This is a genomic window from Micromonospora sp. DT43 (assembly GCF_049841645.1).
GTDB lineage: Bacteria > Actinomycetota > Actinomycetes > Mycobacteriales > Micromonosporaceae > Micromonospora.
Window position 1 is genome coordinate 1 of sequence record NZ_JBNCKR010000016.1, and the last position, 56,005, is coordinate 56,005.

Below are 56,005 nucleotides of genomic sequence, written 5' to 3' on the forward strand. Positions count from 1 at the left end.
TGACCGAGGCCGCGCAGACCGTCCAGGTCTCCGCCTACCCCGACGCCTACGCCCAGTGGGAGCAGCAGGCCACCGACCTGGTCGGCCAGCACTGGAACAGCTGACCCACCCCGCACAACCCGACCGACTGGCCGGCACCCGAACCCCGGGTGCCGGCCAGTGCTGCGTTGGCGGTCACCCCGGACGGGAAGCGCCGCAGCCAGGGGAGGGCGCGAGCGTACAGTCGGGCGGTGGAGCGTACCGAATCGATGCTGGCACAGACCCGACCGCCCGGCGTGGCCGACGTCGATCCCGGCAGCGTGCTGCTGCCGGGCCACGACGTGCCGCTGGGGCGGTACACGACGGTCCGGCGGTTGTTGCCGCAGCGGCCTCGGCGGATGGTCGGCGCGTGGTGCTTCGTGGACCATTTCGGCCCGGACGACGTGGCGCAGCGGCCGGGCATGGAGGTGCCGCCGCACCCGCACACGGGTCTGCAGACGGTGACCTGGCTGCTCGACGGCGAGATCATTCACCGGGACAGCCTCGGCAACGTCCAGGCGATCCGGCCCGGCCAGTTGAACGTGATGACCTCCGGGCACGGCATCGCCCACTCGGAGCGGTCGCCGGCCACGCACCCGCCGGTCATGCACGGCGTGCAGCTCTGGGTGGCGCTGCCGGACCCGGCGCGGGCCGGCGACGCGGACTTCGCCCACCACGCCGACCTGCCACGCTGGCGGGACGGCGACGTGGACGCGACCCTGCTGGTCGGCGAGTTCGCCGGCCAACGGTCCCCGGCGGTGGTGCACACCCCCCTGGTGGGCGTGCAGCTCGAGCTGGGCGGGTCGGCGCCGACCACGCTGCAGTTGCGGCCCGATTTCGAGTACGCCGTGCTGGCGATGTCCGGCTCCGCGGAGGCCGCCGGGGTGGGGTTCGAGCCGGGCGCGCTGCTGTACCTGGGTTCGGGCCGGCGCGAGGTGACCGTGCGCGGAGGGGCGGGGGCCCGGCTGTTGCTGCTGGGCGGTACGCCGTTCGAGGAGCCGCTGGTCATGTGGTGGAACTTCGTGGGCCGCTCGCACGAGGAGGTCGCCGCCGCCCGGGAGGACTGGATGGCCGGCCGGCGTTTCGGGGTGGTGGCCGACGACGCGGCGTCACCGCTGCCGGCGCCCGCCCTGCCCACCACCCGACTCAAGGCCCGCGACCGCACCGGCGGCCTGCACGGCTGAACGGCCAAGGCGAAGGGCCAGGGCACGCGGGCGGATGAGCACGCGGGCCGATGACGATCAGGGCGGGCGCCTCGACCCAGCCACGCCGGTCCAGGTCGGCTGTCCGGGCCAAAGACGCGCGCCGGCCAGGGCGTGCGCGGGCCGAGGACGCGGCGGTTGACCGACCGTGGCGCGGGTAGTCGCCGGCATGGCGACCACTCTGATCACGCCCGTGGAGGACCGCAAACGCCTGGCCCGCCGCCTGGCCGGCAGTGGACGGGGGTTCGCCGAGCAGTACGGCTTCCGGGTGACGAACAATCCGGCGAGCCTGTTCCAGGTGCTCTACCTGGCGGTGCTGCTCGCCCGCCGGGGTGACTTCCGGCGGGCGTTGGACGGCGCGCGGGCGCTGCGTGACGAGGGGTGGGACAGTGCCGCCCGGCTGGCCCGGTCGCTGCACACCGACCGGGTGCGGGTGCTGCGCGACAGTGGTCAGCGCGGCGACGTCGACGCGTTGGCGGACGTGGTGGGCGATCTGGCGCGGACGGTCGTCGAGCGGTACCGGGGTGACCTGCGCCGGTTGCGCGCGGTGGCGCACCACGAGCCGGCTGTCGAGCGGTCGCTCCTCGCCGAGCTGCCCGGGGTGAACGATCAGGTCGTCGAGCTGTTCCTGCGCGAGGCGCAGGCGCTGTGGCGGGAGGTGGCCCCCGTCGCGGACCGGCGGGCGCTGGTGGCGGCCCGCCGGCTCGGGCTGGGCCGGTCGGCGGATGACCTCGCCGGGTTGGCCAGCGGCGAGTCGGAGCAGCTGGCGTGGCTGGTGGGGGCCCTGGCCCGGGTGGATCTGGAGCACCGGTACGCGGAGCTGACCGGTCACTCCTGACGTGCCCTGGCCCACAGTTCGGCGAAAACTGACCGTACGGAGGATGTTCTGTCGTATGGTTGTACCCGGCAGTGCTGCCCGCTCGGTTCGAGCGGGCATCCACCGCCTGGTGACCGCGACCGGTTCGGGAGTGGTTCACCGCCTGGACAGGTTTGCGTGGCGCCCCCCGGTCGCGGTTCGCGGCCACGGGGCGCCCGCCTGTCCCGGCGAACTCCCGCCCCGTGCCAACCCCGGGCCGCGGTTGAGCGCTCAGTGGGCCAGTCCCGCCAGCAGGTTCACGGTGACGGCGATGATGAACGCGCCGAACAGGTACGACACCATCGAGTGCCGCAGTACCGTGCGGCGCATCTCGTTGCTCGTCAGGTTGGTGTCGGAGACCTGGAACGTCGCCCCGATGGTGAACGCCACGTACGCGAAGTCCGTGTACCGGGGCGGTTCGGGCTGGTTGAAGTTCACCCCGCCGTCGGGTCCGGTGTAGTAGATCCGGGCGTAGCGGGCCGCGAACACGGTGTGCACCACCAGCCAGGACAGCAGCACGCTGAGGACGCCGAGTCCGCCGTACAGGTCCCGGTGCAGGCCGGGTGGTGCCGCGTGGGCGCTGGCCACGACGAGGCCGACGGCCAGCAGGCTGGCGAGGCAGGCGATCAGCAGCACCACGTCCCGGGTGGCCCGGTTGGGGTCCTCGTGCACGGCGAGTCGGGCGGTGCGGGCGGCGTCCATCGGCCAGAGCTTGCGCCACACCAGCACCAGCCAGCTCAGCGCGGCGGCGTCCCAGCCGGCCAGTGGGGCGAGCGACGGCGCCAGTGTCAGGGCGAAGACGCAGCCGGCGATGACGCCGGCCACCGCCACGACGACGAGTTGCGTCGCCGCCGGGGTGTGCCCGTCCGGGGGGCGGGACAGCGGACCGGTGCCGGTCATCGGCGGCTCACGGCGGGGTCCGCCACCGCCGGGTCAGATGCCGCGCAGATGCTGCGACACCCGGTTGTGCTTCTTGTCCCGGGCCTGCGCGGCGCGTTGCGCGGGGCCCACCTCGGGCGCGGCCTCGATGCCTGCGGACCGGGCCACCTCGTTGCCGTTGGCGTAGTCGACGGGCGGCAGGGCGCGCAGCGCCTTCAGCACGTCCGGCGGGGCGCCCTCGCGTTCGGCCTCGCGGACCACGTCGTTCTTCTCGGCCGGGTAGTCCAGGCTCGACAGGTACTGCAGGACGTCCGCGTAGCTCGCCATGTCTGGGGCTCCCTCGGGGCATCGATGTGGTCACGACCGGCGGCGGTTACCCACCCGCCGCCCGCTCACGCCGGCCCGAGCGAGGAAATCGCCGGCGTCGGCGGAGAAAAGCGGCGTCGTTTCCACCGCACGGCGGCGGGTACCCGCAGGCGCCGCCGACAAGCCCGAGGGAGTACGCGATGAACTACGACACCTTCGTCGATCAGGTTTCCCAGCGCACCCGGACGTCGTCCGAGCAGGCGGTCGAGCTGACCCGGGCGGTGTTGGAGACGTTCGCCGAGCGGCTGACCGGCGGCGAGGTGCTCGACCTGGCCGCGCAGCTTCCGCAGCCGCTGCAACTGGTGCTCAAGCCCAGCCCGAGCACTGAGCAGGCGGACCGGTTCGGGGCTGCGGAGTTCGTGGCACGCGTCGCGTTGCGTGCCCGGGTGCAGGAGCCGGCCGCGCGTGATGCCGTGCGGGCGGTGTTTACCACCCTGCGCGAGGCGATCACGGGTGGGGAGTTCGACGACGTGGCGACCCAGTTGCCGCGTGACTACCGGGGTCTCGTGGAGCAGGCGATGGCGCCGGGCGCGACGCTGCGCCGCTCCTGAGCGGCACGGCGCACAGCGGTTGGCCAGGGCAACCATCGACGTCCGGCTTGGCGTGTCGATCCGGCCTGGCCTAACCTTGTCGTGCGAGGGGAGTACTTCCCACGAACCATTCCGGTCAGTACGGCACGCCCGGCGTGCCTCGGGTGGTTGCCCATCTTCGATGGGTGAAGGAGACCTCGAACATGACACGGTGTTCGAGGAGACCCCATGACCGAATTGTCATACCTGGCCGCGGCGAGTGACCTGTCGTCGGTGGGTACGCCCACGCTCTGGGCGCTGACCATCGCCGGCGTGGTGCTCCTGCTGGTGCTGGACTTCCTGGTGACGCGCAAACCGCACGAGGTGTCCATGCGGGAGGCGATCGGCTGGTCGGCCTTCTACGTCGCGCTGCCGCTCGCGTTCGGCGGTTGGGTCTGGTCCCGCTACGGCTCCGAGCAGGGCGTGCAGTATCTGACCGGTTACCTCGTGGAGAAGTCCCTCTCGGTCGACAACCTCTTCGTCTTCATGCTGCTGCTGGCCGCGTTCGCGGTGCCGGCGGTGCTCGCCCAGCGGGTGCTGCTCTACGGCATCGCCGGCGCGCTGGTGCTGCGGGCGGTCTTCATCGCCCTGGGCGCGGCGGCGTTGCAGACGCTCGACTTCGCGTTCCTGCTCTTCGCGATCATCCTCATCGCCACCGCGGTGAAGCTGCTGCGCGACGCCCTCGCCGGGCACCAGCAGGAGGTCGACATCAACACGATGCGCTCGGTGAAGCTGCTGCGCAAGATCATGCCGGTGGTCGACGAGTACCACGGCGCGCGGATGACCGTGCGGCAGGGCGCGAAGCGGGCGCTCACCCCGTTCGCCCTGGTGGTGGTCGCGGTGCTGGCCACCGATGTGGTCTTCGCCGTCGACTCGGTGCCGGCCGTCTACGGCATCACCGAGGACCCGTACCTGGTCTTCGCCACCAACGCGTTCGCCCTGCTCGGCCTGCGGGCGCTCTACTTCGTCCTGCACGCGGCGCTGAGCCGGCTGGTGCACCTCAGCTACGGCCTGGCGATCATCCTGGCGTTCATCGGCCTCAAGCTGGGTCTGCACTGGGCGCACGGCATCTGGGCGAGCGTGCCCCAGATCCCCACCCTGGCCTCGCTCGGCGTGATCATCGGCGTGCTGATCGTGGTGACCATGACCAGCCTGCGCGCCACCCGGGGCGACACACCCGAGCAGCGCGAGGTCGTCGCGGAGCGGCACTGACCGCGCCGCGCCGGACCGACGAGGGCGTACGCGGGAAAGCTCCCGCCCCGACCGGCCCGGGTGGTACGACTGTGCCATGGGAATCGTGTCACCGGGCTTCTCGGGTCGGCCCCGAACGCAGGAGCCGGCCCTGCCACCCGGCCAGTACCTGACCGAGGACTTTCCGGTGCTGTCGGCGGGCCCGACACCCCGGGTCTCCCTGGACACCTGGGAGTTCGTCATCTCCGCCGAGAACGGCACCGAGTACCGGTGGTCGTGGCAGGAGCTGATGGCGCTTCCGCAGGAGACGCCGATGGTCGACATCCACTGCGTCACCCACTGGTCGAAGCTCGGCACCACCTGGCAGGGCGTCTCCCTGGACACGCTGCTCGACGGCGTGGACACCGGCGCGCACTTCGCGCTCGCCCACTCGTACGGCGGGTACACCACCAACCTCCCGCTGGACGACCTGCGCGGCGGCCGGGCCTGGGTGGCGCACACGTTCGACGGCGCGCCGCTGCCGGCCGAGCACGGCGGGCCGGCGCGGCTGCTGGTGCCGCACCTGTACTTCTGGAAGTCCGCCAAGTGGGTGCGCGGCATCCGGCTCAAGACGATGGACGAGCCGGGATTCTGGGAGACGGCCGGCTACCACGACTACGGCGACCCGTGGCGCGAACAGCGGTACCAGGGTGACTGAGCGGGCCGTGGCGACGGGCACACCGGCCCGCGAGCCGATCAAGTGGCAGGTGGCGCGGCTGGTGGAGCGCCGGGTCGAGACCGCGACCGCGCAGACGCTTGTGCTGGAGGTGCCGGACTGGCCGGGGCACCTGCCCGGGCAGCACGTCGACGTGCGGTTGACAGCGCCGGACGGCTACCAGGCCGCCCGGTCGTACTCGATCGCCGGGCCGGCAGTGGACGGCCCCGGCGGCCCGCGCATCGAGGTGACAGTCCAGCGGGTGCCCGACGGCGAGGTGTCGCCGTACCTCATCGATGTTTTCGGCGCCGGTGACCCGGTGGAGGTCCGCGGACCGCTCGGTGGTTGGTTCATCTGGCGTTCGGAGGACACCGCGCCGGTGCAGCTGGTCGCGGGTGGCTCCGGCATCGTGCCGCTGATGGCGATGATCCGGGCGCGGCGGGCGGTCGGCAGCAAGGTGCCGTTCCGGCTGATCTACTCGGTGCGCACGGCGCAGGACGTGATCTACGCCGACGAGCTGCGCCGCCGGGGCCGCGACGACTTCGGCCTCGATGTGGCGTACGTGTACACCCGCGAGGCGCCCGACGGCTGGCGCGGCGAGCCGCACCGGGTCGGGCTGGCCGACGTGAACACCCACGGCTGGCCGCCGGACCTGGAACCGCTCACCTATGTGTGCGGTCCGACCGGGTTCGTGGAGGCCGTGGCCGATCTGCTGGTGGGCCTGGGCCACTCGTCGCGGCGGATCAGGACCGAACGCTTCGGCCCCACCGGCTGAGAGCCCGCCCCGCAACGTCGAGGAGACCCGATGACCGAGATGTCCTACCTGGACGGCAACATGCTCGACGGCCCGATGCGCGAGCTGTTCACCGTCGACCTGAGCACCGCGATGGGCCGCTGCGAGAACTGCGGGATGACAGGCTCGATGGCAAGCCTGCACGTCTACTCGCACGCCCCGGGCCTGGTCGCGCGCTGTCCGTCCTGCGAGTCGGTGATGGTGCGGCTGGTCCGCGCACCGGACCGGGCCTGGCTGGACATGCGCGGCGTCACCTACCTCCAGGTGCCGATGCCGATGGAGCAGACGCTTCCCGAGCCGCTCTGACCGGTCACCCGGCGCTCGCGCCGCTGCGACACACTGGCCGGATGAGCACCGGTCGGTGGCAGGGCGTACCCCTGCGGGTCCGGTTGGTCGTGTCGGCGGCCGTGCTGGTCTTCGCCTACGGCACCGTCGTGCACGTCCTCCAGTTGTTCGTCCCCGGGCTGCGACCGCAGGTCGCCCTGCCCGGGTGGCTCGCGGTCTACTTCGCGTCCCTGACCCTGTGGGATCCGTTGGCGGCGCTGCTGTTGGCGGCTCGCCGCCCGGTGGGGCTCGCGCTGGGCTGCGCCGTGCTGGTGACCGACGCCGCCGCGAACGGGTACGCCAACTACGTGCTCGACCCCGCCGGTGGCGTCACCCCGGGCCGGATCGGGCAGGCCGTGATCACCGCCCTCGCCGTCGCCCTCGTCGCGCTCACCCCGTGGCTGGCCCGGTGGTACGCCCGCTGAGCCGGCCCGACGGACTGCGCACCGCTACGGTGTTTCCCGATCCGCCTCGGCGAGGACGGCGAGGACTGCGTCCACCACTGCGGCGGGTTGTTCCTTGTGGATGTAGTGGCCGCTGTCGGGCACCACGACGTGGGTGCCGCGTACGAAGTGTGCGGCCGTCTGCTCGGCGAGGTCGCGGGAGCGCTGTTGCAGTGCGGCCGGCTTGCCGCGCGTTGCCGTGAGGATTCTCATCGGGACGTCGGGCACCGCCGACGTCGCACGCGTGGCACGGACCTGCCGGGTGCAGGCGTTGGCGAGGCGGTTCTCCGTACGGATGGTCGCGACCTGCGCGTACGTGGCATAGCTGGCCTGATAGGCCGCAGTGACCAGGGCCTGAGTCGTCGGGTCGTCGGTGCAGCGCTGCGCGAGCTCGCGGCCCATGTTCGCGGCGACCCGGTTGAAGAGCCCGACCGCCTTGAGCAGCGGAAGGGCAGCCAGGACGACGCTCGACGCGACCCGCAGGGCCAGCGGCACCTCGGCCGTGGTGTCCTCGTGGAACGGGTCGACGAGGACCACGCCGCCTGTGCGGTCGGGCCGGGCGAGCGCGGCCAGTTCGGCGAGCAGTCCACCCCAGCTGTGACCCACCAGCACGGCTGGACCGACGTGGTCGAGAAGCGCTACGAGGTCGCGTACCTGGGAATCCAGTGTCAGCCGCGGGACGGGGTCGCTGGCGCCCAGGCCGGCGCGGTCGTAGGCAATAACGCGGGACGTCTCGGCCAGCGTGGGCAGGACGGTGGCCCAGTCCAGCCCCACCTCGCCGGCCCCCGAGATCAGAAGGACGGGTGGCCCGGTGCCCCCGGCCTCCACCCACCGCAGTCGCCGGCCTGACTCACGGGTCAGCTCGTGGCGGATGACGCCATCCGGCACCAGGCGGGACAGGGCGGTGACGACCGGATCCTGCGCCCCCGTGTCCACCAGACCTCCTCGTCGCCGTCCCCGTTGGTAGACGTCCGGCTCTGGACACTACAAACCCGCCACAACGTCGCCGGTCCCTCTGCGGCTGATCCGCCGGGTCGGTCCGGCGCGATGAGCGGTCGGCGGTACGGGGTCCAGTCGACGAACCGCCCCCTGGCCAGGGTAGGGGTAACTCCCAACCCGACTGGGAGGTAGCAGGATCGATCAAGATCTAGAAACCGTGGAAGCTCATTTCCATGACCACGCAGAAGATCTCCCGGTTCCATCGGGCCGCCCTGGCCCTCGTCCTTCCTGTCGCCGTGACAGCGGCAGTCGCCGGGTGTGCTGACTCGGCGGCACCGAAGGCCGCGCCCGCAGCCAGTTCGGCAGTCGCGGTTCCCTCGACCTCGACAAGCGCGGCCGGCCCGGCAAGTGCGGCCCCCGCAGCGGGCTTGCACATGATCGCCAACAACGGGCATCAGCTTGCCTTCCACGTCACGCCCGGAAGTTCTCCCACCATCGTGCTGGACGCCGGCGGTGGCGAGGACTCCTCGTACTGGGATGCCCTGGTGCCGCAGCTGTCGCAGGCCACCGGATCGCAGATCATCACCTACGACCGGGCCGGTCTGGGCGCCAGCGAGGAGGTGAAGGGCCCATGGGACCCCAAGGCCGCCGCCTCCGACCTGCAGGCCGGTCTGCGTGAACTCGGTGTCACCCAGAACGTGGTCCTCGCGGGCCACTCGCAGGCAGGAGAAGTGGCCCACTACTTCGTCCTCGCGAACCCCGGCGTTGTCTCGGGGGCGGTGCTCATCGATGCCAATGTGCCGCAATTCTTCACCGACACCCAGATTCAACGCCTCGTCGCGCTGACCGCGCCGCAGATCGAAGAGCTCAAGAAGGCGCCGTCGACGAAGGCGAACCGCCAGCTCATCGCCACGGCCGACAACTTCGGTCCCACGCACCAGGCGTATCACAAGGTCTCCTGGCCCGACGGTGTTCCCGTCATCTATGTCGTGTCGGACAAGACGCCCTTCGACGGATCTCCGCAGGACGCTCAGGCCTGGCGCGACGCGGCAGCGGCGTTCACCAAGGCGGCGCCCGACCGCACACTCGTCACCGCCGAGGGAAGCTCGCACGACGTTCCCCAGGACAAGCCCGCCCTGGTGCTCAAGGAAATCGAACAGATGACCGCCACCGTCAAGTAAAGGCCGTCGGGCCGACGGCTGACAGGACCGGCGAGCCTGGTTGACCGGCGCTCCCCGGCGTTCTCGGTCAACCAGTCTGCGGAGACGACCTCGCACGATGCGCAATGATGGAGTGAGATGACCGATAACAGCGGAATCGCGCCGTCCGGCGGCTCCTCGGCCTCGCGGGAGGGCTCCGGGCCGGGTCGCGTTGCTCGCAGCGGTCCGATTCCGCGCTCCGCGCTGGCCCAGCGGATGAGCCTGCTGGGCTGGTCGCTGGTGCTGCTGCCGGGCGCGGCCCTAGGTGCCGTGCTGGCCACACTGTGGATCACCTCGATATCGATCGCCGCGCTTGGCGCCGGAATCCCACTGACCCTGCTCGCGACCGTACTGGTGCGCTGGTTTGCCGACCTGCATCGCCAGTGGGCCGCCGACCGGCTCGGCGAACCGGTGCCCGCCCGGCCCTATCAGCCGACCCCGGACGCCCGATGGCCGGTGCGGCTCTGGACGATCCTGCGCGACCCGGCGACGTGGCGGGACTGGATCTGGTTGGTGGTCAACTCGATCACCATTTGGTTGAGCTGCGGACTGTCGCTGCTGTTCTTCGTCTTCGGAGTCGCATACCTGTCCTATCCACTCATCTATCAGCTGACGCCGTCTCAGGTATTCCGCACTCCGATGGGGGAGGGCTTCCGGCTGCACAGCGTCGCGCAGTCGTTTGGGCTCGTACCGCTCGGTCTGGTTTTCCTTCTGCTCTGGTACGTCACTGCGGTGCGCCTCGCGAACCTCAACGCTCGGGTGATCCGCGCTCTGCTCGGCCCCACCGAACAGGCGCGCCTGCGGGCCCGCGTCCAACAGTTGGCGACCTCGCGAGCTGAGACCGTCGACACCCAGGCCGGTGAACTGCGCCGAATCGAACGCGACCTGCACGACGGCGCGCAGGCCCGGCTGGTGTCGCTGGGTATGAGCCTGGGCTTGGCCGAACAGTTGCTGCCCAACGATCCGCAGGCCGTCCAGCAGTTGCTGGCCGAGGCCCGCGAGTCGACCTCCAGCGCCCTCACCGAGCTGCGCGACCTGGTACGAGGCATCCATCCGCCGGTATTGGCCGACCGCGGCCTGGACGGCGCACTCAATGCCTTGGCCCTGGTCAACCCGATCCCGATCACGGTGGTGACCCGCCTACCCCGACGGCTGCCAGCCCCGATCGAGTCTGCGGCCTACTTCGCCGTCGCCGAGGCCTTGTCGAACGCCATCAAGCACGCCCAGGCCCAGCAGATCCGAATCACCGTGGAGTTCGCACCCCACCGGGGCGGCGCTGCCGGGGAACTGACGATGCTGGTGTCCGACGACGGCCGTGGGGGTGCTTCGATCGATTCCGGCACGGGCCTGCGTGGCATCGTCCGTCGCCTGGCGGCCTTCGATGGCACGCTGACCGTTGACAGCCCGCCGGGCGGACCTACCGAGGTGAGGATGTCGCTGCCGTGCGTATCGTGATAGCCGAGGACCTCGCCCTGCTCCGCGAGGGCCTGATCAGGATCCTGCGGGCCAACTCATTCGAGGTCGTGGAAGCCGTTGACAACGGCCCCGCGCTGATCCGGTCGCTGATGACGCACCGCCCCGACGTCGCCATCGTCGATGTGCGGTTGCCGCCGACCTTCACCGACGAGGGGCTGCGTTCCGCGATCGAGGCCCGCCGCCAGATTCCGGGGTTGCCCATCATGGTGCTGTCGCAGTATGTCGAGCAGATCTACGCCAGGGAGCTGATGTCAGATCGCGCGGGCGCGGTGGGCTACCTGTTGAAGGACCGGGTTACGGACGTCGGCCAATTCGTCGCCAGTGTCCGGCAGGTCGCTACCGGCAGCACCGTTATGGACCCCGACGTGGTGAGCGCGCTACTCACCCACCGCTCCACCGACCCCAAGCTCCTGGAGCTGAGCCCACGCGAGCACGAGGTCCTCACCCTGATGGCCGAGGGCCGCTCGAACGCTGCGATCGCCGCCCGGATGTTCGTCACCGAGAAAACCGTCAGCAAACACAGCAACAACATCTTCACCAAGCTCGGTCTCAAGCCCTCCGAGGACGACAACCGCCGCATCCTGGCGGTCCTCGCCTACCTGGAAGGCTGAGTCCTTGGCCTCTGCCCCACGATGAGTGCGACCTGAGCACGGATGGGGAACGCGACGGGCGGCGCGGGACCGCCGCGTCGACGCAGCGCGTGCTGCCTCTTCGCGACGGCCCCGATCCGGTGTCCCGGGACTCAGCGCACGATCTCCGCGAGCACGTCGATCTGCCCGGGGTCAGCGCCGTAGCAGTACAACACCAGTTCGTCCGCGCCGAACTCCCGGTACGCGGCCACGGTGTCGGCGATCTGCGCCGGGTCGCTCAGCGGCTCACCCCACCCGGGCCGGCCGGTGAACGCGTAGTAGGCGGCGATGGCGGCACGGGCCTCGTCGATCGTGGCGGCCGAGCCGACCGCCACGTTGACCTGGCACACCAGACGCGGCCGGCCCGGACGGCCGGCCGCCTCCCACCCCTCCCGCACGGTACGGACCAGGGGGCCGGCCCAGGCCAGGGGTGCCGCGCAGACGAACCCGTCGGCGTAGCGCCCGACGCGTCGCAGTGCCGGCGCGGCGAACCCTCCGATAAGCATCGGTGGCCCTCCGGGCGTGGTGGGGCGGGGCCCGATCGTCGTCCCGCGATACGGCTCGCCCTGCCAGATCTCGCTCAGGGCGGCGAGTTGCGCGTCGAGCAGTCGACCCCGCTGCCCGATCGGGGTGCCGGCGGCGACGTGGTCGTCGTCGCGACCACCGACGCCGATGCCGAGGACGAACCGGCCGGCGGACATCCGGTCGAGGGTGGCGACCTGCTTGGCCAGCAGGGCGGTCTCGCGCAGCGGGCCCAGCAGGACTTCCGTCTGGAGGCGGATGCGCGTCGTGGCGCCGGCGAGGACCGCCAGGGCGGTCAACGGTTCGGGATTGTCGAACGTGAGGCGGTCCAGCAGAGCGAGGCTGTCGAAGCCGTGTGCTTCGGCGGCGGTGGCCCAGTCGAGCAGGCGGGCCGGTGCGCTGATGGGCAGGCCGAGGCCGATGTCCATGTCGATCTCCGTACGGTAGGCAGCGTGAACTGAAGCCGCCACCTCCTCCTCGCCCACGGCGAGGTCCCGAGTTCATCTGCGACGTGTTTCTCGAACCAGGGATACGAAGTTCCGCGGCAACACTACGCGGCATCCACCGGAGCGTCCCGCCGCCCCGGTGGGCGGTGATCGACTCCGTTTCACGGAAATCGGGGTGTCCGAGCGCACGGGACACCCCGACTTCAAGGATGCCGAGTCGATCAACCGCCGCCGTATCGAAAACTCGGGTGCGGGCGGCGCGGCCGGATCCGTAGGCTCCGATCTCCGGCCCGTCCGGGCTGTCCCCTTCAGGGATCGGAGATGAGCGCAGCGATGGCAAGTCACCTCTTCGCGGTGTGTTTCGGCGCGAACGAACCCCTGCGTGTCGCACGGTTCTGGTCCGAGATCCTGGGTCGGGAGCTGGTCGACGACAGTCGAGACGGCGTCCTCTTGCTGCCCGACGACGAGAGCGGCTTCCGGCTGCGCTTTCCGCGGATCCCGGAGCCGAAGCTCCTGCAGAACCCCGCACACCTCGAACTGACAAGCGACTCGCCGGAACACCAGCGGAAGACGGTGGCCAGGGCGCTGGAGCTGGGCGCGCGGCACACGGATGTCGGCCAACTCCCGGAGGAGAGCCACGTGGTGCTCGCCGACCCGGAGGGCAACGAGTTCTGCGTCCTCGGGCCGGGCAGCGTGTTCCTCGCCGGCTGCGGTTTCCTCGGTGACGTGGCCTGCGACGGAACGCGGGCCGTCGGCTACTTCTGGAGCGAGGCGCTCGGTTGGCCGCTGGTCTGGGACCAGGACGAGGAGACCGCCATCCAGTCACCCCTGGGCGGCCCGAAGATCACCTGGGGTGGTCCGCCGTTGATGCCCAAGGGAGACAGGGACCGGGTGACCTTCGACCTCGCCGTCGACGACGGGGACGACCCGCAGGCCGAGGTCGACCGCCTGCTCGCCCTCGGCGCCACGGTGGTCGGCACCGAGGGGGAGGGCGCGGTGGTGCTGGCCGACCCCGACGGCACCGAGTTCCGCCTGCTGACGCGCCGCTAGGCGAGTAATGCCTCCCCCCGGCCGCCGGCGGTGACCGTCGGTCACCTCCGCAGGGGCGAATGCGGTCGTGAGCGGTATACCGCGAAGTCATATTCATACCTCTGCGGTATACCGCTCACCAGCAGATCGACACGGCGGGCAGCCACGGCGGATGACCCGAGCCGGCACGAGACACGGCACGTCACCGGTGGCACCCCGGACATCGACGCGGGCATCGGGATCGACCCTGCTCGCGATCGCTTGCCACGAGCAGTGGACCGCGCCCCGGCCACGATGCCGTGCCGATTCACCTCCGCCGTCGTCGCTGCCACCCGACGAGCCCGTGCGGCGCTGAGCGCCGGTTTCGGTGCGCGCGGACGCGCACGGTGTGGGGTGGCAGAGAGCCTGGCTAGGCTGGACGCATGACTGACGCGGCGGGCCCGATCGAGCCGTCCGGGGTGTGGTCCACAGCCGTCGGCGTGGCCCGGGTGCGGGCGATGGAGACGGCACGCGAGCAGCCGCTGTTCCGGGACCCGCTGGCGCTGGCCTTCGCCACGGCCGGAGGGAGAGACCCCGCGACGCCGTCGCCCCCGGGTGCGGACGAGGCGGCGCGACGCCGCTGGCTCGGTGTGGCCGTCTCGATCGTCATCCGGACGAAGTTCCTGGACGACCTGCTGGACCGGGCGGTCGAGTCCGGCGTCCGGCAGGTTGTGCTGCTCGGCGCCGGGATGGACAGCAGGGCCTTCCGGATGGACTGGCCTGCGGGCACCCGGTTGTTCGAGGTCGACACGGCCGAACCGCTCGGCTTCAAGGCCGCGGTGCTGCGTCAGGAGCATGCCGCTCCGCGCTGCGAGCGGATCACCGTCCCGGTCGACCTTCGCGAGGACTGGCCCGGCGCCCTGGCCGCGGCCGGGCACGACCCGACACAGCCGACCGCGTGGATCGCCGAGGGCCTGCTGATCTATCTACCCCAGGCCGCGGTGGCGTCGCTGCTCGAACGGGTCGGTGCGCTGTCCGCCCCGGGCAGCCGGATGGGCCTCACCCTGGGCTCGCGCGGTGTGGTCGAGCGCTTCCGCGAGGACGCGGCCTCGGGGTCGGCGGCGTCGATGTGGGTCTCGGAGATGCCGGAGGACCCGGTCGGCTGGCTGGCCGGCCTCGGCTGGGAGGCGGAAACCTTCACCCTGCGTGAGCGCGCCGCAGCCTACGGGCGGCCGGTGCTCACCCCGCCGCAGCACGACGAGGGCGTGGGCGGGCTCGTCTCGGCGGTTCGCGTCGCGCACTGAGCACGACGAGGGCCGGGGTGTGGGTCAGGCCGGCGTGAGGAGGCAGAACTCGTTGCCCTCCGGGTCGGCCAGGACGGTCCACGGGACGGTGCCCCCGCCCAGGTCGGCGTCGGTGGCGCCGAGAGACCGCAGTCGGGCCGCCTCGCCCTCCAGGTCGTCGCCCGGGTAGGGGCGGACGTCGAGATGGACGCGGTTCCACACCGTCTTCACATCGGGCGTGCGGAGAAACTGCAGGTACGGGCCGACGCCCTGAGCCGAGCGCAGCACCGCGCTGTGGTCGGTTACCTTGTGCACGGTCCAGTCCGTGGCCTCGCCCCAGAAGCGGGCCATGAGACGCGGATCCGCGCAGTCGACCACCACCGACGCGATCGGGCCGGTCTCCTCGTAGAGCGAGTCCAGCACGCAGAACTCGTTGCCCTCCGGGTCGGCCATCACCGTCCACGGCACGTCGCCCTGGCCCACGTCCGCGAGGGTCGCGCCGAGACCCTTCAGCCGCGCCACCACCTCCGCCTGGTGTTCCGCCGAGGTGGTCGCCAGGTCGACGTGCACGCGGTTCTTCACCGTCTTGGGTTCCGCGGAGACGACGAGGTCGATGCAGACGGCGACGGGATCGGGGTAGACGAAGCCCTCGGGTTCGAGGTTGGTGACACCCGGTCCCTCGCTGGAGATCCCCCAGTCGAGCGCCTTCGCCCAGAAACCGCCCAGGGCGGCGTCGTCGCGAGCCTTCATGTTGATCTGCACAAGCCGGGTTGCCATGCCGACGATCCTAAGCAGGCGCGCTGCCGGTGCGAACGCCCCCTGCCATCGGGCTCGGGCGGCGGGCCGGTTGGACAACGGCCGGGCCGGTCGGTCAGAGTGGTCGGCCGTGAGATACCTGCGCAGCGGTGGTCCCGCCGCGATCCGGCGACCCCGGCCCACCGACGTCGACGAGTTCGTGGCGGCCACGCGGCGCAGCCGGGACCTGCACCATCCGTGGTTGGCCGCGCCGACGAGCCCGCAGGAGTACGACAACTACCTGCGTCGCATCCGCCGCAGGGACAGCGCCGGCTACCTGATCTGCGACCGGGCCAGCGGCGCCATCGCCGGCTACGTGAACATCAGCGGCATCGTGCTGGGCGCGCTGCGCGGCGGTTACCTGGGGTACGCGGCGTTCGAGCCGTACAGCGGCACCGGCCACGCCTCGGCGGGCATCGCGCTGGTGATCGACCACGCGTTCACGGCGGCCGGGCTGCACCGCCTGGAGGCGAACATTCAGCCGGGCAACGAACCGTCGCGGCGGGTGGCCCGCAAGCTCGGCTTCCGCCTGGAGGGCTTCTCCCCGGACTACCTGTTCATCGACGGCGCGTGGCGCGACCACGAACGCTGGGCGATAACCGCCCCCACCCCACCTCCCGCGTGATCAAGAGGTTCGCGTCACGACACGGGGACGCGAACCTCTTGATCAACGAGGGTGGAGCGGGGTCAGGCGCCGGGTCGGGGGAAGGCTACCGGGCTTCTGCGGCCCTCCCGGTCCACGGCGCGGATGCCGAAGAAGACGTTGTCCTTGGACAGGTCGATGCTGACCTCGGTGACGTCACCGACTCCGATCACCCGCTGCCACTCGGCGGCAGTGGTCTCCCGCCACACCACCTCGTAGCCGGCCAGGCCCGGCTCGTCGCCGCGCTGCCAGCGCAGCGTCGTGTTGTTGGTCAGGTCCGTGGTCACGATGATCGCGCCCTTGGGCGTACCGGGGGCCTGGGCCAGCGACCACAGCGCCGCGCCGTTGACCCGGGCCACCCGGGCGATGTACGCGAAGTCGCAGAACTCGGGCAGGTCACCGAACTGTTGACCGTCCTGCACGCGGACGTCCTGGTGCTGGTGGGCGAAGTCCTCGTTCGGCTCGGTGAACCGCGCCGCCGGCCAGCCCTCGCGCAGGAACGAGATGTGGTCGCTGCCGCGCAGGTAGCGGTCCCGCCGGTAGATCACCCGCACCCGCATGCCCGTCGCGTCGTTCTCCGCCACGTCCCTGACGAACCGGGCGAGCTGCCGCGACGGTGAGTCGTTCTCGCCGCCGACGGACTGCCGGGTGGTGGCCTCCGCCGGTGTCTCGGCGGTTGGCACCCCCTCGGCGAAGAGGCGCACCGCGTACGGGTCGCGGGTGCCGTCGTCGGCGGTGCTGCTGCCCACGATGTCGTCGCTGAACATGCCCTGCACGTCCGCGCCGGCCGCCTTGAGCTGCGCGGCCAGGTACGCCGACCCGTACAGGCCCTGCTCCTCGGCGGCGACCGCGGCGAAGACCACAGTGGCGGCGGTCGGTCGGGTGGCCATCAGTCGGGCCAGCTCCAGCACGACTGCGACGCCGGACGCGTCGTCGTCCGCGCCGGGCGCGTCGCTGACGGCGTCCATCACGTCGGTGGCCCGGGAGTCGTAGTGGCCGGTCACCACGTAGGTGCGGTTCGGGGAGGACTGGCCGCGCAGGGTGGCCACCACGTTGGTGATCCGGGTGGCGGTGGGGATCCGCGACGCCGGCTGCTGGACGTACGACTGGAGTTCGACTGTCATCCGACCGCCGGAGGTGGCCGCGTACCCCTGCAATTGCGCGTGGATCCAGTCCCGGGCGGCGCCGATGCCCCGCTGGGGGTCGTCCTGGCTGGAGAGGGTGTGCCGGGTGCCGAACGCGGCGAGGCGGCGCACGATCGCCTCGATCCGGCGTGGGTCGACCTGGCGCAGCAGCTCACGCAACTCGCGCTCGGGCCGCTGGGCGTGGATCGGGCGGCCGGGGCCGGTCGGAGCGGCGTCGGTGGCAGCGGCGGGTGCGGCGAGCGCGGGCACCGCGACGGTGGCGGCGGTCGCCGCGGCGGCGGCGGCCGAGGCGGACAGGAAGGTGCGGCGGGTGGACCTCGTGGGCCCCGCGCCGGTGTCGTCTGATCCCATTCCGGCATCCTGCCCATCGATGACGGTGCCTGTCCATATCGTGCGGCGTCGATGGCGGCGGAGTTTTCACCCGGACCGGGTGATGACACCCCGTTATGGCCTTCTTACGGTGGGTGTCATGGCTGCCGTGCGCGCGACCCCCGCAAATCCGACTCCCGGCCTGATGAGCGAGGCCGGGCGGAGCGGCGACCAACGGGCCATGCCGCCGGAGCTGGGCCCCGACTCCCTCGCCGTGCTCAGCGGCCCCACCTTCATGTACTCGAATTCGAGCGGCGACGTCCCGCCGGGCAGCATCGGCGGGCTCGTGCACCTGGACACCCGGCTGGTCAGCGGCTGGACCCTGACCGTCAACGGCGGCGCCCTGCTGGTGTTGCGGGCCCAGACGATCGAGCACTACTCCGCGCAGTACGTGCTCACGAACTCCGAACTGCCCGGGTTGCCGCCGAACAGCCTGGGCCTTCGGCGGCTGCGCTACGTGGGCGACGGCTTCCACGAGCGGGTCGAGCTGCTGTCGTTTCGGCCGGAGCCGGTCCGGTTGGAACTGCGCCTCGCCGTCGACGCGGACTTCGCCGACCTGTTCGAGGTCAAGTCGGTGGTCCGGGACCGCTCGGCGCAGATCACCCGCGACCACGCCGCAGACGGCTCCGAGCTGTGCTTCTCCTACCGCAACGGGGACTTCTCCGCCCAGACCCGGGTGTGCTGCGCCACCCCGGCGGACCGGATCGAGGGTGACGAGCTGGTCTGGGAGCTGGACCTGAGCCCGCGCCAGGGTTGGAAGGTGGACCTGCACGTTCCACTGCCACCCGGGATGGGAGTGGTCGAGCCGGTGCGGGGCGACATCGCCGACGTCATCCACGGCCGGGGCGACGACCCGCTGCGCCGGTGGGTCGAGGACCGGGCCGTGCTGCGCAGCGACAACCAGGCGTTGGAACGCACCGTGCGTCGGTCCCGCGACGACCTGGCGGCCCTGCGGCTCGACCTGGAGGTCAAGGGCCAGAAGATCCTGCTGCCCGGCGCGGGCTGCCCTGGTTCCTCAGCGTCTTCGGGCGGGACACGCTGATCAGCGCGTACCAGACTCTGGTGGCCGGGCCGGAGCTGGCCAAGGGTGCGTTGCTCGCGCTGGCCCGCCTTCAGGGCGACACGTGCGACGACTTCACCGACGAGGAGCCCGGCAAGATCCTGCACGAGGTCCGCAGCGGCGAGCTGACCCGCAGCGGCCAGAAGCCGTACGGGCCGTACTACGGCAGCGCCGACGCCACCCAGCTCTGGCTGATCCTGCTGTCGGAGTACTGGCGCTGGACCGGCGACGACGAGACAGTCCGGCACCTGGCCGACAACGCCATTGCCGCCCTGCGCTGGATCGACGAGTACGGCGACCGGGACGGCGACGGCTACGTCGAGTACGCCACCCGCTCCCCGGAGGGCCTGGGCAACCAGTGTTGGCGGGACTCGCCGGACGGGATCTGCTTCGCCGACGGGCGCATCCCGGTGCTGCCGCTCGCCACCGCCGACATCCAGGGCTACACGTACGACGCCAAGCTGCGACTGGCCGAGCTGCTGGACGGGCCGTTGGACAATCCCTCCCTGGCCCGTCGGCTGCGCGACGAGGCCGGCACCCTGTACGAGCGGTTCAACCAGGACTACTGGATCGACGAGCGGGGTGGCTACTACGCCATCGCCCTCGACGGTGACAAGAACCTGGTCGACGCGAAGACGTCCAGCATGGGTCACCTGCTGTGGAGCGGGATCGTGCCGCCGGAGCGGGCCGGCGCGGTCGTCCGGCAGCTCATGTCCCCCGACATGTTCTCCGGCTGGGGCATCCGGACGCTGTCGCGCGAGGAACGGCTCTACAACGCCCTGGGCTACCACCTCGGCACGGTCTGGCCGCACGACAACTCCATCGCCGTGCTGGGCCTGGCCCGCTACGGCTACCGGGCGGAGGCGAACCGGATCAGCCTCGCCATGTTCGACGCGGCCGAGCAGTTCGACCACCGACTGCCCGAGGCGCTCAGCGGGTACGACCGCGAACGGCTGCTGTTCGCCGTGCCCTACCCGACGGCGTGCAGCCCGCAGGCGTGGGCCGCCGGCACGCCGCTGGCGCTGGTCCGCGCGCTGCTGGGGCTCAACCCGGTCGGCGGGCAGCTCATGATCGACCCGGACATTCCACCGGAACTGGGCCGGATCACCGCCGACCGGGTGCGCGCCTTCGGGCAGGAATGGAGGATCGAGGCGTTGGGCAGCAGCGGTAACGTCCGGCTCCAGGCGAGCTGACCGTACGCCGACGTTTGTCCCGGGCTGCGACGGGAAACGGCCCGCAATGACGAAACCTCGTGTGGTGATCGTGGGGGCCGGGTTCGCCGGTTACCACGCGGCGAAGACGTTGAGCCGGATCGCCCGGGACCGGGCCGAGATCGTGGTGCTGAACTCCACCGACTACTTCCTGTACCTGCCGCTGCTGCCCGAGGTCGCGGCCGGGGTGGTCGAGCCCAAACGGATCGCGGTGCCGCTGACCGGGACCCTCAAGGGCGTCCGCGTGGTGATCGGCGAGGCGGACCACGTCGACCTGCAGAACCGCTGGGTCGGCTTCACCCAGGCCGAGGGGGAGAAGAACCGCCTGGCGTACGACCGGCTGGTGCTCGCCGTGGGCAGCGTCAACAAGCTGCTGCCCATCCCGGGTGTCACCGAGTACGCGCACGGCTTCCGCGGCCTGCCCGAGGCCGTCTACCTGCACGACCACATCGTCCGCCAGATCGAGCTGGCCGAGCAGGCCGAGGACCCGGCGGAGCAGAAGGCGCGCTCGACGTTCGTGGTCGTCGGGGCGGGCTACACAGGTACCGAGGTGGCCGCGCACGGGCAGTTGTTCACCGACGCGCTGCACGCCCAGCGACCCCGGCTCACCGTCCGGCCCCGCTGGATGCTGCTCGACGTCGCCCCCCGGGTGCTTCCCGAGCTGGACAAGCGGATGTCCGACACCTCGCACAAGGTGCTCAACAGGCGTGGTGTGGACGTGCGGATGGGCACGTCGGTGGCCGAGGCGACCTGCGACGGGGTCAAGCTCACCGACGGCGAGTACGTGCCGACCTGCACGCTCGTCTGGTGCGTGGGGGTGCGGCCCGACCCGTTCGTCAACGAGCTGGGCCTGCGCACCGAGAAGGGCCGGCTGGTCACCGACGAGTTCCTCAACGTCCCCGGCTACCCGGAGGTCTTCGCCTGCGGTGACGCCGCCGCCGTGCCCGACCTGGTCAACCCGGGACAGCTCTGCGGCATGACGGCTCAGCACGCGCAGCGGCAGGGCAAGCGCGTGGCGCACAACATCGCCGCGTCGTACGGCTTCGGTCAGCGCAAGCCGTACAAGCACCACGATCTGGGTTGGGTGGTCGACCTGGGCGGCAAGGACGCGGCCGCTAACCCGTTGCACGTCAACCTGGCCGGGCTGCCGGCCAAGGCGGTCACCCGGGCGTACCACCTGATGGCGATGCCGGGCAACCGCACCCGCGTGGGCGCCGACTGGGTGCTCGACGCCGCGCTGACCCGCTCGGCAGTGCAGTTGGGGCTGGTCCCGGCGAACGCGGTTCCGCTGGAGAGCACCTCACCGGAGGTCGCCATGCACGGCCGCTGAGCGAGACCCGCCGACCGGGCCGGTCAGCCCCGCGAGGGGGCGGGACCGGCCGGTCCGCGTGCGGGCGGTCCGGGTTCCGCCGGTGGGGGTGGGTTCAGCCGTCGCGGCCCGTACTCCCGCAGCAGCGTCTGGACGATGCCGGCGGCGGGAATGGCCAGCAGCGCGCCGAGCAGCCCGGCCAGTTCCGCCGCGAGCAGCACGCTCAGCAGCACGGTCAGCGGGTTGAGCCGCACCGCGCGCGCCAGGATCAGCGGCTGGAGCAGGTGGTTCTCGACCTGCTGGTAGACCACGAAGAAGACGAGCACGACGACCCCGGCGGTGGGGGAGTGCAGGAACCCGGCCCCGGCGGCGATCACCGCGCCGATCGTCGCGCCGACAAGCGGTATCAGATCGGCCACCGCCACCAGCAGCGCGATCACGCCCGCGAACGGCACCCCGGTCAGGGCCAGCACCACGAACGTCAACGCCCCGCAGATCACGCTGATCAGCAGGTTGCCGGTGAGATAGCCGGTCACCGTCCGCGACACCTCTCGGCCCACCCGGCGCAGGCGCTCGCCCTGACCGTCCCCGGCCGCCGCGAGCAGGCCACGGGTGATCCGCGGCGATTCCAACACCATGAGGTACGCCAGCACGACGACGGTGACCAGCCCCGCGACCGTCTCCACGACGCCGCGCAGCACGCCGACGGCGGGTTGTCGCAGCCGGCTGCCGAAGTCGCGCAGTTGGTCGGAGTGCTCGCTGACGTAGCGCCGCGCTCCGGTGCGTTCCACGAGCTGACCCAGTGGGCCGCGTCCGGCGCGTGCGTCGCGCAGCAGGTCGGGCCCCCGCTCGGCGAATCGGCCCAGCTCGTCCAGCAGGGGCACCAGGATGACAGTGGCGAGGATCGCCACCACGACGAAGGCGGCGAGGAACACCAACAGCGTGGCCGCCGCCCGCCGCCGGACGAACCGGCGTTGCAGCCAGTCCACGGACGGCTTGAGGGCGACCGCGAAGAAGGCGGCCACGACTGCCCAGACCAGCACCCGCCGGGTCGCGTACACGAAGGCCAGCGCGAGCGCGGTCGCCAGCACCAGGCCGATCACGACCAGGGCCCGGCGGGCGGTGGCCCGATCGTCGGCGTTACTCACCCGCCCGGCCTTCCCCGCCCACACGGCAGGAAACCCGGCAATGCGGACGAGTGGCCCCGTCCTATGCGTCGGTGTCGGTGAGCGGGTGGGCGCCGGCGACGAACGTGTCGAGCGCGGCGGCGTGCAGCAGCCCGCCCGGAATCGGATCGCGCAGGGCCGCCGCCGCGAGCCTGCCGACCGGCAGCCCGCCTGGGCGGTGCGTCGCGGCGAGCACCACGTTGCCGTAGCGCCGGCCACGAAGCATCCGGCGGTCCCCGAACACGCAGACGTCCCCGAAGACCGCGCGCAGCGTCGCCACCTGCACGCGGGTGCCGACAAGCGGCGGCAGGTCCGTCACGTTCACCAGACAGAGCCCGCCGGGGCGCAGGACGCGAGCCACCTCGGCCGCGAACTCCACGGTGCGGACGTGCGCAGGCATCCGGGCCGCCCGGTAGATGTCGGCGATCACCAGGTCGTACGCGCCGGCCGGGGCGGCAGTCACCGCGTCCCGGGCGTCGGCGACCTCCACCCGCACCTCCGGCGGCAGCGGCGGCAGTTCCCGGGCGACCAGATCGACCACCGCCCGGTCCCGCTCGACGACCCGCTGCGCGGAGCCCGGCCGGGTCGCGGCGAGCCAGCGCGGCAGCGTCAACGCGCCGCCGCCGAGGTGCAGCACGCTCAGCGGTACGCCCGCAGGGGCCGCCACCTCCACCGCCGAGGCGATCCGGCGGACGTACTCGAAGTGCAGATGCCGGGGATCCTCGACATCCACGTACGACTGCTCCACGCCGGCGGACAGCAGCGTCCGTCCGGTTTTGCGGACCGGATCGGCTACCAGCTCCAACCGGTCGGCGGCGCGGTTCATGACGGCACGCTAACCGAGCCGCCGCCGGTGCCTTTCGACGGGCCGCGCCGGGCCGCCCGACGTGCGCGCGGGCCGGTCCGGTGCCGGCCCGCCCGACGTGCGCGCGCCGACGGGCCGACGGCGCGGGTCGTACCCCGCGTCCGTCGGCCCGCCCGTGCGGTGGCGGCCGGTCAGCCGCTGGCCATCCCGGCGCCCACCTCGTCGATGGCGTCGTCGATCGAGTGGGCGAGGTCCACGTCGAGCGCGGTCACCCCGTCCGCCTGGTTGGTGCGGACGGTCAGCACGGCGGCCGTGCCGCCCGGTCGACCGATGCTCGGGCCGCGCCCGGTGTCCACGCGTAGCCGGTCCAGTCGGGCGAGCACCCGGTCCAGGTTGTCCGGCGGCAGCGCGATCACGCGGTACAGGCCGGTGCTGTCACCGGCCCAGTACGGCAGGTCGTCCAACGCCGCCCGGAGCTGGGCCTCGTCCAGGGTGGGCGTGGTGGTGGAGGCCCCCACGATGCCGCCGCCGGCCGCCGGCGGGTTCAGCAGCTCCCGCAGGCCGTCGGGGACGTGCAGCGACTCGACCAGGTCGCCGTCCTGTTCGGCGAGCGCGGCGAGTGTCGCCTCGGCCTGGTAGCGGGCCTGCTCGGGCGTACGCCCGCTGATCCGGCCCACCTCGGCCAGGAAGCCGGGCAGGTCCCGGTGCCGCTCGATGCCGTCGACGGGCACGACGTCGTGCAGCGAGTTCGGCACGGCCGCGAGCAGCCGCTGCCGCTCCGCCGTTTCCAGCGCGAAGGCCAGGACGAGGACTGTCGCCTCGGCGCCCACCTTGGCGGTTCTGAAGTCGACGCCGGAGCGTCGTCGGATGTCGTCGACCAGGTCGTGGTAGCCCACGCTGTTCACCCCGGCCGCACCGCCGGGAGGAGGCTGCGGTCGCGGATTGTCCGCGGTGCCTCGCGACGGCGGGGCCGGTCCACCGCGCGTGGTGTCCGACTTGTGCCGTCCGGCCGGCGGCGGGCCGGCTCGCTTGCCCTGGTCCAGGCTGGTGAGTTGCTTGGAGGCGCTCAGGCTGGCGCCGAACTGGCTGGGCTGACTGCCCTGTTCGCGGGCCTGCCGGGCCAGCGCCCGGCGCCGCTGGTTGTCGCCCTCCATCTGCTTGCGCATGGTGACGCCCCTTTCGCTGGGGATCGATCCTGCGCCGGTCGCGTTCCCGCCCTCCCGGGAGCCGAAACGGGCGCTGCCGGCCGGGTAGCGCCGAGCGCGGCCCACGCTTCATCCGGCGCGGGTGAGGGGTGCTCACCCACGCGGGCCGCAGGATCGGGGCAGGACCGCAGTTCTTCCGAGGTACGCGGAAGGAAGGTCGTCATGAAACAGATCGTCGAGATCGTTCCCGCTCGACCGGGCTGGTACGCCCGCTGGCAGCTCACGCCCGACGCCACCAGGTGCTATCCGGTCAGCCTGTGGGCGCTGCTGGAGGAGGCCGACGGAACCGGCCGGGAGGTGGTCGGAATGGACTGCATCGGCCAGTGGCCGGGTGCGGACGACAACGAGGCGGGTGGGGAGTTTGTCCGCTACCTGTACCAGACGCCCGATTCGGGGGAGCCCGACGACATCGAACCCCCGGCGACCGTCGAGCTGCGCGACGGCGCGCCCCGGCTCCAGCCGATGACCGCGCCCTAGACATTCCTCCGGCCCCCGACCCCAGGTCCCAGGGTCGGGGGCCACCCCCGTTTCCTCAGGGGGCGGCCCGGCGGTGGGTGGGTGCGGTGGTCAGCCGATGGCGCGCAGGTTGTCGCCGTCGTCGGCGGCAGTGCTCTCCACCGCCAGCAGCTCGGTGAGCCCGGTGCGGTCAAGCATCAGCTGAAGTCGGGCGCTGACCCCGGTCAGCCGGATCGCCCCGGCGCCGCGGTGCACCACCAGCAGGGCGCTGAGCCCGGACGAGTCGCAGAGGCCGACCCCGGCCAGGTCAATCGTCACCTGCTGCTCGCCGTGCAGCTCACTGGCGGCGGCGATCAGCTCGGGCGCGGTGTCGTAGTCCAGCTCGCCGGTCAGCCGCAGCCGGACGTGACTGGCGTCGAGCCGGGTCACCTCGATGGTCAGCAGCTGGTGGGACATGCCCCCATGTTCCCAGTCCAGCGGCGGAACGCAAACCCGGGGGCCGCCGGCCGCCGGATCACGCGGTGGCGGCGGACCGCGCCGAGTCGGGGCCCAGGGCCGCCCGGGTGGCCGGGAGCGGCCGGCCGACCAGCGCCGCCACGCCTGTGATGTCCAGGATCGACGTCAGGAAACGGGGAACCGCCCGCAGCCGCAGGGTCGTGCCCACCGACTGGCCCTCCCGCCACGCGTGCACGATCACGGCGAGACCGGTGCTGTCGATGAAGGTCAGGTCGGCGAAGTCCAGGACGAGGGCGCGCGGCGCGTCGGCGAGGACCCGGTCGACCTCGGCGTGCAGGGGCGTTGCCGTGGCGTACGCCAGCTCGCCGCCCACCCGGATCAGGGGCATGTCGGGATCGGACCGATCGACGAACACGCTCAGCGGTGTCGCCTCGGAGCCCCGCCCGACAGATGCCACGATCACGCCTTTCCGCACGCCGCCGTTCCGGCCGTGCGAGGGGATCGTAACAACGGTCTACCCGGTTCGCCCGGTACGCGAGTGAGGGCCCGCCACCTGCCGTGGGATGCCGGTGGAGGCGTACCGGCGTAGGGTGGTCGGAGAGATTTGACCACAGACGCCGGTTCCGGTGCGGGTTCGGGTGGACGACAAGGAGTGAGGCTCAGCTGGTGACTGCTTCCGACGTCAGGGGCGCAGACCCGGGCGACGGACGGATCTCCACGCCGAGTACCACACGGGCCCCGGCGTGGTCCGCCGACGCACCGTCCTGGCCCCCGCCCGCGCTGCCGCCGCTCGCGCCCGACCGCGATCAGGCCACACCGGACTGGTCCGAGGTCGTCGAGCACTTCCGCGAGGGCCTGGTGGTCTGCGACGCCGACGGCGTCGTCCGACACGTCAGCCCGGTGGCCGAGCGGCTGCTGCCCGAGGTGGTCCCCGGCATCCTGCTGGCCGCCTCTGGCGTGCCCGGGTTGGGCGCGGGCATCCCCGGGGGCTTCACCCACCACGGGCGTCGCCTGACCGCCCGCCAGGTGCCGCTCTCCGCCGGCCGCTGCTGCTGGTACGTGGAGGACGTCACCGAGAGCGTCAGCCGTGCCGACGCGCTGCTCGCCGAGCGAGCCCGTTCCGCCTTCCTGGCCGTGGTCGGCGACAAGCTGGGCAACCCACTGCACCCCGACCGGGCCGCCGCGGCGGTCGTCCGGCTCGCCGTGCCGACCCTGGCGGAGGTGGCCGTGCTGGTGCTGGCCCCGCGCACTGGGCGGGCGCGGTGGTGGCGGGCCTCCCGGGCCGACGACGAGGCGCCGATGGTCGACAGCGGCGTGCTGGCCGGCCCCGCGCTGCCGGCCGCGATCGCCGAAGCGCTGACCGGGGTCGAGCCACACGCTCTCGACTGGCTGGTGGAGCAGGCGGTCGACGCCGGCTGGCTGCCCGGTCTCACGGGCGCCGACAGCGCCGCCCGGGTCGTTCCGCTGCCCGGCCGGGACGCGCCCGTCGGGGTGCTGCTTGTCGCCAGGCGCTCCAGTCGGTGGTACGACGAGGACGACGTCGGGTTGATCCGCGCCTTCGCGGCTCGGGCCGGCGCGGCGCTGACGACCGCTCTGCTCTACCGCGACCAGGCCGAGGTCGCCGACACCCTCCAGGCCAGCCTGCTGCCCGTCGAGCCGACCGAGACTCCCGGCGTGCAGTGGGGCACGGCGTACCGGCCGGCGCAGGCGGGGCTGCGGATCGGCGGCGACTTCTACGGTTCGCACCGGCTCGCCGACGGTGGTTCCGTGTTCTTCCTCGGCGACGTCTCCGGCAAGGGCGTCGAGGCGGCCGTCTTCACCGGCCAGCTCCGCCAGTGCCTCCAGGCCCTGCACCGGGTGGAGTCACACCCCGGGCGGCTACTGCGACTGCTCAACGACGCGCTGCTGGAGACGACCCAGGCGCACGGTCAGGGCCGCTTCGCCACCATCGTGCTCGGCGTCGCCCGTCCGCAGCGCGACGGGAGCGTCACCCTCACCATGGCCGGGGGCGGGCACCTGCCGCCGCTTGTGCTGCGGACGTCGGGCGAGGTCGAGTCGGTGTCGCTGCGCGGCATGCTCATCGGAGTGGTGCCCGATCCGCGCGTCGGCGAGGTGACCGTGCGGTTGGCGCCGGGCGAGACCTGCCTGCTCTACAGCGACGGCGTGACCGAGGCCCGTGGGGGCCGCCGCGGTGACGAGCTGTTCGGCGCGGAGCGGTTGGTCACGGCCGTGACCGGGTGTCAGCGCATGCCGGCGCCGGCCCTGGCCGAACGCGTCGAGCAGGTCACCGGTGACTGGCTGGGGCACGGCGACCACGACGACATCGCGGTGCTGGCGCTGCGCGCGGTCAGCCCGGGTGGGCGAGCCGCGCGGCACCTGCACGCGGTGCCCACGTCGACGAGCGCCGACGAGCAGCCGGAGGGCCCCGCGTGACAGCCGCCGCCGTGACCACTGACCCGACCGACGCGTACTCCGGCTACCTGGCCTGCCTCGCCGACGCCGACGAGTACGCCGCGATCGACGTGGCGCTCGGCCTGCTCGACGCGGGTGTGCCGCCGGAGCGGGTGCTGCTCGACCTGGTGGCGCCGGCTCAGGCCGAGGTGGGTGAGCGGTGGGCACGCAACGAGTGGAGCGTGGCCCAGGAGCACGCGGCGACCCACATCAGCGAGCGGGTGGTGGCCGCGGTGGCGGCGCACGCCAATCCGCGTCCGACCGGGGGGCGGGTCGTGGTGGCCTGCATGGACGGCGAGTGGCATGCGCTGCCGCCTCGGCTGGTGGCCGAGGTGCTGCGGCTGCGCGGCTGGCAGGTGACCTTCCTGGGCGCCAGCGTGCCGGCGGCGCACCTGGTGTCGTACCTGCATCGGCACGACGCGCAGGCGGTCGCGCTGGCCTGCGCGCTGCCGATGCGGCTGCCGCACGCCCACCGGATGATCGAGGCGTGCCGGCGTTCGGACGTGCCGGTCGTCGTGGGTGGGCGTGGCTTCGGCGCGGACGGCCGGTGGGCGGCCCGCCTCGGCGCGGCCTGGGCGCCGAACGCGCCTGCGGCGGCCGAGTTGATCGCCGACGAGCGGGCGCTGCGGCGGGTGCCGGCGGCGCAGCTCGGGCACCTGGCCGACGACGAGTACGCGAGTCTCGTCCGCCGCCGCGGAGAGCTGATCGACAGCGCGCTCACCGACCTGCGCGAGCGGGTGCCGGCGACCCGGGACTACACGGCCGCCCAACTCGACTCGACGGTGAGCGACCTGGGGCACGTCGTTGACTCGCTGGCCGCCTCGCTCTATGTCGACGACGCCTCGCTGTTCACCGAGTTCGTCGGCTGGCTGGTGGAGATCCTGACCAGTCGGGGGGTGCCGGCCAGCGCGGTCGCCCTGACCCTGGAGCACTACGCCGCCGTGCTGCGCGACTTTCCCCGGGCGTCGCACGCGCTGGCCCGCAGCCGCGCCGGGCTGCCCGCCACGTCCCGTTCCGAGGGCTGAGGACCCTCCCGGACGATCACCACGCGCTGCGGACTGTCGTAGCCCCCTGCGTATACTTGCCGGACTGCAAACGTCCCACCCACCGGTGGAGCGAGGGGGAGAACGGTGACGTTCAGCGTCAGCCACGCCGAACGCGACGGCGGCGCGGCCTGCCTGCGGCTCGCCGGTGAGCTGGACCTGAGCACCGCCGGTGAGTTGACTGCCGCCATCGACAAGCTCACCGCGGCCGGCGAGCGGCGGGTGCTGCTCGACCTCGCCGATCTGACCTTCTGTGACTCCACCGGGATGGCGGTGTTCGTCCGGGGCGACAACCAGGTCGCCGCGGACGGCGGTTGGTTGCGGATCACGGGCGCCACCGGCCGGGTCGAGCGGGTGTTGCGGGTCACCGGTCTGGCCGACGTGCTGCGCTACCTTCCGGACACGGCCGACCCGGCGTCCCAGAGCGCCTCCTGATGGGCTAGATTTCCCCGCCAGCACGGTGACCGTTCCGGTCTCCTTCTCCGCCGACCCGAGGCAGGTAGTGATGGGCGACAGCCCGCAGCCGGTACGCATCCTGGTGGTCGACGACGATCCGGGCGACGTGCTGATGATCGAGGAGGCGTTGGCCGACTCCGACGTCGAGAAGATCATTGACGTGGTCAGTGACGGCGAGGAGGCGATGGAGTTCCTCCGTGCCGAGGGCCGGCACGTCCAGGCCCGCCGACCGGACGTCATCCTGCTGGATCTGAACATGCCGCGGATGGACGGCCGTCAGGTGCTCGGCGCGGTCAAGCAGGACGAGGATCTGCGGACCATTCCGATCGTGGTGCTGACGACCTCGAACGCCGACACCGACATCGTGGGCAGCTACACGTTGCAGGCCAACGCGTACGTCACCAAGCCGATCGACCTGGACGACTTCAACGACGTGGTGCGCCGCATCGACGAGTTCTTCGGCCGCGTCGTCGTCCTGCCCAAGCGCCCCTGATCACACCCGGCGCGGTCGGTGGGCATTGTCCCCGCCGCCGGGCCGCACGTGGCCCCTCGCCGCGCCGCGTCGCTCGACGCCCGCGCATGCTGAACAATTTTCCCGAACCGCCTCGGCCGCTGTCGCCGCGTCCGAGGATCCAGGTGGGGACGTAACAGCGGCTGCCTGGGGGGCGACAGTATGAGGTTCTCCGTCGTGAAGACCGGCTACGACCAGCGGCAGGTGGATTCCTGCCTGGACGAGTTGGGGATCCGGTTGTCCCGGCTCGCGGCACGGGCTGAGGGCGCCGCCGGGGCGACCCGCGATTGGGACGAGATCCGCCAGGAGGCGACCTGGCTCAGCGGGCTGCTCCAGCGGCTCGACCTGGGCGACGCCGCGACGACCCGGCAGGCCGGCGACGCGGTGCGGCGGGAGGCGGCCGAGATCCTGGCGCAGGCCCGCTCCGAACTTGACGAGGCCCGCGAGGAGGCCCGGCGCGTTCGCGAGCAGGCGTACGCGGACGCCGTGCAGGCCCGGCGGGACTTCGAGGAGGCGTTGCACGCCCGGCGACGCCGCGAAGCGCTTGTCGACGAGATCCTCACCGGCGTGACAGTCGAGCCGGTGCCGGCCGACACGCCCACGGCTGCCGCCGGAACGGGCGTACCGGCGACCAGGGTGGCGGCCGGCGGTCGGGACACCGGCGCGCAGCCGCCCAGCGGGCGTACGGCCCGCTGAGCGCGAGGCTCAGACGGTGAGTGCCGCCGCCACGGTGGTCGCGCGCTCCTCGTGCTGGGCGTACGCGTCGGGGAAGGCGGAGATCTGCACGGCCTGGGCGGCGGCGGTGACGCTCATGTCCTCCCAGCCGGGGATCTCGGCCAGCGCCGTGTAGAAGGCCCGCGCGGCGTACGACGGGCGCATCAGCTCGGCCACCGTGCCCCAGCCGCTGCTGGGCCGCTGCTGGAACAGTCCGACCGAGTCGTGGTCGGCGCCGGTGCCCTGGTGCGGGTACTGCGTCGACTCCGGCAGCACGTCGCTGGCGAGGTTGTAGAGGTTGCTCTCCTGCATCGCGGTCGCCAGCGCCACCACCAGGGCGCGGCGCGGCATCTGGAGCTCCCGGCCGACGTCCACGATGATCTTGGCGTTGTCCATCTGGGTCTGGTCGAGCCCGGCGACCGGGCGGGGTCGGCGGGGCTTGACGGGCTTCTTGGGCGCTGCCTTGCGGGCGACGGTGGGGGTCGGTGACGCCGTGGGGGTGGGGATGACCCGGGCGGGGGCGGCGTCGCGGTCCAGCGATCGGGAGGCGCGCTCGTCGGCGATGGAGGCGCGGTCGGCCAGCGCGTCGGACATCGGTCGTGCCGGCGGCGGGTTGTCCTCGGCGCCACGGGCGGCGGCGAACGCGCCCAGACCGAGGCAGCAGGTGACTCCGGTGGCCAGGGCGACCCGGACGGGGGTGGAGCCGAGTCGGTTGCGGCGCGGCGGCGGCTCGGGGGCCCGGTGACGGCCGATCGTCCGTTCGGTTGATGCGGCGTCGCCCGAACAGGTGGTCGGGAGCGCGTCGGTCAGCTTCTGGGCGGCGGGGTCGACGGGATGCACCCGCCGAGGCTAGATAGTCGATCGCCCGTTGCCATCACCCCGTACGGTGGCATGCGCCACAATTTGCCCGGATCATGGTCACCATATCGGTCGAAAGACCGGTTGAACCCGCGAAACCTCGCTGATCAGGCGAGACGGTTATTCCCGATTAGCCCGGCCAACTCGGTCACCGCTGCGGACCCGCCTGCCGGCTGCGAACGATTCCCGGCGATCCTCCGTTCCGAGGGCGCCCGCTCCACCGAACGGCGGAGGCTGGTGCGTTGACCGTGAACGTCCACCGGGTCAGCGACACGCCGGGCGGCGCAACGCCGCGAACGGGCCCGCGTCTGCGGCGAACGCCAGCAACGCTGGGGCCGCCCCCCAGGAAAGCCGCCCGAAGATCGGGCCCTGTGACAGCCTCGACTACAGGACCTTGGTCATGTGCACGCTGTTCGGGTCCTCTGGGTAGTCGGCGAACGGCTCGCATCGGGTGAATCCGTACTTCGCGTAGAGCGCCCGCGCCGGCGCAAAATGGTCATCCGCGCCGGTCTCCAGGTATAGCCGGGTGAAGCCGCGCCGGCGGGCCTCTGCCAGGACGTGTTGGAGAAGCGCGGAGGCCACTCCCCGCCGCTTCGCGGTCCGGGCGGTCCGCATCGACTTGAGTTCGGCGCTCGTGTTGTCCAGCTTCTTGAGAGCTCCACAGCCCACGAGTTCGTCACCGTCGTAGACCGACCAGAAGGTCACTGCGGGCTGACGCAGCCCGTCGAGGTCAAGGGCATGCTTACTCTCGGGCGAGCTGACCGCTCGCATTTCATCGAGGTGCTCCTGCAGAAGCGCCCTGATCTCAGGCCCGGACAGGTCATCCACGACGATCTTCATGCCGCGATGGTAAGACACGACGGATCGGGCACCAGAAAAGCCGCCAACCGGTCACGGGCGCGGTGCCGGGATCAGTGCCGGCCGTTCTCCGCCGGGGTGACTGTCAGCCGATGCCGGGTGTTGTCGCCGCTGGAGAACGGCCAGAGCCGGTCGGCGTACTCGACCAGATCGGCCAACTGCGACCGGCTCAGGCCGGCGGAGGAGATCGAGGCGTGCACGTCGGCCCGATAGCGGCCGTCGTCGTCGCGGCCCAGTTTCGCCTCGGCGCGTACCTGGACCGTGTGCGCCTCGTTCGTGATCTCGCCGGCCGCCTCCACCGCCGCGTGGTGCAGGCAGGACGCGAAGGCCGCCGCCAGCAGTTGCTCGGGTCGCAGGCCGGTGCAGTGCGCCGCCAGTGGCGACGCCAGCGGCGTGGAGAGCCCGCCGTCGTCGGTGCGTACGTGGCCGCCCTCGGCCGTCGCGGTGGCCTGATGCAGCCAGGAACTCGGACTCGGCATCGCGTTCCTCCCGTCGCTCACCCGCCCGGCTACCCGGCCGGGGGCGGGCGAAACGCCACGCGACCCCGCGTTCAGGTCCCCTCGACCACCGACAGCGCCTCGGTGGCCTCCGCCGCGGCCTGCTCGCTCCACGGCGACATCGCCGTCGGCCGGCGCGGCGTGGGGATCATCATCGGCACGTACACCCGGGCGTCCACTGCCTCGGCCAGCAGCAGCGCGGCGACCAGGCTGGTCGGACGCTCCGCCGGGTCGCTGGCCAGGCAGGAGCGGCACAACTCGGACACCTCCGGCGGCAGCCCGTCGATCTCGGGCAGCGGCTGCGGCGGCCGGGCGCGACGCTCCGTCAGCAGCTCGGCGGCAGTGTTCGCCCGGTACGGCAGCCGGCTGGTCAGGGAGTAGTAGAGCAGCACGCCGAGGGCGTACATGTCGGCCGCCGGAGTGGCCGGTGCGCCGTCGAGCTGCTCGGGCGCCAGATACGCGGGAGTGCCCAGCACCATGCCGTCCGGCATCGGGTCCGCCGTCCCGGCCGGGGTGGCGATGCCGAAGTCGAGGACCTTCACCCCGGCCGGGGTGAGCATGACGTTCGCCGGCTTCACGTCGCGGTGCACGATGCCGCTGGCGTGGGCGGCGGACAGCGCGGCGGCGACCTCGGCGCAGACCCGCACCGAGATGCGCCAGTCCAGCGGACCGGCCCGCAGGTGCGCGGCGAGCGTCTCGCCCTCCGCCAGCTCCATCACGATGTACGGGGCCTGGCGGCCGGGAAGCGTCGAGGAGGTGCCGAAGTCGTGCACGCTCGCGACGTTCGGGTGCACCAGCCGTGCTGCGGAACGGGCTTCCGTACGAATACGGTCCACCGTGTCGTGGTGGCCCTCCGGGCCGGGCGAGATCAGCTTCACCGCGACCGGCCGGTCCAGCACACGGTCGTGGGCCCGCCACACCTCGGACATCCCACCCACGCCGATACGCTTTTCGAGCTGGTACCGCCCGTCCAGCGTCCGCATCGACCGCTCCTCGCCCTCGCCCGCCGACCGCGGGTGCCTCCGATCGCGGTACCCGGGGTCCGAGCTGGGCAAACCGTGCGGCGATCGGGGGTGGCCGATCCCGTCGTACCTCGGCGCGGCTCGGTGGTGGGTGCGGTAGCTTGCGAGCCAGGGCTGGCGCACCGAGCGTGCCGGCACGGTCACCGGGGAGACACCGCGATGAGCGAGGTCACCGTACGCTTCGTGGGCGGTCCCGCCGACGGCCTGGTTCGCGCGGTGCCGGCCGAGCCCGACGGCGGCCCTCCACGGCGGTGGATCATGCGGCACCCGGACGGCACCGGCCCGACGCAGCCCGGCCCCGACCACCTCTACGAACGCGACCAGCCGGACGGCCGGGGCGGGTGGAGCATGCGGTTCGTCCGGACCGACGCCCAGGGAGTGTCCGAGTGACCACGGGCGAGGGCTGAGCGGTGCTCCGGCGGCCCGGCCGCACAGCTGGCGCACAGGTGGGGCAGAGGCGCGTCACAGCGGACCCACCCACGATGGAGGGCATGGTCATCCAGGGACAGACCGCGCCGGGCCGGATCGAGTTGCGCCGCCCCGACGGCGAACCGGTCCGGGTGCTGGTGGTCGACGACGAGGCGACACTCACCGACCTGCTGGCGATGGCGCTGCGCTACGAGGGTTGGCAGGTACGCAGCGCCGGCAACGGCATGGCGGCGCTGAGCACCGCGCGGCAGTTCCAGCCGGACGCCGTCGTGCTCGACGTCATGCTGCCCGACCTGGACGGCTTCCAGGTGCTGCGCCGGCTGCGCGAGCACGCCCCCACCGTGCCGGTGCTGTTCCTGACCGCCCGCGACGCCGTCGAGGAGCGCATCGCCGGGCTGACCGTGGGCGGCGACGACTACGTGACGAAGCCGTTCAGCCTGGAGGAGGTGATCGCCCGGCTGCGCGCCCTGCTGCGCCGCTCCGGCTTCGCGGTCGCCGCCCAGGAGGAGGCGGTGCTGACCGTCGGCGACCTCAGCCTCGACGAGGACAGTCACGAGGTCCGCCGCGCCGGCCAGCTCGTCACGCTTACCGCGACCGAGTTCGAGCTGCTGCGCTACCTGATGCGCAACCCGCGCCGGGTGCTCAGCAAGGCGCAGATCCTCGACCGGGTGTGGAACTACGACTTCGGTGGCCAGGCCAACGTGGTGGAGCTGTACATCTCGTACCTGCGCAAGAAGATCGACGCCGGTCGGCCGCCGATGATCCACACACTGCGCGGCGCGGGCTATGTCCTCAAACCCGCCGACTGACGGACGGCCGCGCCGCCGGCCGCTGCGGACGGCCCGGCGGTGGCTGGCCGGCCGGTCGCTGCGGACCCGGCTGGTGCTCGCCCTGGTGGCGCTGCTCGCCCTGGTCAGCGTCGCGATCGGCGGGCTCACCACTGTCGCCCTGCGGCACTTCCTCGTCGGCCAGGTCGACAGCCAGTTGACGATGGGGGACCGGCCCCGCGCCGATGTGCCGCCGTGGTTCCGCCAGGGGGGCGACCCGGGGTGGCCCGCCTCGCGACCGGACGGCGTCGGCCCGCCTCCGCCGGAGCCTCCGCGCGGCTTTCCGCCGGGCTCGCTGGCCGTCCGCCTCGCCGACGGCGTCACCACGGCGACGAGGAGCACCGAGAGCGGCAGCCTCGCCGACGTCCCCGCCACGGACGCCGCCCGGCTGGCCGCGCTCCCCACCGACGGCCTGCCGCGCACCGTCGGCCTCGACGACGGCGGTGACGTCCGGGCCGTGGCGCGGCGTCTCCCCGACGGGATGGTGCTGGCCGTGGCGATCCCGCTGTCGGGCGTGCAGGACACCATCTGGGCGCTTGTCGCCGCGCAGGCCGGAGTGGCCGCCGTCGGGCTGGTCCTCGCGGGCGCGGCCGGCGCGCTGATCGTGCGCGCCACGCTGCGACCGCTGAACAGGGTCGCCGCCACCGCCACCCGGGTCACGGAGTTGCCGCTGGACCGCGGCGAGGTCGCGCTCGCCGTCCGGGTGCCAGCGGGGGACACCGACCCGCGCACCGAGGTCGGCCAGGTCGGCGCGGCGCTCAACCGCATGCTCGGCCACGTCGCCGACGCGCTTGTCGCGCGGCAGGCCAGCGAGACCCGCGTACGCCAGTTCGTCGCCGACGCCAGCCACGAGCTGCGCACCCCCCTCGCGGCCATCCGGGGGTACGCCGAGGTGGCCCGGCGCGGCCGCGCCGAGGTCCCCGCCGACGTGGCGCACGCGCTGCGCCGCGTCGAGTCGGAGAGCACCCGGATGACCACCCTCGTGGACGACCTGCTGCTGCTGGCCCGGCTCGACGCCGGCCGACCGCTCGCGGCGGACCCGGTCGACCTGTCCGCCCTCGTCGTGGACGCGGTAAGCGACGCCCACGTGGCCGGTCCCGAGCACCGCTGGCAGCTCGACCTGCCCGAGGTGGTCATCCGGGTACCCGGCGACACCGCCCGCCTGCACCAGGTGGTGGCGAACCTGCTCGCGAACGCCCGCGTGCACACCCCACCCGGCACGACAGTCACCACCACGCTGGCCGTGGAGCCGGACGCCGCCGTGCTCACCGTCGCCGACGACGGGCCGGGGGTGCCGGCGGAGCTGCGTCCGGAGATGTTCGAGCGGTTCGCCCGGGGCGACAGCTCCCGGTCCCGCGCGCACGGCAGCACCGGCCTCGGCCTGGCGATCGTGGCTGCCGTGGTGGAGGCCCACCACGGCACGGTCGCCGTCGACAGCCGGCCGGGGCGGACCGTCTTCGCCGTCCGCCTGCCGAATCCCACAGCTGACGCGTAGTCGGCAGCACCGACGAGGCTTACCTGTCGACGGTGTTGCGCTTCGTCCTGCTGCGCCTCGGCATGCACCACCGCCGCCCCTGACGCGGGGGCTGGGCCGGGATTGCCGGCTCAGCCGCCCAGCACGTCCGCGAGGACCTCGACGACGCGCCGCGCGTGGCGTCCGTCGGGGTCCTCGTCGGCGTTGAGGTCGGTCACGCTCATCCCGAGCAGCCGGTCGGCGCGGGCCAGCGGGGTGACGAGCGCCGTCAGGTCGGGCCAGCGCAGCCCCTCCGGCTCGGGATAGGTCACCGCCGGCAGGTCGCGCGGGTCCACCGCGTCCAGGTCGAGGTGCAGCCAGGCCGGCCCGTCGCCGTCGGCCGCCAGGGCCTCCCCGACCGCCCCCGCGCCCCGGCGCAGCAGGTCGGCGGCGGGCACCTGGTGGATGGCCCTGTCGATCCGGGCCACCTCGACCCGCCCGTCGTCGTCGGACGACGGGCGGTGCCCGAGCAGGTGCACCCGCCCGGGGTCGAGCAGGGCTTCGTCGACGCCGATCGCGGCGGCCGGGCCGTGCCCGGTGACCACCGAGAGGTCCATGTCGGCGGCCTCGCCGGTCGGCGATGTCGCGCCGTCGAGAAAGTCGGGATGAGCGTCGACGAACCACAGCTCCGTCCTGCGCGGCAGGCCCCGGCAGATGCCGGGCAGTATCGCGCAGTCCCCGCCCAGGACGAGCGGCCGGCGGCCGTCGGCGATCAGCGCCGCCACTCGGCTGCTGATGGCCGCGCCGGCCCGGACCAGGCCGGCCGCGCCGATCACCCCGCTCGCCGGGTCGCGGGACCTGTCGCGCAACCGCGCCTCGTCCACCTGCCCGTCGTCGTCCGCGCCGAGGGCGTCCAGCAGGCCGGCCCGGCGCAGGGCAGCCGGGGCCCGCTCCTCGCCGCGCCCGGCGCCGGAGGAGTCCAGAGGCGCGTCCACGACCGTCCAGCGCACTCTCGCAGCGTACCGACGCGGACGGCTTCCTGTGGCGAGGCTGGGAGTCCTCCGATGTGGCCGCGACAGCGCTGACGAGCAGCGTACGGTGATGGACAAGTCCGGCTTTCTGGGTTAAAAGCCTCACCGCTGTATTCCCGGGACGCCGGTGTCGAGACGGGCGAGGGGAAGGAGCGGTCGGTGATCCATCTGGCCTACCTGGACGCGGGATCCGGCAGCCTGATCGTGCAGGCCGTCGTCGGCGGGGTGGCCGGCGCCGCGGTCGCCGCCAAGCTCTACTGGCGGCGGCTGGTCGACCGGTTCCGCCGGCAGCCCACCGACCAGCGGTAGCGGCCGCCGCGACGATGACGACCTCACCCACCGGCGTACGCCCCGAGCCCGCCTCCTTCCGCGACCCCGCCAACCGGGTGTTCCACGTCGGCGACGAGGTGCTGCGCGGGCTGGACGCCCAGGCCGCCGAGCACTGGCGGACCCTCGCGGCCAGCCCGTTCTTTCCCACGCTCGTCTCGGCCGGCAAGGTCTGCGCCACCGAGGACGCCCCGCCCACGTTGGTGCCCGCCACGGCCGGCGTGCCGTGGGCGGCGGTGCTGCGCCACGAGCGCATCCCGTTCGTCTCCCACCCGTACGAGTGGTCCTTCGGCATGCTGCGCGACGCCGCGCTGCTGCACCTGGAGATCCTTCGTACCGCACTCGCGGACGGCTTCACCACCAAGGACGGCTCCGCCTACAACCTGCAGTGGCGCGGCGCGAAGCCGGTCTTCATCGACATCGGCTCCTTCGAGCCGGTCCGCGACGGCGAACCGTGGGCCGGCTACCGACAGTTCTGCCAGACCGTGCTCTACCCGCTGCTGCTCACCGCCCACCTGGGCGTGGACTTCCAACCCTGGCTGCGCGCTCAGGTCGACGGCATCGAGGCCGACCAGCTGCGCCCCCTCTTCGGCGGCACCCGCCGGCTGCGCCCCGGCATCCTGACCCACCTGCACCTGCACGGCGCCATGCAGCAGCGCAACGCCGCCGCCAGCACCAACGACGTGAAGGCCCAGCTACGCGCCGCCGGCTACTCCCGGGACCTACAGGCGGCCACCGTACGCGGCATCGAGAAGCTCGTCCGCCGGCTGGAGCACCGCCCGTCGGGCAGCCACTGGTCGGACTACCAGCGCACCTGCGGCTACTCGGCCCGCGACCGGGTCGCCAAGGAGCAGTTCGTGGTCGGCGCGGTGGCCGCCGCCGCCCGCCCGCGCCTGGTGCTCGACCTGGGCGCCAACGACGGCCGGTACGCCCGACTGGCCGCCGGCCACGCCGACTACGTGGTCGCCGTCGAGCAGGACCCGGCAGTGGTCGACGAGCTGTACCGGGCGCTGCGCTCCGAGGGGCAGCAACGGATCCTGCCGCTCGTCGTCGACCTGGCCGACCCGTCACCCGGCGGCGGCTGGCGCGGCGTCGAGCGCGCCGGCTTCGCCCAGCGGGCGTCGGCGGACGTCGTGCTCGCCCTGGCCCTGGTGCACCACCTGGCGATCGGCCGTAACGTGCCACTGCCCGAGGTCGTCGACTGGCTCGCCGGGCTGACCGCGCCCGGCGGCGCAGTGGTGGTGGAGTTCGTCCACCCGGACGACCAGATGGCTGCTCGGCTGCTGGCCAACAAGCCCGACGGCCTCTTCCCGGACTACCGGCGTGACACCTTCGAACGGCTCATCGAAGCCCGGGGTCGCATCACCGACCGGCTGGAACTGCCCTCGGGCACCCGCACGCTCTACCGGGCGGTGATGGGTGGCTGAACCGCCCAGCACCGACCGGCTCGCGTCGCACGACCCCTCGGCTCCGCAGGGCCGCTCCGGGTCCGATGGCCGCCCGGCATCGGATGGCCGTGGTGCTTCGGGTGGACCGGCAGGCCGGGACGCCGAGGCGTCGACCACCGGCCGTTGGGAGTGGGGCTGGCGCGGCGAGGTGGGCCGGCTACTGGAGATCGTGGCACTGGTCGGGCTTGTCGTCACCCAGCCCCTGCTGGACGTGCTCGGCCGCAGCCCCGACTTCTTCCTCTTCCACCGCGCCGACCGCGCCCAGATCCTGCTGCTTGTCGCCCTGGTGGCCCTCGCGCCCACCGTTCCCGTGGCGCTGCTCGGCGCGCTCAGTCGACTCGTCGGCCGCACCTCCCGCGCGCTCACCCACACGGTGCTCGTCGGGCTGCTGCTCGCCGCCCTCGCGGTGCAGGTGGGCCGGCACACGGTGCCGCTTCGGGGCGTACCCCTGCTGGTGCTTGCCGGGCTGGCCGGTCTGGGCGGCGCGGCCGCGCACCGGCGGTGGCGCTCGCCCGGCCGGGCGCTGCGACTGGCCGCCGCCGGACCGGTGGCCTTCGTGGCGCTGTTCCTGTTCGTCTCGCCCACCTCGGCGGTCGTGCTGCCGCGCGGCGACGGCGGTGCGGTCGGCACCGCACAGGGCGCGGCCGTGCACCCGCCCGTGGTCATGCTGATCCTCGACGAGCTGCCGCTGGTCAGCCTGCTCGGCCACGACGGCCGGATCGACGCGGCCCGGTTCCCGCACTTCGCCGAGCTGGCTGGCGGCTCGACCTGGTACCGCAACGCAACAGGCGTCAGCGGCTGGACGCCGTACGCGCTGCCGGCGATGCTCACCGGCCGGTACCCGGCGCGGGCGGTCGCGCCGCACTACTCGCAGTACCCGGACAACCTCTTCACGGCCTTCGGCGGTCTCTACGACATCCAGGCCCAGGAGAGCGTCACCCGGCTCTGCCCACCCAGCCGCTGCGACCAGCCGGTCGCGCCGGAGCAGGGCCTCGGCGTGCTGGTCCGGGAGACCGGCAAGCTGCTCGGCCAGGTCGCCGGGCCGACGAACACCCGCGTCGACCCGGAGGACTCCTACCGGGAGCAGACCCGCGTCGAGGCCGGCCTGGACGCCGCCGAGCCGGTCCCCGCCGACCCGAAGTTCCGCTGGGACAGCCTCGACGACAACCAGCCGGCCCGGTTCACCCGCTTCCTGGCCGGGCTGAAGCCGCAGCCCCGACCCGCCCTGCACTTCCTGCACCTGCTGATGCCGCACTCCCCGTGGACGTACCTGCCGTCCGGCGCCCGCTACGACGCCCCCGAGGACCTGCCCAACGACGGCGCCGGCTGGGTCGAGCTGGCCCGCCAGCGCCACCTCGCCCAACTCGGCTACACCGACCGGCTGATCGGCGAGACCCTGCGGACGCTGCGCGCCAGCGGCCTCTACGACCAGGCCCTCGTCGTCGTCACCGCCGACCACGGGGTGAGCTTCCACCCGGGCGCGCAGGGCCGGGGCATGGACGCCATCAAGGCCGCCGCCGGCGAGGTCGCGTGGGTGCCCATGTTCGTCAAGGAACCGGGGCAGCAGACCGGCCGGGTGGACGACCGCAACTGGGAACACGTCGACCTGCTGCCCACCGTCGCCGACGCCGCAGGCATCCGCCTGCCCTGGCACGTCGACGGCCGCTCCGCCCGGCAGGCCCCCCGCGCCGACGCCACGAAGCACTTCTACGACACCCCCGGGCGGGCGGTCACCTTCCCCGGCGGTGTGCCCACGCCGCCGCCGCTGCCGACGCCGCACCCCCTGGTGGGCACCGAGGTCCGCGCCGGCCCGACCGGCGGCAGCGCCCGGGTCGCCGACCTGGCCGCCTTCCGGGCTACCGACCCGGACACCGGCACCCTCCCGGCACTGGTCTGGGGTGACGTGCCGGACGCGATACCGGACGGCACGCTGCTGGCCGTAGCCGTCAACGGCCGGATCGGCGCGGTGGTCCCGGTGGTGCCGACCGACCCGGGCGGGCGCCGCTTCGCCGCGCTGCTGACCGACGACCGGCTGTTCCGCGCCGGGACGAACCAGCTCGACGTCTACCAGGTCGCGGCGGACGGTACGCTACGACGCCTCACGTTGTCCTGATCGTCCGGCCTTCCGGCGGGGTTTCTTTCGGCTCCCGCCTGGCGGGACGGCGGGTTTCCCGGCTGCCCGGTCGGGAATCGGGTGACGCATACCTCACCGCCGAACCACGGCGGGCGGTGTCCCCCGGGCCGCAATTACGGTAGAAGCGAAGGCAATTCAACGTAGATCTGCCGGCGAAGCGAGGAACCACATGACGGAAGTCAAGCTCGATCACCCCGGTGGGCAGCTGTCGATGCCGGTCCATTCCGCGGTCGAGGGCCCCGCTGGCATCGGGGTGAGCAAGCTGCTGAAGGAAACCGGGATGACGACGTACGACCCCGGTTTCGTCAACACCGCCGCTGCCTCATCCGCGATCACCTACATCGACGGCGACGCGGGGATCCTGCGTTACCGGGGATACCCGATCGAGCAGCTGGCCGAGAAGTCCTCCTTCCTGGAGGTCTCCTACCTGCTCATCTACGGTGAGCTGCCCACCGAGCAGCAGCTGACCGAGTTCACCGAGTGGATCCGGCGGCACTCGCTGCTGCACGAGGAGATGCGCCGCTTCTTCGACGGCTTCCCCCGGGACGCCCACCCGATGGCGGTGCTGTCGTCGGCGGTGAGCGCGCTGTCGACCTTCTACCAGGACAGCCTGGACCCGTTCGACTCCGAGCATGTGGAGATCTCCACGGTCCGGCTCATGGCGAAGGTCCCCACCATCGCCTCGTACGCGTACAAGAAGTCCATCGGGCAGCCGCTGCTCTACCCGGACAACTCCCTGGGGTACGTGGACAACCTGCTGCGCATGACGTTCGGCGTGCCGGCAGAGCCGTACGAGGTCGACCCGGTCATGTCGAAGGTGCTGGACATGCTGTTCGTCCTGCACGCCGACCACGAGCAGAACTGCTCCACGTCGACCGTCCGCCTGGTCGGTTCCAGCAACGCCAACCTGTTCGCCTCGGTCTCCGCCGGCGTGAACGCGCTGTTCGGCCCCCTGCACGGTGGCGCGAACCAGGCGGTGCTGGAGATGCTCCAGCAGATCCACGCCGGTGACGGCGACGTCCGGTCCTTCGTCCGCAAGGTCAAGGACAAGCAGGACGGCGTCAAGCTGATGGGCTTCGGCCACCGGGTCTACAAGAACTACGACCCGCGGGCGGCCATCGTCAAGAAGGCCGCGCAGGACGTGCTGGGCCGCATGGCCAAGCCGGATCCGCTGCTGGACATCGCCATGGAGTTGGAGGAGATCGCGCTCGCCGACGACTTCTTCGTCTCCCGCCGGCTCTACCCGAACGTGGACTTCTACACCGGCCTGATCTACAAGGCCATGGGCTTCCCCACGAAGATGTTCACCGTGCTCTTCGCGCTCGGCCGGCTGCCCGGCTGGATCGCCCAGTGGCGCGAGATGATCAACGACCCGGAGACCAAGATCGGCCGTCCGCGGCAGGTCTACGTCGGTGCCCCCGAGCGGGACTACGTCCCCTTCGCCGAGCGCTGACCTCCGCTCTTCCGCACCACCCGCACTTCCGCACCACCCGCACTTCCGCACCACCCGCTCTTCCGCACCACCCGCAGGCCGCCGACCCGATCCGGGCCGGCGGCCTGCGTCGTCTCGCGTCCGGGACCCTTGATCGACTCGGTTTCCAGGAAGCCGGGGTGTCCGGACAGGATCGATGCCACGACTTCCAGGAAGCCGAGTCGATCAAGCGCGACCGGCGGGCGGCGTCCGCGTCCGGCGTCCGGCGGGCGGCGGGCGCGTCCGGCGTCCGGCGTCCGGCGTCCGCGTCCGGCGTCCGGCGTCCGGCGTCCGCGTCCGGCGTCCGGCGTCCGCGTCCGGCGTCCGGCGGGCGGCGTCCGCGTCCGGCGTCCGGCGTCCGCGTCCGCGTCCGGCGTCCGGCGGCGCGGCGACTGGCCCTCGGCGGCGCGGCGACCGGCGGCGCGGCGACCGGCGGCGCGGCGATCGGCCTTCGGCGGCGCGGCGACCGGCGACCGGGCGGGCGGCGGCGCGGCGGGTCAGAAGGCGGAGATGTCCTGGGCTCGTTCGCTGCGGCTCAGTGCGCCGATCAGCGCCGACTGGCCCCGCCGGCGGACGGCCAGGCGGACCAACAGGTCGCGTACGGGGTCGAAGACCTCCGCCGGGAACACCGGCGTGGGCACGCCGACGCTTACCGCGAGGTCGTCGGAGTGCACGACGATCTCCAGTTGGCGTGTGAGCAGGAAGTCGGCGCGGCGCAGGGACCAGCCCTGCCACGGGATCGGCACGACGTCGAGGGCGGCGCCCCGCGACAGCAGGTCGGTGACCTGCGCGAGCGCGTCGGCCGAGCGCGCGTGCAGGTCCGCCGGGCCGCGTGCCGCGTCGGCCTCGTCCGGGCCCGCGGCGACCGCGTCGGCGTCCGGGGTGCCGTCGGTGACCCAGGCGGCCCGCTCGTAGTGGCTGTCCGCCGACTCCAGCGTGGGCAGGTCGGCGGGGCTCGGCAGCAGCTCCGCCGCCCGTACGGCCTGCCGCCCGAGGTGGCACGCCAGTGCCCCTACCGACAGGTGCGGCAGGGCGCTCGGGTTCGACCACTGCGCGGACACCTCGGCGCGCCGGATCAGGTCCAGCGCGATCGAGGCGGCGATCGGAAACGCGGAGTCCAGGGCATCGGCAGGACGAGACATTTGCACATTCTGACAGGCCCAGCCGGCCCAGCCGGCCCAGCCGGACCAGCCGGCCCAGCCGGCCCAGCCGGCCCGGCCGGACCGCGCCGGGCCTCGCTCGGCCTGGCGGCCGGCGCTGGGCAGCGAACCCCGGCCGGGCCTCGCTCGGCCTGGCGGCCGGCGCTGGGCAGGGAACCTCGGCCGGGCCTCGCTCGGCCTGGCGGCCGGCGCTGGGCAGCGAACCTCGGCCGGGCCTCGGCGTGATCGACTCGTCTTCCAGGAAAGCGCGGTATCCCCGTCGTGGGGACACCGCGACTTCAAGGAACCCGAGTCGATCAAGCGGGCCGGAACAGCCGGACCGGGCCGGGATCCCGCGGTCGGCCCTCGTCGGGCCCGCTTGGCCCGGCGGCCGGCACTGGGCAGCGAAGCCCGGTCACCGCAGCTTGATCGACTCGGCTTCCGGGAAAGCGCGGTGTCCCCGGCATGGGGACACCGCGACTTCAAGGAACCCGAGTCGATCAAGCCCGACCGGGCCGATCAAGCCCGACCGGGCCGATCAAGCCCGACCGGGCCGATCAAGCCCGACCGAGCCGATCAAGCCCGACCGGGCCGATCAAGCCCGACCGGGCCGATCAAGCCCGACCCGGCCGGGGCAGCCCGGCCGGGCCGGGGCGGAATGACCGTCAGCGCAGGCCGGCAGCGGCGAGCAGGTTGCCCTCGGGCAGCGCCGGGAGGGCGCGACCCTGGGACATGCGCTGCTCGGTGCGCTCGGCGGTGAACGCGGCGTCGTTGGCGATGGCGGCGGCGTAGCTGGCGGCGGTGCGCTGGGCGATGGCCGTCCAGCCGTACTGGTCGTGGACCATCCGGCGGGCGCGGCGGGCCATGGCGCGGGCGCGCTCACGGTCGGACAGCAGCGCGTCGACGGCGTCGGCGAGCCCGTCCGGGTCGTGCGGGCGGAACGTCATCCCGGTGGCTCCCGGCTCGACGATCTCGGCGAGACCGCCGGTGGCGGCGACGGCGAGGGGCGCTCCGGCGGCGGCGCCCTCCAGGGCGACCATGCCGAACGGCTCGTAGATGCTCGGCACCGCGAAGCAGTCGGACGCTGCCATCAGCGCCGGCAGGTCGTTGCCGCCGAGGAAGCCGGGCATGGTGACCATCCCGCCGAGGCCGTGGCGGTGCACCTCGGCCTCCAGTTCGGCGCGGTACGGGCCGTCGCCGGCGATCACGGCGCGCAGCCCGGGGTGCCGCTCGCGCAGCCGGGGGAGGGCGGCGATGAGGTGCTGTACGCCCTTTTCGTAGACGAGCCGGCCGGCGAAGGTGACCAGGGGGCCGTCTGCGGCGAACCGGGCCCGCGCCGCTGCCACGTCCCGGGCCGGCACCTTCCAACGGTGCGACTCGACGCCGTTGGCGACCACGTCGACGCGGCCGGCCGGTACGCCGAACAGGGCGCCCACCTCGTCGCGCATGTAGCCGGAGCAGACGATGACCCGTCCGGACTCGCTGCTGAGCCACTGCTCGACGCCGTGGATGGTGCGGTTCATCTCCTCGGGCAGCCAGCCCTGGTGCCGGCCCGCCTCGGTCGCGTGGATGGTGCTGACGAGGGGGATGTCCAGGTGGTCGCGCAACGTCATCGCAGTGTGTGCGACGAGCCAGTCGTGGGCGTGGATGACGTCGTAGCTGCCGGCCTGGGTGGCGCGCAGGGCGGTGCGGGTGAGGGTGTGGTTGAAGGCCATCGTCCACGCGAGGAGGGAGCCGGTGGCGAGGGGGAAGGCGACCGGGTCCTCGGGTGCGCGCAGGATGCGCACGCCGTCGGCGTACTCCTCCAGGGGTGCGCCCTCGGCGTGGCGGGTGACGACTGTGACGTCGTGGCCGGCGGCGGCGAGGGCGACGGACAGGGCGTGCACGTGGCGGCCGAGGCCGCCGACGAGCACCGGCGGGTACTCCCACGAGAGCATCAGGATGCGACGGGTCTGCGGCGGCACCCCCGGGCCGGGCTGCGCGGGCACGATCGCGCCGGGCTGCGCGCCGAGTCCGGAATGCGCGGACGGGCCGGGCTGCGCCGGAAGCTGGGGCCGGGAGGTGAGGGTGGGCCGGTGGGCCCGATCCGTGGCGGTAGCGAGCTGCTCGCCGACCCGCAGCGTCGTCACATCAGTCTCCGTCCATACGTGGTGGCACGCGCCGGCAGCAGTGGCGGCGGAGTGAGGGTGGGAAGGGGTGGCCGAGGGCCGAGTGAGGCAACGCGCGAACGCGTGTCCCCCGACAAGCAAAGGGCATCGCGCCCCGGATCGCATCTTCAAAACGCCCATGGTGACGGAGGACACCTGAGGGTGTAGCGCGCATCAGACAGGTGGTTTTCGGTCATCGCCTGAAAGGATGGATTGGCGCGTGGGGGCGCAGGGCAATACCGGCGTGCGCGCGGGCGGGCCCGCCCTCCCGTGCGCTCACGACGCGGTTCGCTCGTGATCAAGTGCTGAAGGAGCGACATGCAGGTCTGGCCGGGCGAGCGGTATCCCCTGGGCGCCACCTACGACGGGATGGGCACCAACTTCGCCATCTTCTCCGAGGTGGCCGAGCGGATCGAACTCTGCCTCTTCGACGAGTGGGACACCGGCGCCGAGCGCCGCGTCGAGCTGCGCGAGGTGGACGCCTACGTCTGGCACGCGTACCTGCCGGGGATCGAGCCGGGGCAGCGTTACGGCTACCGGGTGTACGGCCCGTACGACCCGGCGAACGGGTTGCGCTGCAACCCGCACAAGCTGCTGCTCGACCCGTACGCAAAGGCCGTCGACGGTGACGTGCAGTGGGACCCGGCGGTGTACGACTACGAGCTGGGCGAGCCGGAGAAGATGAACGAGACCGACTCGGCGCCGTTCATGCCGAAGTCGGTGGTGGTCAACCCGTACTTCGACTGGGGCAACGACAAGCCGCCGCGTACGCCGTACCACCACTCGGTGATCTACGAGGCGCACGTGCGCGGGCTGACGATGCGCCACCCGGACATCCCGGAGGAGCTGCGCGGCACGTACGCGGGCATCGCCTCCCCGCCGATGATCGAGCACCTGACCCGGCTCGGGGTGACGGCGATCGAGCTGATGCCCGTGCACGAGTTCGTGCACGACCACCGGCTCGTCGACCTGGGTCTGCGCAACTACTGGGGTTACAACACGATCGGCTTCTTCGCCCCGCACCACGGCTACTCGGCGCTGGGTCACCTCGGGCAGCAGGTGCAGGAGTTCCGGGGCATGGTCAAGGCGCTGCACGCGGCGGGCATCGAGGTCATCCTCGACGTGGTCTACAACCACACGGCCGAGGGCAACCACCTCGGGCCGACGTTGAGCTTCAAGGGCGTGGACGCGCCCAGCTACTACCGGCTCAGCGAGGAGGACCGGCGCTACTTCGTCGACTACACGGGCACCGGCAACAGCCTCAACGTCCGCAGCCCGCACTCGCTGCAACTGATCATGGATTCGCTGCGGTACTGGGTGACCGAGATGCACGTCGACGGGTTCCGCTTCGACCTGGCGGCCACCCTGGCCCGCGAGTTCTACGAGGTGGACAGGCTCTCCACGTTCTTCGAGGTGGTCCAGCAGGACCCGGTGGTCAGCCAGGTCAAGCTGATCGCCGAGCCGTGGGACGTCGGCCCCGGCGGCTACCAGGTGGGCAACTTCCCGCCGCTGTGGACGGAGTGGAACGGCAAGTACCGCGACACCGTGCGGGACTTCTGGCGCGGTGAGCCGGCGACCCTTGCCGAGTTCGCGTCGCGGATCTCCGGCTCGGCCGACCTCTACCAGGACGACGGCCGCCGCCCGTTCCACAGCATCAACTTCGTCACGGTGCACGACGGGTTCACGCTCAACGACCTGGTGTCGTACAACGACAAGCACAACGAGGCCAACGGCGAGGAGAACCGGGACGGCGAGAGCCACAACCGGTCCTGGAACTGCGGCGTGGAGGGCGACACCGACGACGACGCGGTGCTCGCCCTGCGGGCCAAGCAGCGGCGCAACTTCCTGGCCACCCTGATGCTCTCGCAGGGCGTGCCGATGATCGGCCACGGCGACGAGCTGGGCCGCACCCAGCACGGCAACAACAACGCCTACTGCCAGGACAGCGAGCTGGCCTGGATCGACTGGGACAACGTCGACGAGCAGTTGCTGGACTTCGTCCGTACGCTCACCGACTTCCGCAAACGGCACCAGGTGTTCCGCCGCCGCCGGTTCTTCACCGGCCTGCCGGTGAACGGGCGCGGCATCGACGAGCCGCTGCCCGACCTGGCCTGGCACACGCCCGACGGGCGGGAGATGACGGGCGAGGACTGGGGCAACGACTTCGGTCGTTCGGTGGCGCTGTTCGTGAACGGCGAGGGCATCCGGGAGCGCGGCCAGTACGGCCAGAAGCACCACGACGCCTCGTTCCTGCTCTGCTTCAACGCCCACGACGCGCCGCTGGACTTCACGATGCCCGGCTCCGAGTACGGGCAGAAGTGGGAACGGGTGATCAGCACCGCCGAACCCGAGCCGGACGACGCCACGGTGATCAGCGCGGGCGGCACCATCCGGGTGCCGGACCGGTCCCTCGTCGTGCTGGAGAGGACGATCTGACATGCCGGCCACCCCTCCCAAGGCCACCTACCGGGTCCAGGTCCGCCCCGGCTTCGACCTGGACTCCACCGCCGCGATCCTGGACTACCTGGACGAGCTGGGCGTCAGCCACCTCTACAGCGCCCCGCTGCTGGCCGCCACCCCCGGTTCGGCGCACGGCTACGACGTGGTCGACCACCGGACCGTCAACCCGGAGCTGGGCGGTGAGGCCGCCCGGCAGCGGCTGCTGCGGGCGCTGCGCGAGCGGCAGCTCGGCCTGGTCGTCGACATCGTGCCCAACCACGCAGGTGTCGCCGTGCCGCCGGCCAACCCCGCCTGGTGGGACGTGCTGCGCCGGGGGCGCGACTCGTCGTACGCCGACTGGTTCGACATCGACTGGGACCGGGGCCGGCTGCTGCTGCCGGTGCTGGCCGACGACCCGGCCGCCCTGGACGACCTGAAGCTCGTCGACGGCGAGCTGCGCTACCACGAGCACCGCTTCCCGGTCGCCGACGGCACCGGCGACGGCACCGCCCGGGAGGTGCACGAGCGGCAGCACTACGAGCTGATCTCCTGGCGACGCGGCGACGCCGAGCTGACGTACCGCCGGTTCTTCGCCATCGCGGGCCTGGCGGGTCTGCGCGTGGAGGACCCGGCGGTGTTCGCCGCCACCCACGAGCTGATCCTGCGGTGGGCCGCCGCCGGCGAGGTCGACGGCATCCGCGTCGACCACCCGGACGGCCTGCGCGACCCCGCCGGCTACCTGGCCCGGCTGCGCGAGGCCGCGCCGGACGCCTGGCTCGTGGTGGAGAAGATCCTGGAGTACGGCGAGGAGCTGCCGGACTGGCCGGTGGACGGCACGACCGGCTACGACGCTCTCGCGGCTGTCAACGGCCTGTTCGTCGACTCGGACACCGAGGGTGACTTCACGGCGCTGGACACCCGCCTCGCCGGGCACCACACGTCGTGGCAGGACCTGACCCACACCACCAAGCTGGCCGCCGCCACCCAGCTCCTCGGCGCCGAGCTGACCCGGCTGGCCGCGCTCGCCCCCGAGGTGCCCACCGAGCGGGCCCGCGCCGCGCTCGCCGAACTGGCCGCCGCGTTCCCGGTCTACCGGGGCTACCCGCCGGAGGGCGCCCGGCACCTCGCCGCCGCCCGCTCCGAGGCCGGCCGCCGCCGCCCCGACCTGACCGGCGCCCTGGACGCGATCACCCGCCGGCTGCGCAACCCGGACGACGAGCTGGCGATGCGTTTCCCGCAGCTCACCGGCGCGGTGATGGCCAAGGGCGTGGAGGACACCGCGTTCTACCGCTGGACGCGTTTCGTGGCGCTCAACGAGGTCGGCGGCAGCCCCGCCCACTTCGGGGTGCCGCCTGCGGAGTTTCACCGCTTCGCCAGCGCCCGCCAGGTCCGCTGGCCGGCAAGCATGACGGCGCTCTCCACCCATGACACGAAGCGCGGCGAGGACGTGCGCGCCCGTCTCGCCGTGCTCAGCGAGCTGCCGGGCCGCTGGGCCGAGCAGGTCCAAACCTGGATGGAGTACGCGCCACTGCCCGACCCGGCGTTCGCCCACCTGCTCTGGCAGACGGCCGTCGGCGCGTGGCCGATCGAGCGGGAGCGGCTGCACGCGTACGCCGAGAAGGCCGCCCGGGAGGCCGCGGCCTCGACCAGTTGGGCGGACCCGGACCCGGCCTTCGAGCAGGCCATGCACGCGGTCATCGACCGCATGTACGACGACCCGAGCCTGCACGACGAGCTGACCGAACTCGCCGCCGCCATCACCCCGGCCGGCTGGTGCAACTCGCTCGGGCAGAAGCTGATCCAACTCACCATGCCGGGCGTTCCGGACACCTACCAGGGCACCGAGCTGTGGGACAACTCCCTCGTCGACCCGGACAATCGGCGGCCCGTCGACTTCGACGTACGCCGGGAGATGCTGGCGCGGCTCGACGGCGGCTGGCGTCCCCCGATCGACACCGACGGAGCGGCGAAGCTGCTCGTCGTGTCGCGGACGCTGCGGTTGCGGCGGGCGCACCCGGAGCTGTTCACCACCTACCGGCCGGTGCCGGCGCACGGGCCGCAGGGTCGGCACGTGCTGGCCTTCGACAGGGGCGGCGCGATCACCGTGGCGACCCGCCTGCCGCTGGGCCTGGCGCGGGCCGGTGGGTGGTGCGACACAGTCCTGTCGCTTGGTGTTAACGAGGTGAAGGACCTGTTCACCGGGCGGGTCTACAGTGGCGGGGAGACCTCACTGGCCGACCTGTTGGCCGACTATCCCGTCGCACTGCTGGCTCCTCCCACCGATGACGCGGAGGCTGCTTCATGACCGAATTCTCCGTGTGGGCGCCCGACGCCACCCGCGTGCGGCTGCACCTGCCCGGCGCCGACGACCACGAGATGCGCGCCGCCGCCGGCGGCTGGTGGCGGGTCGAGGTGCCCGACGGCGGCCCCGACTACGCGTTCCTGCTCGACGACGACGACATCCCGCTGCCCGACCCGCGCTCGGCGTGGCAGCCGGACGGCGTCCACGGGCCGAGCCGCCTCTACGACCATTCGGCCTTCGACTGGTCCGACAGCTCGTGGACCGGGCGGCAACTGCCCGGCAGCATCCTCTACGAGCTGCACATCGGCACCTTCACGCCCGAGGGCACCTTCGACGCGGCCATCGAGCGCCTCGACCACCTGGTGTCGCTGGGCGTCGACCTGATCGAACTGCTGCCGGTCAACGCCTTCAACGGCGAACACAACTGGGGGTACGACGGTGTCTGCTGGTATGCGCCGCACCAGCCCTACGGCGGCCCCGACGGCCTGAAACGGTTCGTCGACGCCGCCCACGCCAAGGGGTTGGGGGTGATCCTCGACGTCGTCTACAACCATTTCGGGCCCTCCGGGGCCTACGCGCCGCGGTTCGGGCCCTACCTCGCCGAGCAGAGCAACAGTTGGGGCCGCTCGGTCAACCTGGACGGCCCGCACTCCGACGAGGTACGCCGCTACATCATCGACAGCGTCCTCATGTGGCTGCGCGACTACCACGTCGACGGGCTGCGCCTGGACGCCGTGCACGCCCTGCTCGACTCGCGGGCGGTCCCCATCCTGGAAGAGCTTGCCATCGCGGTCGAGTCGCTGTCGACGCACCTGGGGCGGCCGTTGTCGCTGATCGCCGAGTCCGACCTCAACGACCCTCGGCTCATCACGCCCCGGGAGGCGGGTGGGTTCGGGCTGCACGCCCAGTGGAACGACGACGCGCACCACGCGCTGCACACGCTGCTGACGGGGGAGCGGCAGGGGTACTACGGGGACTTCGGCTCCCTGGAGACGCTGTCGGACGTGCTGACCGGCGGGTTCTTCCACGCCGGCACATGGTCCAGCTTCCGGAACCGGCACCACGGGCGGCCTGTCGATCCGCGGATTCCTGGGCATCGGATGGTGGCGTACCTGCAGAACCACGACCAGATCGGCAACCGGGCTACTGGCGACCGGATCTCGGCTTCGCTGTCGCCTTCGCTGCTCCGCGTCGGGGCTACGTTGCTGTTGACCGCGCCGTTCACTCCCATGCTGTTCATGGGGGAGGAGTGGGCCGCCTCTACGCCGTGGCAGTTCTTCACCTCGCACCCGGAGCCGGAGTTGGCCTCTGCGGTGCGGACCGGGCGGCGGCGAGAGTTCGCGGCGCACGGGTGGCCGGAGGGGGACGTGCCGGACCCGCAGGACCCGCAGACGTTCGTACGGTCCCGGTTGGACTGGGCGGAGCTGGACAAGCCTGAGCACGCTTCGATGCTGGCGTTCTACCAGCGGTTGATTGGGCTGCGGCGGTCGGTGCCGGACCTGTCGGATCCTCGGCTGCACGCGGTTTCCGTGCAGCACGGGGACCAGTTCCTGCTGATGCGGCGGGGGGACACGCTTGTTGTCGCCAACCTGGCTGGGCGGGGGCAGGGGGTCAGCCTGCCTGGGGTGGCTCGGCGGGTGTTGCTGGCGACCGGCGAGGGGGTCACGGTGATGCGGGACCGGATCGAGCTGCCGGCGGAGACTGCGGCGATCGTGGCGCTTTGAGTCGTACCTCCGTTTAGTCGGTTGTCTCGGAACATTGTTCGGTCTGCTCAACTGCGGTTGCGAGACTTGCTCTGTCGGTGGACCGATTACACCACCGTGCTAGGTGCTAGAACCGACGTCGGGCACTCTTCGCACAATTGTACGAGACTAAGACGGGTGCTTTCCCATGTCTTGATCTAGTGACACTGAGCGTTGAGGTAGCGATGGCTTCGGAGTCGTCCAACATCACTTCGTCATTGGATCTTGGCGGCAAGGGTCCTCGGTTGAAGTGCGGCGCGGCGAGCTTGCTAGTGATGTGGGGGAAGCGTACTCTGGGAATCTTCCGCGCATGGGCGGAAGCGCTTTCTTGCGACGCCTTTACGCGTATGTCGGAGGTCCAAATTGGCGACTGAATCTGGCGGCAAGATTCCCTACATGTCGGCTTACGGCAACATTGGCAAAGTGCTTGAGAAGATCAAAGCGGCCTCAGTGCCAGACCGGTTCACCCAAGATTTCTTGGCAACAAAACTCGGTCTCAGCGGGGGTGGGGCGCGTCCCATCATTCCTTACCTCAAGCGCGCTGGGCTCTTGGGTCCGGATGGAGCGCCAACACCGCTCTATCGCCAATTCCGTAATCCTGCCGCCAGTCGAGCGGCAGCGGCGGTGGCGGTACGCAACGCCTACCCTGCGCTCTATGAACTCAACGAGTACATCCATGACGCGTCCGACAAGGACGTGAAAGGGCTCATCGTTCAGATCACGGGACTGGAGCCCGATTCGACGACCGTTAAGGCGATGTTGGCCTCGTTCAAGGCTTTGCGGAGCCTGGCCGATTTCGATGCGAACCCGGCTGAGGTGGAGGAACAACTAGCTGAACAGCCGTCTCGCGGCAGTGATGCACCTACGGGGAGCCCAACCGGTCGGCCTATTCAACTGCCAGCTACTCAGCTTCGCCTTGGTTACGAGATCAATCTACACTTGCCCAACACCACTGACGTAGCCGTATTCAATGCGATCTTTAAGAGCCTGCGCGAACACCTCCTAGTCTAAGAAGGTGCGATCATGAATTCGGCAGAGGCGTTGAAAGTTTTTGGTCTCACAGCTCAGTTGATCGAACACGAGCTTGACCAAGTTGAGGCTAAGCTAGGAATAGATCTAGGTCGCGCGAAGGTAGGGGTCGTAGTCGAAGAGGATCACGATTACTATCCCCAAATCGAGCAAGCTATACGGGCTGAGGCGGCAGCAATGGCGCCGCACTACGAAATGTTCTATTCTTTGGAAAAGACGATTCGCGGCCTTGTTGGGCAAACTTTTGAAGCTGCCGATGGGGAGTCTTGGTGGCAAGGAAGCCGGGTGCCCGCAAAAATAAAGGCAGACTGTGAGGCGAGGCGGCGAAAAGAGATTGACACGGGCAACACTCCGCGATCGGATGAAGAGCTTGACTTTGCCACTTTCGGCGAGCTTGGTGAGATCATCAAGTGTAACTGGGACATCTTTGGCAGCCTATTCAAGAGCGCAAAGGCTGTCGAACGTGTGATGGCTAATCTCAACACGTTGCGCGGGCCGATTGCCCACTGTAGTCCGCTGGCGGAGGACGAGATCGTACGGTTGCGGTTGACGGTTCGTGACTGGTTCCGACTGATGGAGTAAGAAAGTGTATCTACACTGGTCACCGAGGTTCTGATGACAGTCCGCGATAGCGGAGCCGTCTATCAAGTTCGTCCCCTGGCTTCGGTCTTCGAGCGGCATGCCTGGGACGGCGGCTGTGACCGCCGTCCCAAGCCTCTACTTGGGAGGGTGAAAGCACGGTGAATAAACCGGACACCATCGGTGGCAGGATCCGGTACTGGCGGATGCGCCGGGGCGGCATGACTCAGGCCGTCCTCGCCGGGCTCGCAGGTGTCACCCAGTCGTACGTATCGCAGGTCGAGTCGGGTCGAAAGCCGATCGACCGCCGCTCCACTCTGGTCGCTCTCGCCGCCGCCCTTCAGGTCACGGTGGCCGACCTGCTCGGCCAGGGCACCGAGTCCGGCGACCCCGCCCGCGAGAGCGCCGCCGAGTGCGTGCCGGCGATCTGGTCGGCCCTGATTGAGATCGAGGACGGCGAGCGCCGCCCGTCCACCTACGCAGCGGAGCGCCTGGCCGCCGAGATCGCCCGCGCCGAGCAACTCCGCACCTCGTGCAACTACCCAGCCATGGCGCGCATGCTCCCGAGCCTGCTGCTCGAAGCCGCCGCTGCCGGCGGCACAGTGCTCGTCCAGGTCGCCTACCAGGCCGCCACCTGCCTACGGAACCTCGGCTACCGCCACCTGGCCCTCAACGCCGCCCGGCTCGCCGGAGCGGTCGCCGAAGACACCGAGGACCCGGCATGGATCGCGGCCGCCCGCTTCGCCTACGCGCAGAGCCTGCCGATCGAGTCCGCATCGGTCGCGGCGCGTGCCGCGGACCGGTCAGTGACTCAGTTGCAAGCTGACGCCGCCGACGAGCGGGTGCGACAGATGCTCGGACAGCTCCATCTCTCGGCCGCCTTGACGTCGACGGTCAGCGGTCGTCTGGACGTAGCTGGCGATCACCTTGCCGAGGCAGCCCGCGAGGCGGCAACGCTCGGGGATCCGGTCGACGGGGCCGGCTTCAACGGTTGTGGCTTCGGGCCGACCAACGTCGGGCTCTGGGAGATGTCCATTGCGGCCGAACAGGGGGAGTCGGGCCGGGTCATCGAGCTGTCTCGGACGGTCCGGCCGCAGGTGCTCGCAGCGTCGATCCGCCAGCAGTCCTACTGGCTTGACCTTGGGAGAGCGCTGGCAGACGGCGGTCGTCGGGACGCCGAAGCCCTCGGGGCATTCGTACAGGCCGAGCAGTCCGCGCCGATCCCGTTCGCCATCAACCCGCTCGCCCGCGACGCCGTGGTGACTCTGGCGCAGCGCGCCCAGCGCCGAGCCATCCCCGACGAACTGCGCCTGCTCGCCAGCCGCATCGGCATCAACCTGGCCGCATAACTGAAAGTTGTCGAGCCTTCGGGCGTTCTGCCCCGACGTCCGGCTTCGGAGTTGAATAGCCCGTCCGGAGGAACCTGGCACCGCCATGCTGTAGTTGGCACCAGTCTGTCCAGACTGACTTCGCATCTACGCCGGGCCCTGCTTGCTCATGACCCAGCGGTTTCCGCACGCTGTTCACCCCCGGGGCACTCCTCGGGCGGGGCGTAGGCACGAATGGTGCCGTTGTGCCGCGCAACTCTTCCGTCAGCGGTGAGGGCTACGGTGCGTTTACAGACGGGGCACCGGCCCTGCT

General features: G+C 71.9%; 54 protein-coding genes. 36 read left to right on the forward strand and 18 right to left on the reverse strand.

What is annotated here, in order from left to right; translation table 11 throughout:
- Positions 1-230: 230 nt before the first annotated feature.
- Both ACLQ26_RS28280 and ACLQ26_RS28285 read left to right on the forward strand, forming a co-directional pair.
- Positions 231-1,202, forward strand: coding sequence for a pirin family protein (locus tag ACLQ26_RS28280; RefSeq protein WP_425747382.1), 972 nt, complete (start codon positions 231-233; stop codon positions 1,200-1,202).
- Positions 1,203-1,389: 187 nt separating this feature from the next.
- Positions 1,390-2,058 carry a hypothetical protein gene (locus tag ACLQ26_RS28285; RefSeq protein ID WP_425747383.1) on the forward strand — a complete coding sequence of 223 codons (669 nt, stop codon included), beginning with the start codon at positions 1,390-1,392 and terminating at the stop codon, positions 2,056-2,058.
- A gap of 249 nt (positions 2,059-2,307) precedes the next feature.
- Here ACLQ26_RS28285 and ACLQ26_RS28290 read toward each other — a convergent pair whose 3' ends face one another.
- On the reverse strand, positions 2,308-2,976 hold the full coding sequence (locus ACLQ26_RS28290) for a DUF1345 domain-containing protein (protein WP_425747384.1): 669 nt from the start codon (positions 2,974-2,976) through the stop codon (positions 2,308-2,310).
- 33 nt (positions 2,977-3,009) lie between these two features.
- Positions 3,010-3,282 (reverse strand): DUF2795 domain-containing protein, encoded by a 273-nt coding sequence (locus ACLQ26_RS28295; RefSeq protein WP_425747385.1) that lies wholly within the window; start codon positions 3,280-3,282, stop codon positions 3,010-3,012.
- Between the two features lie 179 nt (positions 3,283-3,461).
- Between ACLQ26_RS28295 and ACLQ26_RS28300 the strand changes: the two genes are divergently transcribed.
- From ACLQ26_RS28300 to ACLQ26_RS28325, 6 genes are all read left to right on the forward strand, one after another.
- The gene (locus ACLQ26_RS28300) at positions 3,462-3,872 is read left to right on the forward strand and encodes a DUF2267 domain-containing protein (protein WP_363685490.1); all 411 of its coding nucleotides are present in this window, start codon (positions 3,462-3,464) and stop codon (positions 3,870-3,872) included.
- 207 nt (positions 3,873-4,079) lie between these two features.
- A complete protein-coding gene (locus ACLQ26_RS28305) occupies positions 4,080-5,102 on the forward strand; it encodes a TerC/Alx family metal homeostasis membrane protein (RefSeq protein ID WP_425747387.1) in 1,023 nt (340 codons plus the stop codon).
- A gap of 76 nt (positions 5,103-5,178) precedes the next feature.
- Entirely contained in the window at positions 5,179-5,778 is a 600-nt protein-coding gene (locus ACLQ26_RS28310) for a sulfite oxidase-like oxidoreductase (protein WP_266241690.1), read from the forward strand.
- A 7-nt stretch (positions 5,779-5,785) separates the two neighbouring features.
- Positions 5,786-6,550, forward strand: coding sequence for a ferredoxin reductase (locus ACLQ26_RS28315; RefSeq protein WP_425747514.1), 765 nt, complete (start codon positions 5,786-5,788; stop codon positions 6,548-6,550).
- 30 nt (positions 6,551-6,580) lie between these two features.
- A complete protein-coding gene (locus ACLQ26_RS28320) occupies positions 6,581-6,874 on the forward strand; it encodes a DUF6510 family protein (RefSeq protein WP_007459518.1) in 294 nt (97 codons plus the stop codon).
- Between the two features lie 41 nt (positions 6,875-6,915).
- Positions 6,916-7,317, forward strand: coding sequence for a hypothetical protein (locus tag ACLQ26_RS28325; RefSeq protein ID WP_425747389.1), 402 nt, complete (start codon positions 6,916-6,918; stop codon positions 7,315-7,317).
- A 24-nt stretch (positions 7,318-7,341) separates the two neighbouring features.
- Here ACLQ26_RS28325 and ACLQ26_RS28330 read toward each other — a convergent pair whose 3' ends face one another.
- The gene (locus ACLQ26_RS28330) at positions 7,342-8,271 is read right to left on the reverse strand and encodes an alpha/beta fold hydrolase (RefSeq protein WP_425747390.1); all 930 of its coding nucleotides are present in this window, start codon (positions 8,269-8,271) and stop codon (positions 7,342-7,344) included.
- A gap of 236 nt (positions 8,272-8,507) precedes the next feature.
- Here ACLQ26_RS28330 and ACLQ26_RS28335 point away from each other — a divergent pair, with 236 nt between their 5' ends.
- The 3 genes from ACLQ26_RS28335 to ACLQ26_RS28345 all read left to right on the forward strand — a co-directional run bounded on the left by ACLQ26_RS28335 (position 8,508) and on the right by ACLQ26_RS28345 (position 11,560).
- Positions 8,508-9,455 (forward strand): alpha/beta fold hydrolase, encoded by a 948-nt coding sequence (locus tag ACLQ26_RS28335; protein WP_425747391.1) that lies wholly within the window; start codon positions 8,508-8,510, stop codon positions 9,453-9,455.
- A gap of 117 nt (positions 9,456-9,572) precedes the next feature.
- Entirely contained in the window at positions 9,573-10,928 is a 1,356-nt protein-coding gene (locus ACLQ26_RS28340; protein WP_425747392.1) for a sensor histidine kinase, read from the forward strand.
- On the forward strand, positions 10,916-11,560 hold the full coding sequence (locus ACLQ26_RS28345) for a LuxR C-terminal-related transcriptional regulator (protein ID WP_425747393.1): 645 nt from the start codon (positions 10,916-10,918) through the stop codon (positions 11,558-11,560). The genes ACLQ26_RS28340 and ACLQ26_RS28345 overlap by 13 nt, the downstream gene beginning before the upstream one ends.
- A 131-nt stretch (positions 11,561-11,691) precedes the next feature.
- Here ACLQ26_RS28345 and ACLQ26_RS28350 read toward each other — a convergent pair whose 3' ends face one another.
- Positions 11,692-12,528: an LLM class flavin-dependent oxidoreductase gene (locus ACLQ26_RS28350; protein WP_425747394.1), complete on the reverse strand. Its 837-nt coding sequence runs from the start codon at positions 12,526-12,528 to the stop codon at positions 11,692-11,694.
- Positions 12,529-12,879: 351 nt separating this feature from the next.
- Here ACLQ26_RS28350 and ACLQ26_RS28355 point away from each other — a divergent pair, with 351 nt between their 5' ends.
- Positions 12,880-13,596: a VOC family protein gene (locus tag ACLQ26_RS28355; RefSeq protein WP_425747515.1), complete on the forward strand. Its 717-nt coding sequence runs from the start codon at positions 12,880-12,882 to the stop codon at positions 13,594-13,596.
- Between the two features lie 401 nt (positions 13,597-13,997).
- Positions 13,998-14,858 carry a class I SAM-dependent methyltransferase gene (locus tag ACLQ26_RS28360; RefSeq protein ID WP_425747395.1) on the forward strand — a complete coding sequence of 287 codons (861 nt, stop codon included), beginning with the start codon at positions 13,998-14,000 and terminating at the stop codon, positions 14,856-14,858.
- Between the two features lie 24 nt (positions 14,859-14,882).
- On the opposite strand, the gene ACLQ26_RS28365 is transcribed toward ACLQ26_RS28360, so the two are convergent.
- Complete coding sequence (locus ACLQ26_RS28365; protein WP_425747396.1) at positions 14,883-15,614, reverse strand: VOC family protein; 732 nt, start codon at positions 15,612-15,614, stop codon at positions 14,883-14,885.
- A gap of 109 nt (positions 15,615-15,723) precedes the next feature.
- Between ACLQ26_RS28365 and ACLQ26_RS28370 the strand changes: the two genes are divergently transcribed.
- Positions 15,724-16,257 carry a GNAT family N-acetyltransferase gene (locus ACLQ26_RS28370; protein WP_425747397.1) on the forward strand — a complete coding sequence of 178 codons (534 nt, stop codon included), beginning with the start codon at positions 15,724-15,726 and terminating at the stop codon, positions 16,255-16,257.
- A 62-nt stretch (positions 16,258-16,319) separates the two neighbouring features.
- Here ACLQ26_RS28370 and ACLQ26_RS28375 read toward each other — a convergent pair whose 3' ends face one another.
- A complete protein-coding gene (locus ACLQ26_RS28375; RefSeq protein ID WP_425747398.1) occupies positions 16,320-17,771 on the reverse strand; it encodes a M20/M25/M40 family metallo-hydrolase in 1,452 nt (483 codons plus the stop codon).
- A gap of 118 nt (positions 17,772-17,889) precedes the next feature.
- On the opposite strand from ACLQ26_RS28375, the gene ACLQ26_RS28380 reads away from it, so the two are divergent.
- Genes ACLQ26_RS28380 through ACLQ26_RS28390 form a run of 3 tightly spaced genes read left to right on the forward strand, consistent with a single transcriptional unit; the run spans position 17,890 to position 21,390 of the window.
- Positions 17,890-18,831 (forward strand): glycogen debranching N-terminal domain-containing protein, encoded by a 942-nt coding sequence (locus ACLQ26_RS28380; protein WP_425747399.1) that lies wholly within the window; start codon positions 17,890-17,892, stop codon positions 18,829-18,831.
- A 20-nt stretch (positions 18,832-18,851) separates the two neighbouring features.
- Complete coding sequence (locus ACLQ26_RS28385; RefSeq protein ID WP_425747400.1) at positions 18,852-20,042, forward strand: amylo-alpha-1,6-glucosidase; 1,191 nt, start codon at positions 18,852-18,854, stop codon at positions 20,040-20,042.
- Positions 20,043-20,088: 46 nt separating this feature from the next.
- Positions 20,089-21,390, forward strand: a complete 1,302-nt coding sequence (locus ACLQ26_RS28390) for an NAD(P)/FAD-dependent oxidoreductase (RefSeq protein ID WP_425747401.1) — start codon at positions 20,089-20,091, stop codon at positions 21,388-21,390.
- Between the two features lie 23 nt (positions 21,391-21,413).
- On the opposite strand, the gene ACLQ26_RS28395 is transcribed toward ACLQ26_RS28390, so the two are convergent.
- From ACLQ26_RS28395 to ACLQ26_RS28405, 3 genes are all read right to left on the reverse strand, one after another.
- Positions 21,414-22,517, reverse strand: a complete 1,104-nt coding sequence (locus tag ACLQ26_RS28395; protein WP_425747402.1) for an AI-2E family transporter — start codon at positions 22,515-22,517, stop codon at positions 21,414-21,416.
- Positions 22,518-22,578: 61 nt separating this feature from the next.
- Positions 22,579-23,361 carry a spermidine synthase gene (locus ACLQ26_RS28400; protein ID WP_425747403.1) on the reverse strand — a complete coding sequence of 261 codons (783 nt, stop codon included), beginning with the start codon at positions 23,359-23,361 and terminating at the stop codon, positions 22,579-22,581.
- Positions 23,362-23,531: 170 nt separating this feature from the next.
- Positions 23,532-24,506 carry a DUF2267 domain-containing protein gene (locus ACLQ26_RS28405; protein WP_425747404.1) on the reverse strand — a complete coding sequence of 325 codons (975 nt, stop codon included), beginning with the start codon at positions 24,504-24,506 and terminating at the stop codon, positions 23,532-23,534.
- A gap of 201 nt (positions 24,507-24,707) precedes the next feature.
- Here ACLQ26_RS28405 and ACLQ26_RS28410 point away from each other — a divergent pair, with 201 nt between their 5' ends.
- On the forward strand, positions 24,708-25,022 hold the full coding sequence (locus ACLQ26_RS28410) for a hypothetical protein (protein WP_425747405.1): 315 nt from the start codon (positions 24,708-24,710) through the stop codon (positions 25,020-25,022).
- 90 nt (positions 25,023-25,112) lie between these two features.
- Here ACLQ26_RS28410 and ACLQ26_RS28415 read toward each other — a convergent pair whose 3' ends face one another.
- A complete protein-coding gene (locus tag ACLQ26_RS28415) occupies positions 25,113-25,457 on the reverse strand; it encodes an STAS domain-containing protein (RefSeq protein ID WP_425747406.1) in 345 nt (114 codons plus the stop codon).
- Between the two features lie 58 nt (positions 25,458-25,515).
- The gene (locus ACLQ26_RS28420; protein WP_425747407.1) at positions 25,516-25,845 is read right to left on the reverse strand and encodes an STAS domain-containing protein; all 330 of its coding nucleotides are present in this window, start codon (positions 25,843-25,845) and stop codon (positions 25,516-25,518) included.
- 278 nt (positions 25,846-26,123) lie between these two features.
- Between ACLQ26_RS28420 and ACLQ26_RS28425 the strand changes: the two genes are divergently transcribed.
- From ACLQ26_RS28425 to ACLQ26_RS28445, 5 genes are all read left to right on the forward strand, one after another.
- The gene (locus ACLQ26_RS28425; RefSeq protein WP_425747409.1) at positions 26,124-27,890 is read left to right on the forward strand and encodes a PP2C family protein-serine/threonine phosphatase; all 1,767 of its coding nucleotides are present in this window, start codon (positions 26,124-26,126) and stop codon (positions 27,888-27,890) included.
- An 11-nt stretch (positions 27,891-27,901) separates the two neighbouring features.
- Positions 27,902-28,933, forward strand: a complete 1,032-nt coding sequence (locus ACLQ26_RS28430) for a cobalamin B12-binding domain-containing protein (RefSeq protein WP_425747410.1) — start codon at positions 27,902-27,904, stop codon at positions 28,931-28,933.
- 105 nt (positions 28,934-29,038) lie between these two features.
- Positions 29,039-29,386 carry an STAS domain-containing protein gene (locus tag ACLQ26_RS28435; RefSeq protein ID WP_425747411.1) on the forward strand — a complete coding sequence of 116 codons (348 nt, stop codon included), beginning with the start codon at positions 29,039-29,041 and terminating at the stop codon, positions 29,384-29,386.
- Between the two features lie 70 nt (positions 29,387-29,456).
- Positions 29,457-29,900: a response regulator gene (locus tag ACLQ26_RS28440; RefSeq protein ID WP_354861669.1), complete on the forward strand. Its 444-nt coding sequence runs from the start codon at positions 29,457-29,459 to the stop codon at positions 29,898-29,900.
- 180 nt (positions 29,901-30,080) lie between these two features.
- Positions 30,081-30,614, forward strand: coding sequence for an ATPase (locus ACLQ26_RS28445; RefSeq protein ID WP_425747412.1), 534 nt, complete (start codon positions 30,081-30,083; stop codon positions 30,612-30,614).
- Between the two features lie 9 nt (positions 30,615-30,623).
- Here ACLQ26_RS28445 and ACLQ26_RS28450 read toward each other — a convergent pair whose 3' ends face one another.
- From ACLQ26_RS28450 to ACLQ26_RS28465, 4 genes are all read right to left on the reverse strand, one after another.
- Entirely contained in the window at positions 30,624-31,472 is an 849-nt protein-coding gene (locus ACLQ26_RS28450) for a hypothetical protein (protein WP_425747413.1), read from the reverse strand.
- A 402-nt stretch (positions 31,473-31,874) separates the two neighbouring features.
- The gene (locus ACLQ26_RS28455) at positions 31,875-32,330 is read right to left on the reverse strand and encodes a GNAT family N-acetyltransferase (RefSeq protein ID WP_425747414.1); all 456 of its coding nucleotides are present in this window, start codon (positions 32,328-32,330) and stop codon (positions 31,875-31,877) included.
- 71 nt (positions 32,331-32,401) lie between these two features.
- Positions 32,402-32,827, reverse strand: coding sequence for an OsmC family protein (locus ACLQ26_RS28460; RefSeq protein WP_363685540.1), 426 nt, complete (start codon positions 32,825-32,827; stop codon positions 32,402-32,404).
- Between the two features lie 71 nt (positions 32,828-32,898).
- Positions 32,899-33,828: a serine/threonine-protein kinase gene (locus tag ACLQ26_RS28465; RefSeq protein WP_425747415.1), complete on the reverse strand. Its 930-nt coding sequence runs from the start codon at positions 33,826-33,828 to the stop codon at positions 32,899-32,901.
- Between the two features lie 198 nt (positions 33,829-34,026).
- Between ACLQ26_RS28465 and ACLQ26_RS28470 the strand changes: the two genes are divergently transcribed.
- The 3 genes from ACLQ26_RS28470 to ACLQ26_RS28480 all read left to right on the forward strand — a co-directional run bounded on the left by ACLQ26_RS28470 (position 34,027) and on the right by ACLQ26_RS28480 (position 36,618).
- A complete protein-coding gene (locus ACLQ26_RS28470; protein ID WP_425747416.1) occupies positions 34,027-34,257 on the forward strand; it encodes a hypothetical protein in 231 nt (76 codons plus the stop codon).
- Between the two features lie 101 nt (positions 34,258-34,358).
- Positions 34,359-35,105 carry a response regulator transcription factor gene (locus tag ACLQ26_RS28475; protein ID WP_266241747.1) on the forward strand — a complete coding sequence of 249 codons (747 nt, stop codon included), beginning with the start codon at positions 34,359-34,361 and terminating at the stop codon, positions 35,103-35,105.
- A 43-nt stretch (positions 35,106-35,148) separates the two neighbouring features.
- Positions 35,149-36,618, forward strand: coding sequence for a sensor histidine kinase (locus ACLQ26_RS28480; protein WP_425747517.1), 1,470 nt, complete (start codon positions 35,149-35,151; stop codon positions 36,616-36,618).
- 110 nt (positions 36,619-36,728) lie between these two features.
- Here ACLQ26_RS28480 and ACLQ26_RS28485 read toward each other — a convergent pair whose 3' ends face one another.
- A complete protein-coding gene (locus tag ACLQ26_RS28485; protein WP_425747417.1) occupies positions 36,729-37,586 on the reverse strand; it encodes an arginase family protein in 858 nt (285 codons plus the stop codon).
- Between the two features lie 180 nt (positions 37,587-37,766).
- On the opposite strand from ACLQ26_RS28485, the gene ACLQ26_RS28490 reads away from it, so the two are divergent.
- The 4 genes from ACLQ26_RS28490 to ACLQ26_RS28505 all read left to right on the forward strand — a co-directional run bounded on the left by ACLQ26_RS28490 (position 37,767) and on the right by ACLQ26_RS28505 (position 42,969).
- Complete coding sequence (locus ACLQ26_RS28490; protein WP_007459587.1) at positions 37,767-37,916, forward strand: hypothetical protein; 150 nt, start codon at positions 37,767-37,769, stop codon at positions 37,914-37,916.
- A gap of 14 nt (positions 37,917-37,930) precedes the next feature.
- Entirely contained in the window at positions 37,931-39,361 is a 1,431-nt protein-coding gene (locus tag ACLQ26_RS28495) for a class I SAM-dependent methyltransferase (RefSeq protein WP_425747418.1), read from the forward strand.
- Positions 39,354-41,495: a sulfatase-like hydrolase/transferase gene (locus ACLQ26_RS28500; RefSeq protein WP_425747420.1), complete on the forward strand. Its 2,142-nt coding sequence runs from the start codon at positions 39,354-39,356 to the stop codon at positions 41,493-41,495. Before ACLQ26_RS28495 ends, ACLQ26_RS28500 begins: the two co-directional genes overlap by 8 nt.
- Positions 41,496-41,685: 190 nt before the next feature.
- Positions 41,686-42,969, forward strand: coding sequence for a citrate synthase (locus ACLQ26_RS28505; protein ID WP_425747421.1), 1,284 nt, complete (start codon positions 41,686-41,688; stop codon positions 42,967-42,969).
- Between the two features lie 515 nt (positions 42,970-43,484).
- On the opposite strand, the gene ACLQ26_RS28510 is transcribed toward ACLQ26_RS28505, so the two are convergent.
- The gene (locus ACLQ26_RS28510) at positions 43,485-44,129 is read right to left on the reverse strand and encodes a maleylpyruvate isomerase N-terminal domain-containing protein (protein WP_425747422.1); all 645 of its coding nucleotides are present in this window, start codon (positions 44,127-44,129) and stop codon (positions 43,485-43,487) included.
- A gap of 662 nt (positions 44,130-44,791) precedes the next feature.
- On the reverse strand, positions 44,792-46,255 hold the full coding sequence (locus ACLQ26_RS28515; protein ID WP_425747423.1) for a glycosyltransferase family 4 protein: 1,464 nt from the start codon (positions 46,253-46,255) through the stop codon (positions 44,792-44,794).
- Between the two features lie 336 nt (positions 46,256-46,591).
- On the opposite strand from ACLQ26_RS28515, the gene glgX reads away from it, so the two are divergent.
- The 6 genes from glgX (at position 46,592) to ACLQ26_RS28545 (ending at position 55,713) form a co-directional block, all read left to right on the forward strand.
- The gene (gene glgX, locus ACLQ26_RS28520) at positions 46,592-48,709 is read left to right on the forward strand and encodes a glycogen debranching protein GlgX (protein ID WP_425747424.1); all 2,118 of its coding nucleotides are present in this window, start codon (positions 46,592-46,594) and stop codon (positions 48,707-48,709) included.
- Between the two features lies 1 nt (position 48,710).
- Positions 48,711-51,017 (forward strand): malto-oligosyltrehalose synthase, encoded by a 2,307-nt coding sequence (treY, locus tag ACLQ26_RS28525; RefSeq protein ID WP_425747425.1) that lies wholly within the window; start codon positions 48,711-48,713, stop codon positions 51,015-51,017.
- Complete coding sequence (treZ, locus tag ACLQ26_RS28530; protein WP_425747426.1) at positions 51,014-52,738, forward strand: malto-oligosyltrehalose trehalohydrolase; 1,725 nt, start codon at positions 51,014-51,016, stop codon at positions 52,736-52,738. The genes treY and treZ overlap by 4 nt, the downstream gene beginning before the upstream one ends.
- Before the next feature lie 414 nt (positions 52,739-53,152).
- Positions 53,153-53,767 (forward strand): DUF5343 domain-containing protein, encoded by a 615-nt coding sequence (locus ACLQ26_RS28535; protein ID WP_425747427.1) that lies wholly within the window; start codon positions 53,153-53,155, stop codon positions 53,765-53,767.
- 12 nt (positions 53,768-53,779) lie between these two features.
- A complete protein-coding gene (locus ACLQ26_RS28540) occupies positions 53,780-54,367 on the forward strand; it encodes a Swt1 family HEPN domain-containing protein (RefSeq protein ID WP_425747428.1) in 588 nt (195 codons plus the stop codon).
- 158 nt (positions 54,368-54,525) lie between these two features.
- Positions 54,526-55,713 (forward strand): helix-turn-helix domain-containing protein, encoded by a 1,188-nt coding sequence (locus ACLQ26_RS28545; protein ID WP_425747429.1) that lies wholly within the window; start codon positions 54,526-54,528, stop codon positions 55,711-55,713.
- The last annotated feature ends 292 nt before the right edge of the window (positions 55,714-56,005 follow it).

Excerpts from the sequence above, each read along its gene's own strand:
- ACLQ26_RS28400 (WP_425747403.1), bottom strand. The coding sequence starts at position 23,361 with ATGAACCGCGCCGCCGACCGGTTGGAGCTGGTAGCCGATCCGGTCCGC.
- ACLQ26_RS28505 (WP_425747421.1), top strand. The coding sequence starts at position 41,686 with ATGACGGAAGTCAAGCTCGATCACCCCGGTGGGCAGCTGTCGATGCCG.
- treZ (WP_425747426.1), top strand. The coding sequence starts at position 51,014 with ATGACCGAATTCTCCGTGTGGGCGCCCGACGCCACCCGCGTGCGGCTG.
- ACLQ26_RS28405 (WP_425747404.1), bottom strand. The coding sequence starts at position 24,506 with ATGCGCAAGCAGATGGAGGGCGACAACCAGCGGCGCCGGGCGCTGGCC.
- ACLQ26_RS28535 (WP_425747427.1), top strand. The coding sequence starts at position 53,153 with ATGTCGGCTTACGGCAACATTGGCAAAGTGCTTGAGAAGATCAAAGCG.
- ACLQ26_RS28415 (WP_425747406.1), bottom strand. The coding sequence starts at position 25,457 with ATGTCCCACCAGCTGCTGACCATCGAGGTGACCCGGCTCGACGCCAGT.
- ACLQ26_RS28440 (WP_354861669.1), top strand. The coding sequence starts at position 29,457 with ATGGGCGACAGCCCGCAGCCGGTACGCATCCTGGTGGTCGACGACGAT.
- ACLQ26_RS28300 (WP_363685490.1), top strand. The coding sequence starts at position 3,462 with ATGAACTACGACACCTTCGTCGATCAGGTTTCCCAGCGCACCCGGACG.
- ACLQ26_RS28465 (WP_425747415.1), bottom strand. The coding sequence starts at position 33,828 with ATGCGGACGCTGGACGGGCGGTACCAGCTCGAAAAGCGTATCGGCGTG.
- ACLQ26_RS28475 (WP_266241747.1), top strand. The coding sequence starts at position 34,359 with ATGGTCATCCAGGGACAGACCGCGCCGGGCCGGATCGAGTTGCGCCGC.
- ACLQ26_RS28340 (WP_425747392.1), top strand. The coding sequence starts at position 9,573 with ATGACCGATAACAGCGGAATCGCGCCGTCCGGCGGCTCCTCGGCCTCG.
- ACLQ26_RS28355 (WP_425747515.1), top strand. The coding sequence starts at position 12,880 with ATGGCAAGTCACCTCTTCGCGGTGTGTTTCGGCGCGAACGAACCCCTG.
- ACLQ26_RS28460 (WP_363685540.1), bottom strand. The coding sequence starts at position 32,827 with ATGCCGAGTCCGAGTTCCTGGCTGCATCAGGCCACCGCGACGGCCGAG.
- ACLQ26_RS28365 (WP_425747396.1), bottom strand. The coding sequence starts at position 15,614 with ATGGCAACCCGGCTTGTGCAGATCAACATGAAGGCTCGCGACGACGCC.
- ACLQ26_RS28310 (WP_266241690.1), top strand. The coding sequence starts at position 5,179 with ATGGGAATCGTGTCACCGGGCTTCTCGGGTCGGCCCCGAACGCAGGAG.
- ACLQ26_RS28495 (WP_425747418.1), top strand. The coding sequence starts at position 37,931 with ATGACGACCTCACCCACCGGCGTACGCCCCGAGCCCGCCTCCTTCCGC.
- ACLQ26_RS28510 (WP_425747422.1), bottom strand. The coding sequence starts at position 44,129 with ATGTCTCGTCCTGCCGATGCCCTGGACTCCGCGTTTCCGATCGCCGCC.
- ACLQ26_RS28375 (WP_425747398.1), bottom strand. The coding sequence starts at position 17,771 with ATGGGATCAGACGACACCGGCGCGGGGCCCACGAGGTCCACCCGCCGC.
- ACLQ26_RS28470 (WP_425747416.1), top strand. The coding sequence starts at position 34,027 with ATGAGCGAGGTCACCGTACGCTTCGTGGGCGGTCCCGCCGACGGCCTG.
- ACLQ26_RS28455 (WP_425747414.1), bottom strand. The coding sequence starts at position 32,330 with ATGAAGATCGTCGTGGATGACCTGTCCGGGCCTGAGATCAGGGCGCTT.
- ACLQ26_RS28320 (WP_007459518.1), top strand. The coding sequence starts at position 6,581 with ATGACCGAGATGTCCTACCTGGACGGCAACATGCTCGACGGCCCGATG.
- ACLQ26_RS28360 (WP_425747395.1), top strand. The coding sequence starts at position 13,998 with ATGACTGACGCGGCGGGCCCGATCGAGCCGTCCGGGGTGTGGTCCACA.
- ACLQ26_RS28290 (WP_425747384.1), bottom strand. The coding sequence starts at position 2,976 with ATGACCGGCACCGGTCCGCTGTCCCGCCCCCCGGACGGGCACACCCCG.
- treY (WP_425747425.1), top strand. The coding sequence starts at position 48,711 with ATGCCGGCCACCCCTCCCAAGGCCACCTACCGGGTCCAGGTCCGCCCC.
- ACLQ26_RS28540 (WP_425747428.1), top strand. The coding sequence starts at position 53,780 with ATGAATTCGGCAGAGGCGTTGAAAGTTTTTGGTCTCACAGCTCAGTTG.
- ACLQ26_RS28420 (WP_425747407.1), bottom strand. The coding sequence starts at position 25,845 with ATGCCCCTGATCCGGGTGGGCGGCGAGCTGGCGTACGCCACGGCAACG.
- ACLQ26_RS28305 (WP_425747387.1), top strand. The coding sequence starts at position 4,080 with ATGACCGAATTGTCATACCTGGCCGCGGCGAGTGACCTGTCGTCGGTG.
- ACLQ26_RS28350 (WP_425747394.1), bottom strand. The coding sequence starts at position 12,528 with ATGGACATCGGCCTCGGCCTGCCCATCAGCGCACCGGCCCGCCTGCTC.
- glgX (WP_425747424.1), top strand. The coding sequence starts at position 46,592 with ATGCAGGTCTGGCCGGGCGAGCGGTATCCCCTGGGCGCCACCTACGAC.
- ACLQ26_RS28445 (WP_425747412.1), top strand. The coding sequence starts at position 30,081 with ATGAGGTTCTCCGTCGTGAAGACCGGCTACGACCAGCGGCAGGTGGAT.
- ACLQ26_RS28380 (WP_425747399.1), top strand. The coding sequence starts at position 17,890 with ATGGCTGCCGTGCGCGCGACCCCCGCAAATCCGACTCCCGGCCTGATG.
- ACLQ26_RS28335 (WP_425747391.1), top strand. The coding sequence starts at position 8,508 with ATGACCACGCAGAAGATCTCCCGGTTCCATCGGGCCGCCCTGGCCCTC.
- ACLQ26_RS28295 (WP_425747385.1), bottom strand. The coding sequence starts at position 3,282 with ATGGCGAGCTACGCGGACGTCCTGCAGTACCTGTCGAGCCTGGACTAC.
- ACLQ26_RS28410 (WP_425747405.1), top strand. The coding sequence starts at position 24,708 with ATGAAACAGATCGTCGAGATCGTTCCCGCTCGACCGGGCTGGTACGCC.
- ACLQ26_RS28390 (WP_425747401.1), top strand. The coding sequence starts at position 20,089 with ATGACGAAACCTCGTGTGGTGATCGTGGGGGCCGGGTTCGCCGGTTAC.
- ACLQ26_RS28285 (WP_425747383.1), top strand. The coding sequence starts at position 1,390 with ATGGCGACCACTCTGATCACGCCCGTGGAGGACCGCAAACGCCTGGCC.
- ACLQ26_RS28325 (WP_425747389.1), top strand. The coding sequence starts at position 6,916 with ATGAGCACCGGTCGGTGGCAGGGCGTACCCCTGCGGGTCCGGTTGGTC.